The 55,244-nt window shown below is 65.1% G+C and carries 53 protein-coding genes, 1 tRNA gene and 1 pseudogene (2 of these 55 cut by a window edge); 17 read left to right on the top strand and 38 right to left on the bottom strand.

Annotation, left to right across the window (positions count from 1 at the left end; genetic code table 11):
- The 3 genes from gpmI to ACNQFN_RS00235 all read right to left on the bottom strand — a co-directional run.
- Positions 1-1,410, bottom strand: the 5' portion of a protein-coding gene (gene gpmI / locus ACNQFN_RS00225; protein WP_418647654.1) for a 2,3-bisphosphoglycerate-independent phosphoglycerate mutase. The gene continues 240 nt to the left of window position 1, outside the view; the window shows 1,410 of its 1,650 coding nt (coding positions 1-1,410); its start codon is at positions 1,408-1,410; its stop codon lies off the left edge, out of view.
- Between the two features lie 143 nt (positions 1,411-1,553).
- A complete protein-coding gene (locus tag ACNQFN_RS00230) occupies positions 1,554-2,030 on the bottom strand; it encodes a c-type cytochrome (protein ID WP_068635639.1) in 477 nt (158 codons plus the stop codon).
- 103 nt (positions 2,031-2,133) lie between these two features.
- The gene (locus tag ACNQFN_RS00235) at positions 2,134-3,228 is read right to left on the bottom strand and encodes an FUSC family protein (protein WP_068635638.1); all 1,095 of its coding nucleotides are present in this window, start codon (positions 3,226-3,228) and stop codon (positions 2,134-2,136) included.
- Positions 3,229-3,323: 95 nt separating this feature from the next.
- Here ACNQFN_RS00235 and parA point away from each other — a divergent pair, with 95 nt between their 5' ends.
- Positions 3,324-3,983 carry a ParA family partition ATPase gene (parA, locus tag ACNQFN_RS00240; protein WP_068635637.1) on the top strand — a complete coding sequence of 220 codons (660 nt, stop codon included), beginning with the start codon at positions 3,324-3,326 and terminating at the stop codon, positions 3,981-3,983.
- Positions 3,984-3,986: 3 nt separating this feature from the next.
- Positions 3,987-4,547: a hypothetical protein gene (locus ACNQFN_RS00245; RefSeq protein WP_418647655.1), complete on the top strand. Its 561-nt coding sequence runs from the start codon at positions 3,987-3,989 to the stop codon at positions 4,545-4,547.
- Positions 4,548-4,582: 35 nt separating this feature from the next.
- On the opposite strand, the gene ACNQFN_RS00250 is transcribed toward ACNQFN_RS00245, so the two are convergent.
- Positions 4,583-5,506, bottom strand: coding sequence for a bestrophin family protein (locus tag ACNQFN_RS00250; RefSeq protein ID WP_418647656.1), 924 nt, complete (start codon positions 5,504-5,506; stop codon positions 4,583-4,585).
- Positions 5,507-5,804: 298 nt separating this feature from the next.
- On the opposite strand from ACNQFN_RS00250, the gene katG reads away from it, so the two are divergent.
- Positions 5,805-7,979 carry a catalase/peroxidase HPI gene (gene katG, locus ACNQFN_RS00255; RefSeq protein WP_418647657.1) on the top strand — a complete coding sequence of 725 codons (2,175 nt, stop codon included), beginning with the start codon at positions 5,805-5,807 and terminating at the stop codon, positions 7,977-7,979.
- 76 nt (positions 7,980-8,055) lie between these two features.
- Positions 8,056-8,730, top strand: a complete 675-nt coding sequence (locus ACNQFN_RS00260; RefSeq protein ID WP_068635633.1) for an alpha/beta hydrolase — start codon at positions 8,056-8,058, stop codon at positions 8,728-8,730.
- Between the two features lie 106 nt (positions 8,731-8,836).
- On the opposite strand, the gene ACNQFN_RS00265 is transcribed toward ACNQFN_RS00260, so the two are convergent.
- The 12 genes from ACNQFN_RS00265 to ACNQFN_RS00320 all read right to left on the bottom strand — a co-directional run bounded on the left by ACNQFN_RS00265 (position 8,837) and on the right by ACNQFN_RS00320 (position 19,573).
- Positions 8,837-9,766 (bottom strand): electron transfer flavoprotein subunit alpha/FixB family protein, encoded by a 930-nt coding sequence (locus ACNQFN_RS00265; RefSeq protein WP_418647658.1) that lies wholly within the window; start codon positions 9,764-9,766, stop codon positions 8,837-8,839.
- Between the two features lie 159 nt (positions 9,767-9,925).
- Positions 9,926-10,675 carry an electron transfer flavoprotein subunit beta/FixA family protein gene (locus ACNQFN_RS00270; RefSeq protein WP_068638958.1) on the bottom strand — a complete coding sequence of 250 codons (750 nt, stop codon included), beginning with the start codon at positions 10,673-10,675 and terminating at the stop codon, positions 9,926-9,928.
- Between the two features lie 55 nt (positions 10,676-10,730).
- Positions 10,731-11,507, bottom strand: a complete 777-nt coding sequence (locus ACNQFN_RS00275) for a ferredoxin--NADP reductase (RefSeq protein ID WP_068637235.1) — start codon at positions 11,505-11,507, stop codon at positions 10,731-10,733.
- Positions 11,508-11,524: 17 nt separating this feature from the next.
- Positions 11,525-11,833, bottom strand: coding sequence for a DUF971 domain-containing protein (locus tag ACNQFN_RS00280; protein ID WP_068637234.1), 309 nt, complete (start codon positions 11,831-11,833; stop codon positions 11,525-11,527).
- Positions 11,830-12,705, bottom strand: coding sequence for an ABC transporter ATP-binding protein (locus ACNQFN_RS00285; RefSeq protein ID WP_068637233.1), 876 nt, complete (start codon positions 12,703-12,705; stop codon positions 11,830-11,832). Before ACNQFN_RS00285 ends, ACNQFN_RS00280 begins: the two co-directional genes overlap by 4 nt.
- Complete coding sequence (locus tag ACNQFN_RS00290; RefSeq protein ID WP_217999622.1) at positions 12,702-13,676, bottom strand: ABC transporter permease; 975 nt, start codon at positions 13,674-13,676, stop codon at positions 12,702-12,704. The genes ACNQFN_RS00285 and ACNQFN_RS00290 overlap by 4 nt, the downstream gene beginning before the upstream one ends.
- Positions 13,677-13,679: 3 nt before the next feature.
- Positions 13,680-15,125 carry an ABC transporter substrate-binding protein gene (locus ACNQFN_RS00295; protein WP_068637232.1) on the bottom strand — a complete coding sequence of 482 codons (1,446 nt, stop codon included), beginning with the start codon at positions 15,123-15,125 and terminating at the stop codon, positions 13,680-13,682.
- A 57-nt stretch (positions 15,126-15,182) separates the two neighbouring features.
- Positions 15,183-15,518 (bottom strand): ferredoxin FdxA, encoded by a 336-nt coding sequence (gene fdxA / locus ACNQFN_RS00300; RefSeq protein ID WP_068637231.1) that lies wholly within the window; start codon positions 15,516-15,518, stop codon positions 15,183-15,185.
- A 13-nt stretch (positions 15,519-15,531) separates the two neighbouring features.
- Positions 15,532-16,479 carry a HEAT repeat domain-containing protein gene (locus tag ACNQFN_RS00305; RefSeq protein ID WP_418647659.1) on the bottom strand — a complete coding sequence of 316 codons (948 nt, stop codon included), beginning with the start codon at positions 16,477-16,479 and terminating at the stop codon, positions 15,532-15,534.
- A gap of 10 nt (positions 16,480-16,489) precedes the next feature.
- A complete protein-coding gene (locus tag ACNQFN_RS00310) occupies positions 16,490-16,723 on the bottom strand; it encodes a 4Fe-4S dicluster domain-containing protein (RefSeq protein ID WP_068637229.1) in 234 nt (77 codons plus the stop codon).
- Between the two features lie 45 nt (positions 16,724-16,768).
- Positions 16,769-18,499, bottom strand: a complete 1,731-nt coding sequence (locus tag ACNQFN_RS00315) for a fumarate reductase/succinate dehydrogenase flavoprotein subunit (RefSeq protein WP_418647660.1) — start codon at positions 18,497-18,499, stop codon at positions 16,769-16,771.
- Positions 18,500-18,793: 294 nt separating this feature from the next.
- On the bottom strand, positions 18,794-19,573 hold the full coding sequence (locus ACNQFN_RS00320; protein ID WP_088178882.1) for a GntR family transcriptional regulator: 780 nt from the start codon (positions 19,571-19,573) through the stop codon (positions 18,794-18,796).
- A 210-nt stretch (positions 19,574-19,783) separates the two neighbouring features.
- On the opposite strand from ACNQFN_RS00320, the gene ACNQFN_RS00325 reads away from it, so the two are divergent.
- Complete coding sequence (locus ACNQFN_RS00325) at positions 19,784-20,038, top strand: hypothetical protein (protein ID WP_418647661.1); 255 nt, start codon at positions 19,784-19,786, stop codon at positions 20,036-20,038.
- Positions 20,039-20,184: 146 nt separating this feature from the next.
- Here ACNQFN_RS00325 and ACNQFN_RS00330 read toward each other — a convergent pair whose 3' ends face one another.
- Positions 20,185-21,183 (bottom strand): YeiH family protein, encoded by a 999-nt coding sequence (locus ACNQFN_RS00330; RefSeq protein ID WP_068637227.1) that lies wholly within the window; start codon positions 21,181-21,183, stop codon positions 20,185-20,187.
- Positions 21,184-21,288: 105 nt separating this feature from the next.
- Here ACNQFN_RS00330 and ACNQFN_RS00335 point away from each other — a divergent pair, with 105 nt between their 5' ends.
- Positions 21,289-22,182, top strand: coding sequence for a LysR substrate-binding domain-containing protein (locus ACNQFN_RS00335; RefSeq protein WP_418647662.1), 894 nt, complete (start codon positions 21,289-21,291; stop codon positions 22,180-22,182).
- A 14-nt stretch (positions 22,183-22,196) separates the two neighbouring features.
- On the opposite strand, the gene ACNQFN_RS00340 is transcribed toward ACNQFN_RS00335, so the two are convergent.
- The 4 genes from ACNQFN_RS00340 to selB form a co-directional block, all read right to left on the bottom strand.
- Positions 22,197-22,580: a DsrE family protein gene (locus ACNQFN_RS00340; protein WP_068637225.1), complete on the bottom strand. Its 384-nt coding sequence runs from the start codon at positions 22,578-22,580 to the stop codon at positions 22,197-22,199.
- Complete coding sequence (locus ACNQFN_RS00345; RefSeq protein WP_418647663.1) at positions 22,577-23,059, bottom strand: glycine cleavage system protein H; 483 nt, start codon at positions 23,057-23,059, stop codon at positions 22,577-22,579. Before ACNQFN_RS00345 ends, ACNQFN_RS00340 begins: the two co-directional genes overlap by 4 nt.
- Before the next feature lie 33 nt (positions 23,060-23,092).
- Positions 23,093-23,189: transfer RNA gene (locus tag ACNQFN_RS00350), tRNA-Sec, on the bottom strand.
- Positions 23,190-23,212: 23 nt separating this feature from the next.
- Entirely contained in the window at positions 23,213-25,171 is a 1,959-nt protein-coding gene (selB, locus tag ACNQFN_RS00355; RefSeq protein ID WP_418647664.1) for a selenocysteine-specific translation elongation factor, read from the bottom strand.
- Between the two features lie 296 nt (positions 25,172-25,467).
- Here selB and tnpA point away from each other — a divergent pair, with 296 nt between their 5' ends.
- Positions 25,468-25,884, top strand: a complete 417-nt coding sequence (gene tnpA / locus ACNQFN_RS00360) for an IS200/IS605 family transposase (RefSeq protein WP_418648951.1) — start codon at positions 25,468-25,470, stop codon at positions 25,882-25,884.
- 82 nt (positions 25,885-25,966) lie between these two features.
- On the opposite strand, the pseudogene ACNQFN_RS00365 reads toward tnpA, so the two are convergent.
- The 3 genes and pseudogenes from ACNQFN_RS00365 to ACNQFN_RS00375 form a co-directional block, all read right to left on the bottom strand.
- Positions 25,967-26,807: pseudogene (locus ACNQFN_RS00365) on the bottom strand (OsmC family protein); the annotation flags it as partial.
- Positions 26,808-26,954: 147 nt separating this feature from the next.
- Entirely contained in the window at positions 26,955-28,103 is a 1,149-nt protein-coding gene (locus tag ACNQFN_RS00370; RefSeq protein WP_418647665.1) for a Fic family protein, read from the bottom strand.
- A 141-nt stretch (positions 28,104-28,244) separates the two neighbouring features.
- Entirely contained in the window at positions 28,245-28,466 is a 222-nt protein-coding gene (locus tag ACNQFN_RS00375; protein WP_418647666.1) for a FitA-like ribbon-helix-helix domain-containing protein, read from the bottom strand.
- A 502-nt stretch (positions 28,467-28,968) separates the two neighbouring features.
- On the opposite strand from ACNQFN_RS00375, the gene ACNQFN_RS00380 reads away from it, so the two are divergent.
- The 4 genes from ACNQFN_RS00380 to ACNQFN_RS00395 all read left to right on the top strand — a co-directional run bounded on the left by ACNQFN_RS00380 (position 28,969) and on the right by ACNQFN_RS00395 (position 32,501).
- Positions 28,969-30,411 carry a P-loop ATPase, Sll1717 family gene (locus ACNQFN_RS00380; RefSeq protein WP_418647667.1) on the top strand — a complete coding sequence of 481 codons (1,443 nt, stop codon included), beginning with the start codon at positions 28,969-28,971 and terminating at the stop codon, positions 30,409-30,411.
- Positions 30,412-30,500: 89 nt separating this feature from the next.
- The gene (locus ACNQFN_RS00385; protein ID WP_418647668.1) at positions 30,501-31,442 is read left to right on the top strand and encodes a hypothetical protein; all 942 of its coding nucleotides are present in this window, start codon (positions 30,501-30,503) and stop codon (positions 31,440-31,442) included.
- Between the two features lie 45 nt (positions 31,443-31,487).
- Positions 31,488-31,685, top strand: coding sequence for a hypothetical protein (locus ACNQFN_RS00390; protein ID WP_418647669.1), 198 nt, complete (start codon positions 31,488-31,490; stop codon positions 31,683-31,685).
- Between the two features lie 675 nt (positions 31,686-32,360).
- Complete coding sequence (locus tag ACNQFN_RS00395; RefSeq protein ID WP_418647670.1) at positions 32,361-32,501, top strand: hypothetical protein; 141 nt, start codon at positions 32,361-32,363, stop codon at positions 32,499-32,501.
- A 46-nt stretch (positions 32,502-32,547) separates the two neighbouring features.
- On the opposite strand, the gene ACNQFN_RS00400 is transcribed toward ACNQFN_RS00395, so the two are convergent.
- Positions 32,548-33,075 (bottom strand): DUF4124 domain-containing protein, encoded by a 528-nt coding sequence (locus tag ACNQFN_RS00400; RefSeq protein WP_418647671.1) that lies wholly within the window; start codon positions 33,073-33,075, stop codon positions 32,548-32,550.
- Between the two features lie 154 nt (positions 33,076-33,229).
- Positions 33,230-33,598: a hypothetical protein gene (locus tag ACNQFN_RS00405; protein ID WP_418647672.1), complete on the bottom strand. Its 369-nt coding sequence runs from the start codon at positions 33,596-33,598 to the stop codon at positions 33,230-33,232.
- 237 nt (positions 33,599-33,835) lie between these two features.
- Between ACNQFN_RS00405 and ACNQFN_RS00410 the strand changes: the two genes are divergently transcribed.
- Positions 33,836-34,060, top strand: coding sequence for an AbrB/MazE/SpoVT family DNA-binding domain-containing protein (locus ACNQFN_RS00410; RefSeq protein ID WP_068637221.1), 225 nt, complete (start codon positions 33,836-33,838; stop codon positions 34,058-34,060).
- Positions 34,060-34,461 (top strand): type II toxin-antitoxin system VapC family toxin, encoded by a 402-nt coding sequence (locus ACNQFN_RS00415; RefSeq protein WP_418647673.1) that lies wholly within the window; start codon positions 34,060-34,062, stop codon positions 34,459-34,461. Before ACNQFN_RS00410 ends, ACNQFN_RS00415 begins: the two co-directional genes overlap by 1 nt.
- Before the next feature lie 74 nt (positions 34,462-34,535).
- Here the strand turns inward: ACNQFN_RS00415 and ACNQFN_RS00420 are convergent, their stop codons facing one another.
- From ACNQFN_RS00420 to fdnG, 6 genes are all read right to left on the bottom strand, one after another.
- Positions 34,536-35,906: an FAD-dependent oxidoreductase gene (locus ACNQFN_RS00420; RefSeq protein WP_418647674.1), complete on the bottom strand. Its 1,371-nt coding sequence runs from the start codon at positions 35,904-35,906 to the stop codon at positions 34,536-34,538.
- Positions 35,907-36,142: 236 nt separating this feature from the next.
- Positions 36,143-37,555, bottom strand: a complete 1,413-nt coding sequence (gene selA, locus ACNQFN_RS00425) for an L-seryl-tRNA(Sec) selenium transferase (protein WP_418647675.1) — start codon at positions 37,553-37,555, stop codon at positions 36,143-36,145.
- 139 nt (positions 37,556-37,694) lie between these two features.
- Positions 37,695-38,642 (bottom strand): formate dehydrogenase accessory protein FdhE, encoded by a 948-nt coding sequence (fdhE, locus tag ACNQFN_RS00430; RefSeq protein ID WP_068637217.1) that lies wholly within the window; start codon positions 38,640-38,642, stop codon positions 37,695-37,697.
- Between the two features lie 77 nt (positions 38,643-38,719).
- Entirely contained in the window at positions 38,720-39,343 is a 624-nt protein-coding gene (locus tag ACNQFN_RS00435) for a formate dehydrogenase subunit gamma (protein WP_418647676.1), read from the bottom strand.
- On the bottom strand, positions 39,340-40,227 hold the full coding sequence (gene fdxH / locus ACNQFN_RS00440; RefSeq protein ID WP_068637215.1) for a formate dehydrogenase subunit beta: 888 nt from the start codon (positions 40,225-40,227) through the stop codon (positions 39,340-39,342). The genes ACNQFN_RS00435 and fdxH overlap by 4 nt, the downstream gene beginning before the upstream one ends.
- A gap of 93 nt (positions 40,228-40,320) precedes the next feature.
- A complete protein-coding gene (gene fdnG, locus ACNQFN_RS00445; protein ID WP_418647677.1) occupies positions 40,321-43,377 on the bottom strand; it encodes a formate dehydrogenase-N subunit alpha in 3,057 nt (1,018 codons plus the stop codon).
- 469 nt (positions 43,378-43,846) lie between these two features.
- On the opposite strand from fdnG, the gene ACNQFN_RS00450 reads away from it, so the two are divergent.
- Both ACNQFN_RS00450 and ACNQFN_RS00455 read left to right on the top strand, forming a co-directional pair.
- Positions 43,847-47,062 carry a PAS domain S-box protein gene (locus ACNQFN_RS00450; protein WP_418647678.1) on the top strand — a complete coding sequence of 1,072 codons (3,216 nt, stop codon included), beginning with the start codon at positions 43,847-43,849 and terminating at the stop codon, positions 47,060-47,062.
- Complete coding sequence (locus ACNQFN_RS00455; protein WP_418647679.1) at positions 47,059-48,099, top strand: HD-GYP domain-containing protein; 1,041 nt, start codon at positions 47,059-47,061, stop codon at positions 48,097-48,099. Before ACNQFN_RS00450 ends, ACNQFN_RS00455 begins: the two co-directional genes overlap by 4 nt.
- A 66-nt stretch (positions 48,100-48,165) precedes the next feature.
- Here ACNQFN_RS00455 and ACNQFN_RS00460 read toward each other — a convergent pair whose 3' ends face one another.
- Together ACNQFN_RS00460 and ACNQFN_RS00465 are read right to left on the bottom strand one after the other, a co-directional pair.
- A complete protein-coding gene (locus ACNQFN_RS00460) occupies positions 48,166-49,116 on the bottom strand; it encodes a DMT family transporter (RefSeq protein ID WP_418647680.1) in 951 nt (316 codons plus the stop codon).
- A gap of 82 nt (positions 49,117-49,198) precedes the next feature.
- Positions 49,199-49,939: an AraC family transcriptional regulator gene (locus tag ACNQFN_RS00465; protein ID WP_418647681.1), complete on the bottom strand. Its 741-nt coding sequence runs from the start codon at positions 49,937-49,939 to the stop codon at positions 49,199-49,201.
- Positions 49,940-50,168: 229 nt separating this feature from the next.
- On the opposite strand from ACNQFN_RS00465, the gene ACNQFN_RS00470 reads away from it, so the two are divergent.
- A complete protein-coding gene (locus ACNQFN_RS00470) occupies positions 50,169-50,873 on the top strand; it encodes an SDR family NAD(P)-dependent oxidoreductase (RefSeq protein WP_418647682.1) in 705 nt (234 codons plus the stop codon).
- 51 nt (positions 50,874-50,924) lie between these two features.
- On the opposite strand, the gene ACNQFN_RS00475 is transcribed toward ACNQFN_RS00470, so the two are convergent.
- Positions 50,925-51,680 (bottom strand): enoyl-CoA hydratase, encoded by a 756-nt coding sequence (locus tag ACNQFN_RS00475; protein ID WP_418647683.1) that lies wholly within the window; start codon positions 51,678-51,680, stop codon positions 50,925-50,927.
- Positions 51,681-51,825: 145 nt separating this feature from the next.
- Entirely contained in the window at positions 51,826-52,302 is a 477-nt protein-coding gene (locus ACNQFN_RS00480) for a cytochrome P460 family protein (RefSeq protein ID WP_068637208.1), read from the bottom strand.
- A gap of 314 nt (positions 52,303-52,616) precedes the next feature.
- Between ACNQFN_RS00480 and ACNQFN_RS00485 the strand changes: the two genes are divergently transcribed.
- On the top strand, positions 52,617-53,144 hold the full coding sequence (locus tag ACNQFN_RS00485; RefSeq protein ID WP_418647684.1) for a hemerythrin domain-containing protein: 528 nt from the start codon (positions 52,617-52,619) through the stop codon (positions 53,142-53,144).
- Between the two features lie 52 nt (positions 53,145-53,196).
- Here the strand turns inward: ACNQFN_RS00485 and ACNQFN_RS00490 are convergent, their stop codons facing one another.
- Both ACNQFN_RS00490 and ACNQFN_RS00495 read right to left on the bottom strand, forming a co-directional pair.
- A complete protein-coding gene (locus tag ACNQFN_RS00490) occupies positions 53,197-54,819 on the bottom strand; it encodes a peptide chain release factor 3 (RefSeq protein WP_418647685.1) in 1,623 nt (540 codons plus the stop codon).
- Between the two features lie 301 nt (positions 54,820-55,120).
- Positions 55,121-55,244 carry the 3' portion of a glycine zipper 2TM domain-containing protein gene (locus tag ACNQFN_RS00495; protein WP_068637205.1) on the bottom strand. 95 nt of this gene lie beyond the right edge of the window, so the window shows 124 of its 219 coding nt (coding positions 96-219); its start codon lies beyond the right edge, outside the window; the stop codon is at positions 55,121-55,123.

The raw sequence follows: 55,244 nt of genomic DNA on the forward strand, positions 1-55,244 counted from the left end.
CATTTCGTCGGCGTTGCCATGGTCGGCGGTGACGAGGGCGACGCCGCCGGCCTTGTCCACTGCCTTCAGCAGGCGGCCGAGCGCCAGGTCGACCGCTTCGATCGCCATCGTCGCGGCGCGGAAGTTGCCGGTGTGGCCGACCATGTCGCCGTTGGCGTAGTTGCAGCGCAGCACCTTGTACTGGCCGGACTGCAGCGCGGCGATCATCGCATCGGTGATCTCGGCCGCCTTCATCCACGGGCGCTGCTCGAAGGGGACGACGTCGCTGGGGACTTCCTGCCAGGTTTCGCCGTCGAACCTGCTCGAGCGGTTGCCGTTCCAGAAATAGGTGACGTGGCCGAACTTCTGCGTCTCGGAGCAGGCGAACTGCGCCAGCCCGGTTTTGCTGAACCATTCGCCCGAAGTGTCGCGGATCGCCGGCGGCGGCACCAGGAAGCGGCTGGGCAGCTGCAGGTCGCCGTCGTACTGCAGCATGCCGGCGTAAGTGACGCGCGGATGGCGCACGCGGTCGAACTCGCTGAAATCGTCCTCGACGAAGGCCCGGGTGATCTCGATCGCACGGTCGCCGCGGAAGTTGTAGAGCACCACCGCGTCGCCGTCCTCGATGGTGCCGATCGGCTTGCCATTGCCGTTTTCGTCGAACTCGGCAATGACGAATTCCGGCAGGTCCTGGTCGATGGTGCCGGGATGGCTTGCGCGCAGGCCTTCGACGGCCGCCGTGGCATTGGCGAACTGCGGGCCTTCGCCCAGCACGTGGGTGCGCCAGCCGCGCGCCACCATCGGCCAGTTGGCGTCGTAGCGGTCCATCGTGATGTACTGGCGGCCGCCGCCCGAGGCGATGCGGGCATCGAAGCCGTCGGTGCTGATCTCGCCCAGGAAGGCTTCGAAAGGCACGACGTAGTCCAGCGCACTGGTCTCGGGCACGTCGCGGCCGTCGAGCAGCGCATGGATGCGCACCGTCTTCACGCCTTCGGCCTTGGCCTGCACCACCATCGCCTTCAGGTGGTCGATGTGGCTATGTACGTTGCCGTCCGAGAACAGGCCGATGAAGTGCAGCGCGCCGGTCTTGGCGGCGGCGACGACCTCCTGCCAGGCCTGGCCTTGCCAGATCGTGCCTTCCGCGATGGCGTTGGCGACCAGCGCCGCGCCCTGCGCGTAGACCTGGCCGGCGCCGATGGCGTTGTGGCCGACTTCGGAGTTGCCCATGTCGTCGTCCGAGGGCATGCCGACCGCGGTGCCGTGGGCACGCAGCGTGATGTTCGGATAGCGGGCGAACAGGCGGTCCAGCGTCGGCTTGCGGGCAGCCTCGATGGCGCTGCCGACGGCGTGCTTGGGAATGCCGTAGCCGTCCATGACGATCACGACGACAGGGCCCGGGACGCCGGCGAAGGCGGAGTTCTTTTGCAGCATGCTCGTTTCCTGAAGATGAAATCCAGCGCCGGCGCGGCGTGCCGCGCTCGGCCAAGCTGCTATTTTCCTTCAAATCGGCGCCGTAGTCGCATGGGCGTATTCAATCCTTGCAATCGATCCGGCGCCGTTCCGATGCCGGCGGCCTACTTCCTGAAGTCGCGATGGCAGGATTTGCAGCTTGCATGAACCTTGTCATAGGCTGCCTGGGCGCGGCTCCTGTCATGCGTTTGCGCGGCCTGGGCGAGTGCGTCGGTGGCGTCGTAGAAGGCCTGCCGTTCGTGCTCGAAATCCTGTGGGCGTTCCCACACCGCGGCCTTGGCCTTGGTGGGTGGCTGGAGCGTGTCGGGCGTGAAGTACGGCCACGGACCTTCGCGCACGGTGACGAGCTCGGCGGCCAGGCGGGCGAATTCATCGGCCTGGTAGCGGTCGTCGCGCAGCATCTTGCCCATCGGCTCGAAGCTGCGCAGCATGGCCTTGAAGGCCTCCTGGCGATGCTTGATCGGCTGCCCGGGCAAGGTGTCCTCCACCGGGCCGCCACAGCCGGCGAGGGCCAGCAGCAGCATGGAGGAGGAGAGGACGAAGGAAGAGCGGGCGAGGGACGGCAAGCGGGTTCGGGACATGTGGGTGTGGATTGCGGAGGTTTCAAGGACTGGGAAAGTACGCGCTCGGCGCGGTGCAGTCGGTTCCGACCGTGCCGGCGGCAAGTCGTTCAGGGCCGGCGTTTCAGTCACGCAGCCGCGCGGGCGTGAGCCTGCGCAACTGGCGGCCGACGATGGCGCGGAAGCGCACGTTGTGCAGGCAGAGGCCGCCCGCCAGCCCGATCAGGCAGCCGAGCACGGTGTCGATGAAGCGGCTCTGGAGCAGTTCCACGGCAGGCAGCTGCCCCAGCGTGGGGGCTTCGGCGAGTACGATCGTCAGTGGCGTGATGAAGATGACGGCGAGGCCGTAGTGCCGCACCACGGTGCTTTCGATGATGAAGGTGAGCGCGATGACGATCGGCGCGATGCTCCATGGCGAAAGCGGCAGCGAGATGATGCCCCAGGCCAGCAGCATGCCGATGGCGGTGCCCAGTACGCGGTGCAGCTGCCGGTTCCACACCGCGCGCAGCGACACGCCCTGGATCACCGCCACGCAGCTGATCGGCACCCAGTAGGGACGGTCGAGCTGCAGCGCCTGGGCGATGGCGAGCGACAGGCAGACGCAGGCGCCGATCACGATGGAGTCCAGCACGATGAAATCGAAGTCCGCCGGCGGCAGGGGTGCGATCGCTTCGGGCGCTTCAAGGCGCAGGATGTGCAGGCTGTAGCAGAAGGCGATCAGGCTCGCCAGCAGCGTGCCCATGGTCAGCAGGCCGACCCTGAGCGGAATTTCCTCGACGGTGCCGGGCGAGTAGGCAGCGATCGCCGCAACCATGACGAAGAACAGGCTGCCCGGCGGCCCGACGCGGTAGAAGCGCGCCACCATCGACACCAGCACGGTGATGAAGCCCAGCATCACCGCCTTCGCCAATGGCAGGAAATGGACGATCGCTCCCAGCGTGTAGCTCGCCGACATGCCGAAGGCACAGGCCATCAGCCAGGTCATGCGGTGCGACAGCGGCGTGTTGGGCTGGTACAGGAACACCAGGCCGCCGAGCGAGGAGATCAGGCCGTATTCCAGATGGCCGAAGTAGGCCCCCACCACCAGCGGCAGGCCGGTCGCCAGCGCCGCGGCGAAGGGCATCTGCCAGCGGCGCTTGCTGGGGGTGAGGGCAGTGAGCTGCTGCCATTCGTTGCGGATCAGCGCCTCGAGTCGGTGCAGCAAGGATGGATGGTTCATGGTTCGGTGCCGGTGACGTGTCCGGATGTGTAACACACCCCCGGCGGTGCTTGCGATAGCATCCTGCCGTATCAACTTTTCTTTCCGGATCTCACATGAGTGCTCCCACGCTGATTGCCCTGATTTCGCAGAAAGGCGGGTCGGGCAAGACCACGGTGGCGATGCAGCTGGCTGCGGGCCTGGCGCTGGCCGGCTACCGCGTCGCGCTGGCCGATCTCGATCCGCAGGAAAGCGCATCGCGCTGGGCCGAATCGGCACCGCCCGATGCGCCTTTCCCGGCCCAACTGGTGCGTCTGCAGGGCAAGGCGAAGGACATGGCCAAGACCCTGAAGCCGGTCGCCAACGGCGTCGATGTGGTGGTGATGGACTGCCCGCCGTCCATCGAACATCCCCATGCGATGAGCGCGCTGGAGCTGTGCGATCTCGCCCTGGTGCCGGTGGTGCCCAGCCCGACCGATCTGTGGGCGACGCGCGGCATCGAGCGCCTGATCCTCGATCGCCAGCGCAAGCGCCCTGCCCTGCGTGGCGCGCTGCTGCCCAACCGCGTCATGCGCACTTCGCTGGCGGGGGACGTACTCGACGTACTGCAGGATTTCGAGCTGCCGGTGCTCGATGCCGCCCTGTCGCAGCGCAGTGCATATGCGCTCAGTGCCGTGCGAGGCACCTCGGTGTTCGGGCTCGGGCGCGCCGCCGCTGCGGCCCAGGAAGAAGTCGAGCAATTGGTTGCGGCCGTTCTCAAACTGATCGAAGGATGAGCGATGTCGACGTCCAGAAGCACCTTGTCGAAGCTGCGTGAAACCTTGAAGCAGGAAGACAGCGCGCTGTCCGAACGCCTGCCGGCGGTGGCGGTGCCGCCGGCCGTCCGCGCAAAGGCGGCGCAGTCCGGGAGTACCGCGGCCGGGAAGCCGGCGGCCGCACGCAAGGGCGCAAGGCCTGCTGCGGCGCCAAAACCGGAACCGAGGCCGGAACCCGGACGCGAGGCGAAGCGCTCGGCCGAGGCAGTGCCGCCGCGCGCCAGGCCCGACAGGAAGCGACCGGCCCGAACGGCGGCCATCGCGGACGGGAAGGTCAGCGCCGGCAAGGAAAAGCCGGCCAGGCCGGAAAAGGTCGAACGCGACTCCTTCTCGATGCCCGCAGGTGAACACAAGCGCATCAAGGCGCTGCGTGCCGCGCTGGCCAAGGCGGGATGCAAGGCGAGCAAATCCGAAGTGCTGCGCGCCGGCCTGGCCTTGCTGGCGGCGCGGGACCTGAGCGAAGTGATCCGGGTCATCGCTGCCCTGCCCAAGGTGGCGAAGGGCAAGCGCGGCAAGAAAGCCTGAGTTTCCCTTGCGCCCGGCCTTCGTGCCGGCCGGTTTCAACGCAGCACGAAGTTCTTGTCGGGCTGCGGCGCCGGCGGCGGCGTCTCGCCCAGCAGTTCGCGCAGGCTGGCGTCGATGCCGGCAACGATGGCATCGAGCGCGAGGTCGTTGGGCATGGTGCCGAAGGGCTCCTCGATTTCGTCGCTGAGCGCTTCGAGGGCGAAGAAGGTGTAGGCGACGAAGACCACCACCAGCGGCATCATCAGGCCGATCGAGTCCACCAGGCCGAAGGGCAGCAGCATGCAGTAGCAGTAGGAACTGCGGTGCAGGATCACCGAATAGGTGAAGGGCAGCGGTGTATTGGCGATGCGCTCGCAACTGCCCAGCGCGGTGGACAATTCGTCCAGTCCCGCTTCCATGTGCTGGGCGAGAATGGGGGGCAGGGCGTCGTTCTCGCGCCGTTCCCGCAGCCACTCGGCCAGCCACAGCAGGATCAGCGCGGGGGCCGAGCGCGTGCCCGCGAGGCGGGCGACGAGTGCGTCCGGCAGCAGGCCGGCGAGGCCGGCGTCGCAGGGCCGGTGGCGCAACTGGTTGCGCATCGCCGCGGCGAAGCCGATCAGCCCGAGAATGAAGGGCCGCGTCGCGTCAGGCGCTGCGCCGCCGCGTGCGGTCAGTGTCAGCGCCTGGCGCGCCAGGTTGCGGGACACGATCAGCACGCTGCCCCACATCGTGCGGGCTTCCCAGTAGCGATCGTAGCTGGCGTTGATGCGGAAGCCGAGAAAGATGGCCAGCGCCACTCCCATCAGCGAGAACGGCGCGGCCGTCAGCGTGACCTTCCAGTCGAAGAGCCGGCCGTGCGCCACCAGCACCGTGCAGGACAGCAGGAAGACGAACAGCAGCTGCCAGAAAATGAGGGGCATCAGCGAGCCGCGGCGGACGAACAGCAGGCGGAGCCAGTGCGGGCGGGGTCGGACGATCATGATGGGGGTTCATGGGCGCAAAGTGGAATTCTGGCATCGTTTGCACTGCAGCAAGCGTGTTTGCCGTTCGTTCATGGGGTGTTCCATCCTTGCGAACCGGGGCCTTCCCGGGTCTGGCGGGACAATCGGCAGCTTGTGGTATTCGCTGCGCACAATCCCGCATAGCCTGCATCAATGAGATGGATTGCTTAAACCCCGGGCAGTCTTTGCTAGGCTGAAAGCGTCGATGGCGCGCGGACGGGCGAGACTCGCCGATGTCCGCGATTTTCGGCTTGCTTGGCGAATACAGGAGGCAGACATGGGCGCACATGAAATGAAGGCCGGCGGCAAATGCCCGGTGATGCACGGCGGCATGACGGCCGCGGGCCGTTCCAACATGGACTGGTGGCCGAATGCGTTGAACCTCGACATTCTCCACCAGCACGACAGCAAGACCAACCCGATGGGGCCGGGCTTCGACTACCGCGAAGAACTGAAGAAGCTCGACTTTGCCGCGCTCAAGCGGGATCTCACCGCCCTGATGACCGATAGCCAGGAATGGTGGCCGGCCGACTGGGGGCATTACGGCGGCCTGATGATCCGCCTGTCCTGGCACGCCGCGGGCACCTATCGCATCGCCGACGGCCGGGGTGGCGCCGGTACCGGAAGCCAGCGCTTCGCGCCGCTGAATTCGTGGCCGGACAATGCGAGCCTGGACAAGGCACGCCGGCTGCTGTGGCCGATCAAGAAAAAATACGGCAACAAGCTCAGCTGGGCGGATCTGGTCGCTCTTGCCGGCACCATCGCCTATGAGTCGATGGGTTTGAAGACCTACGGCTTCGCCTTTGGCCGCGAGGACGTCTGGCATCCGGAAAAGGACATCTACTGGGGTTCGGAGAAGGAATGGCTCGCCCCCACCGACAACCCCGACAGCCGCTACTCCGGCGAGCGCGATCTGGACAATCCGCTTGCCGCGGTGATGATGGGCCTGATCTATGTGAACCCGGAAGGCGTGGATGGCAAGCCCGACCCGCTCAAGACCGCGCAGGACGTGCGGGTGACCTTTGCGCGCATGGCCATGAACGACGAGGAAACCGTCGCCCTGACTGCGGGCGGCCATACGATCGGCAAATGCCACGGCAATGGCAACGCGGCCGATCTGGGGCCGGCGCCCGAGGCCGCCGACGTCGAGGACCAGGGCCTGGGCTGGATCAACAAGGTCGGCCGCGGCGTGGGCCGCGAGGCCGTCACCAGCGGCCTCGAGGGCGCCTGGACCACCCATCCGACCCAATGGGACAACGGCTACTTCGACATGCTGCTCAACCACGACTGGGAACTGAAGAAGAGCCCGGCCGGCGCCTGGCAATGGGAGCCGGTCGCCATCCTGGAAGAGGACAAGCCGGTCGACATCGAGGACCCGTCGGTCCGCCACAACCCGATCATGACCGACGCCGACATGGCGATGAAGATGGATCCGGAGTACCGCAGGATCGCGGAGCGCTTCCACAAGGATCCGGCCTACTTCGCGGAAGTGTTCGCGCGCACCTGGTTCAAGCTCACGCACCGCGACATGGGGCCGAAGACGCGCTACCTCGGCCCCGACGTACCGGCCGAGGATCTGATCTGGCAGGACCCGGTTCCCGCCGGCCCGCGCGGCTACGACCTTGCCGCGGTGAAGGCGAAGATCGCCGCCAGCGGCCTGAGCGTGAGCGACATGGTCGCCACCGCCTGGGACAGCGCCCGTACTTTCCGCGGTTCGGACAAGCGCGGCGGCGCCAATGGCGCCCGCATCCGCCTCGCTCCGCAGAAGGATTGGGAGGGCAACGAGCCTGCGCGCCTGGCGAGGGTGCTCGCGGTGCTCGAAGGCATTGCGGCGGAAACCGGCGCGAGCGTGGCGGACGTCATCGTGCTGGCCGGCAACGTCGGTGTCGAGCAGGCGGCGAAGGCGGCGGGTTTCGACATCGCCATCCCCTTTGCGCCTGGCCGCGGCGATGCCACGCAGGAGATGACGGACGTCGAATCCTTCGAGGTGCTCGAACCCCTGCATGACGGCTACCGCAACTGGCTGAAGGCGGATTACGTCGTCGGCGCCGAAGAGCTCCTGCTCGACCGCACGCAGCTGATGGGGCTGACTGCGCCTGAAATGACCGTGCTGGTCGGCGGCATGCGCGTACTGGGTGCCAATCATGGCGGCAGCAGGCACGGCGTCTTCACCGATCGCGTCGGCGTGCTGACGAACGACTTTTTCGTCAATCTGACCGACATGGCCTACATCTGGAAGCCGGTGGGCGGGAACCTGTACGAAATCCGCGAGCGCAAGAGCGGCGCGCTCAGGTGGACGGCGACTCGGGTGGACCTGGTGTTCGGTTCCAACTCCGTCCTGCGCGCCTATGCCGAAGTCTATGCGCAGGACGACAACCGCGAGAAGTTCGTGAAGGATTTCGTCGCAGCCTGGACCAAGGTCATGAATGCCGACCGTTTCGATCTGAGATAAGCTTCGCCGTGATCGCCCACACCGCGCACCGGCGCGGTGTGGGCTTTTGCCGTGCGAACGCCACACCGGAGCCTGCATGCCCGAAATCAGTTTTCTCGAACTCGAAACCGCGCCCGAACCGGGCGTGGCCGTGATCTGGCTGCACGGCCTGGGCGCCGACGGCCACGACTTCGAACCCATCGTCCCCGAGCTTGCGCTGGCGCCCGCGCCCGCCGTGCGCTTCATCTTCCCGCATGCGCCCTACCAGCCGGTGAGTTGCAACGGCGGCTACGTCATGCGCGCCTGGTACGACATCATCTCGCTGGCGCCGGACAGCCGCGAGATCGACGAAGCCGGCCTGCTCGCCTCGCGCGACGTCGTCCGCGCCTTGATCGCACGCGAAGTGGAGCGCGGCATCCCGAGCCAGCGCATCTTCCTCGCCGGCTTCTCGCAGGGCGGCGCGGTCGCCTACCTGAGCGCGCTGACCCACCCCGAGCCGCTGGCGGGCGTGATCGCGCTATCGACCTACATCCCCGCCGCCGGTCTGATCATGCGCGAGCTTTCCGCAGCCAACCGCGGCATTCCGCTGTTCGTCGCGCACGGCACGGAAGACGAGGTCGTGCCACCCGTAATGGGCAGGCAGGCGCTCGAACTGCTGCAAGGCCTGGGCCTGCGGCCCGAATGGCGCAGCTATGCGATGCCGCATGCGGTCTGCGCGCAGGAAATCGACGACATCGGGGTATGGCTGCGGGCGCGGATCGCGGCGCTGTAGCCGCTATCCATCGTGTTCACACCCTCGGATGGCCGGCGCTCTGCTACGCGCGCCCCACCGGAAATGGCGAGCATGAGATGCGAATGCCGCCCGCTGCCGACCAAGCTCAGATGACCGCGGTCAGTTCCGGCACGACCTCGAACAGATCGCCCACCAGGCCGTAGTCGGCCACCTGGAAGATCGGCGCCTCCGGGTCCTTGTTGATCGCCACGATCACCTTCGAGTCCTTCATCCCCGCCAGGTGCTGGATCGCCCCCGAGATGCCGATCGCGATGTACAGCTGCGGCGCGACGATCTTGCCCGTCTGGCCCACCTGGTAATCGTTGGGCACGAAGCCCGCATCGACCGCCGCACGGCTCGCGCCCAGTGCCGCGCCCAGCTTGTCCGCCAGCGGCTCGAGCAGCGTGTGGTAGTTCTCCCCGCTGCCCACGCCCCGGCCACCCGAGACGATGACCTTGGCCGCACCCAGTTCAGGGCACTCGCTCTTGGTCAGCTCGCGGCCGACCAGCGCCGCCACGCCCAGGTCGGCACCCGCGGCCAGCGCTTCGATCGGGGCGGCGCCGCCTTCTGCGGCCGCATCGAAGGCGGTGGTGCGCACCGTGATGACCTTGATCGCATCGGCGCTCTTGACCGTGGCCAGCGCGTTGCCGGCGTAGATCGGGCGCACGAAGGTGTCGGCGCTTTCGATGGCGACGATGTCGCTGATCTGCGCCACGTCCAGCAGCGCCGCCACCCGCGGCAGCATGTTCTTGCCGTTCGGCGTCGCCGGCGCCAGCACGTGACTGTAGTTCGGGGCGAGGCCCTTGACCAGCTCGGCCACGTTCTCGGCCGTCTGCGCTTCGTAGTGCGGCGCGTCGCTCACCAGCACCTTGGCCACGCCGGCGATCTTCGCCGCCGCCTCGGCCGCCGCGCCGCAGCCGGCACCGGCCACCAGCACGTGGATGTCGCCGCCCAGCTTGGTTGCCGCCGTCACCGTGTTGAGCGTGGCGGCCTTGAGCGATTGGTTGTCGTGTTCGGCAATGACGAGAATGCTCATGACACCCTCCGCCGGGCCGTCCCAAGGTGGGTGTCCGCCCCCTTGGGGGGGTGAAGCAGGGAATTCGTGGAGCACTGCTCCACGCATGCGGAACGGGCCGGCTGTGCAAAGCCGGCCCTGCATGCAGCGGCTTCAGCCGCAAATGTGGGGGTAGTCATCTCAGATCACCTTGGCAACGTTCTTGAGTTTGTCGACCAGCTGGGCGACGTCGGCCACCCGCTCGCCCGCGCTGCGCTTGGGCGGCTCGGCCACTTTCAGCGTCTGCAGCCGCGGCGCCACATCCACGCCCAGCTCTGCGGGCTTGACCGTGTCGAGCGGCTTCTTCTTCGCCTTCATGATGTTGGGCAGCGTCGCGTAGCGCGGCTCGTTCAGCCGCAGGTCGGTGGTGACCACCGCCGGCAGCACGATCGACAGCGTCTCCAGACCGCCGTCGATCTCGCGCGTGACCTGCGCCTTGCCATCGGCGATCACCAGCTTCGAGGCGAACGTCGCCTGCGCCCAGCCCGCCAGCGCCGCCAGCATCTGCCCGGTCTGGTTGGCGTCGTCGTCGATCGCCTGCTTGCCGCCGATCACCAGCGCCGGCTGCTCACGGTCGGCCACCGCCTTCAGCAGCTTGGCCACCGCCAGCGGCTGCAGCTCGGCATCGGTCTCGACCAGGATCGCGCGGTCCGCGCCGATCGCCAGCGCCGCGCGCAGCGTCTCCTGGCACGCCCCCACCCCGCAGCTCACCGCCACCACCTCGGTGGCCACGCCCGCTTCCTTCAGGCGCACCGCCTCTTCCACCGCGATCTCGTCGAACGGGTTCATGCTCATCTTGACGTTCGCAATATCCACGCCGCTGCCGTCAGCCTTGACGCGAACCTTCACGTTGTAGTCGACAACGCGTTTCACGGGTACCAGGATCTTCATCGTTGCTGGTTTCTCTTTCGGTTGGGGAAAGCCGCGGCCCGAGGGCCGCGGCTGTTCATTTCTCGACGAAGGCGCGCTCGATCACGTAGTCCCCGCGCTCGCCCTGACGCGGGCTGATGCGGAAGCCGCGGGCATCGAGCAGCTTGCAGGTGTCGGCCAGCATCGCCGGGCTGCCGCAGATCATCGCCCGGTCGTGTGCTGCGTCGAGCGGCGGCAGGCCGAGATCGGCGCACAGCTTGCCGGAATCCAGCAGGTCGGTCAGCCGTCCCTGGTTGCGGAAGGGTTCGCGCGTCACCGTCGGGTAGTACAGCAGCTTTGCGCTGACCAGTTCGCCGAGGAATTCGTCCTGCGGCAGCTCGCGTTCGATGAAATCCACGTAGGCCAGCTCGTTGACCTGGCGCACGCCATGCACCAGCACTACGCGCTCGAAGCGTTCGTAGGTCTCCGGGTCGCGGATGATGCTGAGGAAAGGGGCGAGGCCGGTGCCGGTGGCGAGCAGGAACAGGTTGCGGCCGTCGTTGATGTCGTCGATCACCAGGGTGCCGACCGGTTTGCTGCCGACGATCAGTTCGTCGCCCGGGAGCAAGTGCTGCAGGCGCGAGGTGAGTGGGCCGTCGGGCACCTTGATGCTGAAGAATTCCAGGTGCTCGTCGTAGTTTGCGCTGGCGATGCTGTAGGCGCGCAGCAGCGGCCTGTTTTCGCCGGGCAGGCCGATCATGACGAAGTGGCCGTTGCGAAAGCGCAGGCTGGCGCTGCGCGAGGTGCGGAAACTGAACAGGGAGTCGTTCCAGTGATGGACGTGCAGCACGCGTTCGGTAGTGAGACTGCTCATGATGGCTTCCTTTTGATTCAGGCGCGTTCGTCGCCGAGTTCGCGCAGATAGGCCCAGGGATAGATGCCGCGGTCGTGGCCGTCGGCGAAGACCAGGTTGAGTCCCTTGTCTGCGACCGGCCGGATGTCGGCCAGCGCAGCTGGAGCTGCGGGTGCCTGCCCGCTGCGGCGGCGCTGGGTGCAGGCGGCGCAGCGGCACTGCTGGCGCAGCCTGCCGTGATGCAGCACGCTCGAAGCGCCGTCGCTCCATTCGATGACCAGCAGGCCGGAGCGACGCCTGTCGGTGATCTGCACCGGCAGGCAGGACGAGGTGGTGGTGGCGTTCATAACACCGCCCGCACGTCGTCCTGGCTGCCCAGATGCCAGTCCTGGCCCAGGCCGCCGTCCCTCAGTTCGCCGCCCATCGCGGCCAGGCTTTCCTCGCGGATGAGGGCCTTCAGCTGGCGGTGCAGCGCCATGAAGGTCGGCGATGCGGTCATCTCCGGCGTGCGCGGGCGGGGCAGCGGGATCGGAATCTCGGCCTTGATCCTGCCCGGGCGTGCGGTCATGACATAGACCTTGTCGGAGAGGAAGATCGACTCCTCGATGTCATGGGTGATGAAGAGCACCGACAGACGCAGCTGCTGCCACATGTTGGTGAGGATTTCCTGCATCACCACCCGTGTCTGGGCATCGAGCGCACCGAAGGGTTCGTCCATCAGCAGCACCTGCGGGCCGGTGGCGAGCGCACGGACGATGCCGACGCGCTGCTTCATGCCGCCGGAAAGCTGGTCCGGATAGTGGTTCTCGAAGGACAGCAGCCCCGCCAGCCCGAGCAGGGTGCGGGCCTTGGATTCACGCTCGGCTCGCCCCATGCCCTGCATCCTGAGTCCGAACTCGACGTTCTCGCGCACCTTCAGCCACGGGAACAAGGAGTACTGCTGGAACACGACTCCGCGCTCCGAGCCCGGCCCGTCGATCGGCTTGCCGTCTACCATCGCCTTGCCAGCACTCGGCTTCAGGAAGCCGGCGACGATGTTGAGCAACGTGGATTTTCCGCAGCCCGAAGGGCCGACCACCGAGACGAATTCGCCCGGTTCGACGTCCAGCGTGACTCCGCTCACCGCATCCAGTGCCGCACCGTTCTGCATGAAGCTGACGCGGATGTCGCGCAGGTCGATATGGCCCCTGGCCGGGCCTTTGCCGTCGCTTGCCATCATCCATTCTCCTTGTGGCCGGCCCGCTGCCAGGGCATCGCCAGCCTGGCCAGCAGGCGGATGCCGCCGCTGCACAGCAGGCCGAGAACGCCGATCACCAGCATGCCGATGACGATGTGGGGATACTCGATGAGGGAATAGGCTTCCCAGGTGAAATAGCCGACGCCGAACTGGCCGGAGATCATTTCGGCCGCGATCAGCGATACCCAGGCCACGCCCATGCCCACCGCCAGCCCGGTGAAGATGTGCGGCAGTGCGCCGGGCAGGATGACGCGGACCAGCAGCGCCAGTTCGCCCGCGCCCAGGCAGCGCGCCGCCCGGATCAGCACCGGGTCGACCGAGGCGACGCCGTGCAGGGTGTTGAGCAGGATCGGGAAGAAGGCGCCGATGAAGGTGATGAAGATGATGCTGGTCTCGGTGCTTGGCCACAGCATGATCGAGATCGGCACCCAGGCGATCGCCGGGATGGGCCGGAGTACTTCGAGGGCGGGAAACAGCAGCCCCTTCAGCACCGCGTAGCGCCCGCACAGCAGTCCCAGCACCACGCCGAGCGCGGTGGCGATGCAGAATCCTGACAGGATCCGCCCCACCGAGGTGCCGATGTTGGTCTGGAACTGGGTGCTGCCGACCAGGCCCATCAGCTCGGTGAACACCTCGCCCGGGCTCGGTACGTTGGTGAAGCGGATGTAGAAATCCCAGCGGTACTCGGTGCCGAGGTACCAGAAGCCGAGCAGCAGCGCGATCGACAGTACGCTCAGCGCCAAGGAGCCGAGCTGGGCGCGCAGCAGGCCGAGCAGCCGGGCGCCGGTGCCGGGCGGAAGGCCGGCTGGCGTCGGCGGCGCGCGGTGCAGATCGCGGCGTTTGATGAGCAGCGGCGGATTCATGCCTTCCTCCACCTTGTGCAGTTCTGCCGTGCGTGCCGTGGCGGCGTCGGCCTGGGGGCCGACGGCTCTCATCGGTATTGCGCTTGCCATGGCTCAACTCCCGACCAGCGCGAGCGCATCTTCGTAGCTGCCGACCCTGCCGCCGTTGGCGGCGGCATGGGCTTCGGCATCCTTCTTCAGCAGGAAGGCCAGTACCGCGGGCCGGCCATTGGCAGTCGCGAGGGCGTAGAAGGCCTTGTCGGCGAACAGCTTGATCCGGGTCGTGTGGTCGAAGACGTAGCTGGCGCTGATCTTGCGGCCTTCGCCGATGGCCTTGTTCACCGCCGCCAGCGTGCAGGCCGTCGATTTGTAGGCGGTGATGCCGGCGCCGTCGATCCACACTTCACCGGCTTCGCGCGGCTGTTCTATGTCGCCGCCGCACAGCGGGTCGGTGCCGCTGATCTCATAGTTGTCGAGACGGGCACGCTGCTGCTCGTAATCGAGGCCGAGTTCGGCATGGGCCTGGCGCAGGTAGCTTTCATCCACCCAGGCGTCGGCGTCGAAGTCCTTCACCCGGCCCATGCGCTGCAGTACGCCGTGGTCGTACTTGATCGTTTCGACCCACTTCGGCTTGATTGTCGGATCCAGCGTATGCACGCCGCCCGGGCCGAGGAAGATGTAGGCCACTTCCTTTTCCACCCGCGTCCATTGTTCGATCCGGGCCGCGGCCCCGGCCGGATCCTTGCGCACCCAGTCGTTGGCCTCGATCAGCGCCTTGATGTAGGCGACCACCACTTCAGGGTACTTGGCGGCGAAGTCCTCTCGCACCACCACGCCGTGGAAGGTCGGCACCCGGGTCTCGACGCCGTCGAAGATCTTGCGCGCGAAGCCGCGGTAGGGCAGCAGCTCGGCAAAGGGCACGAAATCGGCATGGCCGTCGATGCGCTTTTCCTGCAGGCTGGAGGTGCCGACTTCCGGGCTCTGGCTGGAAAGTTCGAAATCCTCGGGCTTCCAGCCGCGGTCCTCGAAGGCCTTCAGCAGCATGCCGTGGGCGGCGGAGCCGAAGGGCACCGACAGCTTCTTGCCCTTCAGGTCGGCCAGTTCGTAGTAGGGCGAGTCCTTGTGTACCACCACGCCGTTGCCGGCGCCGTCGGCGTTGTAGGCGATCAGCGCGACCAGCCGGCTGCTGGTGCCGTTGGCGTTCTGGAAGGTGGCGCCGTTCACCAGCAGCGGATAGTCCCCCATCATGCCGATCTGCAAGGTGTTGGCGACCATGCCGTTGGTGATCGGCGGGCCGGAGGTGAAGTTCTGCCACTGGATTCTGAACTCGATGTCCTGGTACTTGCCGGTCCTGGGCAGGTGTTTTTCGAGCAGGCCGAGTTCCTTCAGCACGATGCCGCCGGTCACGGTGTTGGTGGTCGTGTTCTGCGTGCCGATGCCGATGGTGAGGACTTCGGCCGCCGTGGGCAGCGCAAGGCAACAGCCCAGGGCGAGAGCGACGAGGCGGCCGGCGAGGCTTTTCCTGCCGGGTTGGGCAGTGATGCTGGAATGTGCAGTCATGATGTGCGTCCTTTTCCGGTGAATCCAGTGGGGAGGGGGCAGGTGGGAAGGCGGTGCTCAGACCGCAGCGCGCTCTTCGAGGTATTGGCGCTTGCTCTTCACTTCCGCCCAGGTTTCGGCTTCGGGCAATGGTTCGCGTGCTTCGGCGATCACCGGCCATTCGGCGGCGAGCCGGGCATTGATCTCGACGAACTCCATCTGATCGGGCGGCAGCTCCGAGGCGTCGTAGATGGCGCCGATCGGACATTCGGGCACGCACACGCCGCAGTCGATGCAGCCGTCGGGGTCTATGACGAGGAAGTTCGGCCCTTCATGGAAGCAATCGACCGGGCACACCGACACGCAGTCGGTGTATTTGCAGCGCACGCAGGCTTCGGTGACGACGAATGCCATGTCCGTTCTCCTTTCACTTGCGCGCCAGCTCGATCGCGGTCAGCGCCAGCCGGGACAGCTTGCGGACGTCGGGATCGGGGTCTTCGAGTGCCTTTTCCAGCGCCGGGATCGCCCGCGGGTCGGCGATCTCGCCGAGCGCGATGGCGGCTTCCTTGCGCAGGTTGCTGATCGTGTGCGACAGCGCCTCCACCAGCGCCGGCAGCCCGGCGGAGGCCTTCAGCACGCCGAGGCTGCGCGCGGCCTTGACTCGCACCTGCCAGTAGGTGTCGTTCATCGCCTTGACCAGATCGGGGATCGCCGGGCCGAGGCCGAGCTTGCCGATGGTCTGGGCGGCTTCGTCGCGCACCATCCAGGCGCTGTCGCCGAGCGCCCGGGTCAGCGCTGGCAGCACGCTGATCTCGGAGGTGTAGCCGAGCGCGCCGACGGCGATGCGGCGGACTTCGGCATCCGGGTCGTGGGCGGCGACTTCGGCCAGTTCGCCGACTGCCTCGGCACGGCGCAGGTAGCCGAGCACGCCCACCGCCTCGCGCCGGACGCCCGGATCGGGGTCGCGCAGCGCGGTGAGCGCGGGCTCGAAGGCGTCGATGACGCGCAGGGCCCGCACGGCACGGAAGGCCAGCATGCGCACCGCCGCGCCGTGTCCGCTCAGATAGGGCAGCAGGTGTTCGGCCGAGGCGCTGTGCTTCAGTTCGGCGAGCACTTCGCCGGCGGCGTCGCGCACGGCTTCGTCGGCGTCGAGCAGGCGAGCGGCGAGCGCGGCCACGACTTCCGGCTCCTCGAAGCCTTCGAGCGCGCGCACCGCTTCGGCGCGCACTTCGGCGACTTCATCGGTGAGGCGTGGCAGCAGCAGCGGCACGATGTCGTCCTCGTCGCTGTACGGCAGGTCGATCACTGCCAGGCGGCGCACTTCGGCGTCGGCGCTGGCGAGGCGTTCGGCCATCGGACTCAGGCTGATCGTCATCGTCTTCTCCTCAGCGCAGCAGGTAGGGGATGCTGACCTCGACCGCACCGGTGGGGCAGTCGGTCTCGCAAGGCAGGCAGTACCAGCATTCGTCGAACTGCATGAAGGCCTTCTTCTTCACCAGGTCGATGGCCAGTACGTCGAGCGGGCAGACGTCCACGCATACCGTGCAGCCTTTTTCGGCGATGCATTTGTCTTCATGGACTTTGACCGGTGCCTGGGTCAGGGTGGTGGCGATGCTCATGGCGGAATCCTCTGTTCTGTAGGGGTGTCGGGGAGGGGCGGCGGGTCAGGCGGCTTCGGCCTTGCGTTCGACGCGCAGGCGCTGGTAGGCGTCGCGCTCTTCGTCGTCGATCGGCACGATGTAGGGCTCGACCGCTTTCTTGGCCATCGTCATGCTGCCGTCGGCACCCTTGCTGAGCAGGGTGTGGCAGAACCAGTTGGCGTCGTCCCGCTCGGGGTGGTCGACGCAGTAGTGGTACAGGCCCCAGCGGCTTTCTGCGCGGAACATCGACGAACGCGCAGCCATCTCCGCGCAGTCGATGATCGACATCGCTTCCATCGCGCGCATCAGCTCGTGCGGGTTGGTCGCCAGCATGGCCTGGGCGTCCTCGCGCACCTCGTCGAAGCGGCGCAGGCCGATCTCGTACTTGCGCGTGATCTTCGGCGGCTGCAGGTAGTCGTTCACCAGGCGGCGGGTCTTGTACTCGATCTGGAACGGCGTCGGCCCTTCGCTGCGCTGCAGCGGCGCCGACACGCGCGCCTGCTCGGCCGCCACTGCGCCCTCGTCGATCGCCCTGTCCGCGACCGCGCCGCAATATTCGGCGGCGTTGTGGCCGCAGATGCGGCCATAGACGAAGGCGCCGAGCATGTAGTTGTGCGGCACGCTGGCACAGTCGCCGGCGGCGTACAGGCCGGGCACCGAAGTTTCGCCGCGGGCGTTGGTCCAGATGCCGGAAGCGCTGTGGCCGCTGCAGAAGCCGATCTCGGAGATGTGCATCTCGATCATCTGCTTGCGGTAGTCGTTGCCGCGCTTGTCATGGAAGCGGCCGCGGCTGGGGCGCTCGTTGGAGTGCAGGATGTGCTCGATCTCGCTGATGGTCTCTTCGGCGAGGTGGTCGAGCTTCAGGAACACCGGGCCGTTGCCGCTCTGCAGCTCGCGATGGAACTCCAGCATCATCTGGCCGCTCCAGTAGTCGCACTCGATGAAGCGCTCGCCCCTGGCGTTGGCGGTATAGCCGCCGAACGGGCCGGTGACGTAGGCGCAGGCCGGGCCGTTGTAGTCCTTGATCAGCGGGTTGATCTGAAAGCATTCGAGGTTGGCCAGCGCCGCGCCGGCGTGATAGGCCATGGCGTGGCCGTCGCCGGAGTTGGTGGGGTTCTCGTAGGTGCCCATCAGGTAGCCCGAGGCCGGCAGGCCGATGCGCCCGGCCGCCCCGGTGGTGATGACCGCGGCCTTGCAGCGGATGACGTAGAAGTCGGCGGTGCGGCAGTCGAAGCCCATCACGCCGGTGACCTCGCCGTTGGCGCCGGTCAGCAGGCGGGTGACGACGACGCGGTTGGTGATCTCCACCCGCGCGCGCTTCAACTGGCGGTAGAGGATCTTCTTCATGTGATGGCCTTCCGGCATCGGCAGCACGTAACTGCCGAGGTGGTGCACCTTGCGCACCGCGTAGTCGCCGGTTTCGTCCTTCTCGAATTTCACGCCCCAGCGGTCCAGCTCCTGGATCATGTCGAAGCTGTTGGCGGCATAGGCCATCACCGCTGCCTGGTCCACGATGCCGTCGTTGGCGATGGTGATTTCCTTGACGTATTGCTCGGGCGTGGCGTGGCCGGGGATGACGGCATTGTTGAGGCCGTCCATGCCCATCGAAATGGCGCCGCTGCGCTTGACGTGGGCCTTGTCGATCAGCAGGACCTTCAGCTTGGGATTCTTCTCCTTCGCCTTCACGGCTGCCATCGGGCCGCCGGTGCCGCCACCGATCACCACCAGGTCGAATTCCATGTCGATGCGTTTCATTGTTGCTTGCTCCTTGGGTAGGAAGTACGTCTTGCGGTGTTGATGAGACGGGTTCCCGTGGTGGGCACGGTCCTGCTGCCCGGCATCGGTTCCCGCGCTTTGTGCCGGCATCACATCCTCGTGCTGTCGGCGATGTTCATTCTGTTGTCCTGCGCCTGCGGCCGCCCGTCGTCCTGCGCCTGCGGCCGCCCGTCGGGGCGTGCACCTTACGCCGGCCCGGTTCGCTTCCGAACCAATATGAATTGCAATCGATTCCATTGCCGGGAGTAAGTCGGGCGCCCACGGCATTCGGCCTCAACTGCGGTCTATGCGCAGGCGATACTGGAAGGCATCGCCACGGTAATAGAGAAATTCGAAATCGACGGGTGTGTCGCCGGCATGCGTCATGCGCTCCATCCTCAGTAATGGCGCGCCTTCGGCGATGCCGAGCTGGCGGGCCAGAAACTCGTCGGCGCAGATGGCCTCGATCTGGAGATCGGCATGGGTGAGATCGAGCCCGTAATCGTTTTCGAGAATCATGAATATGTCGCGCGTGACCAGGTCTTCCTGGACGAGGCGACGTCCGATATCCAGCAGGAAATAGCTGACGTCCACCGAAATGGGCTCCCTGTTCAGATAGCGCAGGCGCTGTATTTCGAAAACGCGGCTTCCCGGCTTGAGCGAAAAGCGCTGGGCAACGGCAGGGCTGGCTTCGGTTTCGCGGGCGCTCAACAGCTTGGAACAGGTCTCGTAACCCGCTGGCGACATCGCTTCACCGAAGCCCTGCAGGCGGGAAAGGCTTTGAAAAACCTTGGGTTTTGCGACGAAGCTGCCCTTGCCTATGATCTTGAAGATCAATCCTTCCTTTTGCAGATCGCCCAATGCCTGGCGAATCGTTATCCGGCTCACGCCAAACGAACTCATCATCTGGCTTTCGGACGGAATCTGCGTATGCGGCGGCCATCGCCCATCGAGAATGTAGTGCCTCAGCGTTTCCCGGATCTGGGTATGGAGCGGAACCGGAGAAAGCGGCATCACGCTGTCCTTGGCCTGCTGACGGTTCTGACTGGGCTGCATGTTTCCGATTTGTGGCATATCGATCACCTGAATCGCTCAACTTGTCATGACAGGTTATATCTAGCAATTGCAATGCCAGTTTTCTGCGTTGCACAATAAAATATAAACTATTGATTTGAAAGATGTTTTTATTTTTTGCCGAGTATGCATCGCTGCACCGCACGAATGGTGCGCACTACTGCGGTGCGACACGCACCACATCAGTTCAAGACAATCGTGGAAACGAATATGAAAAAACAGATCAGTGCTGAGGAAATGATGCGGAATCGAGTGCGGCAGACAGTTCTGCCATTGCCCTCGCGAACAGAACCAGGTGGTGGAGCAGGCGTCGTTCGATGTTCCGGTACAGCTTCACGCCAAACGAGCCGCCAATATGGAATAGGGGAAGCAGCACCGCGCCGAAGAGAAGGATCGAATCCGATATCAATCCTGACAGCAGCAGAAATGCACACGACGCTGGATAAAGCAGCGCAAAGAAGATGATGAAGCTGGCGCGCGCCCGCCAAGGCTCATGTCAAGCCTTTGACGCGGGAATTGTGGCGTCAGGCCTTGGCACCCCGGTTAGCAACGTGCGGCATCAATGTGCCGTGGGGCGGATGACTTGCTGCTGCCCGTCGCGGCGCCGACGCTCAGTGCGACAACCACTTCACCAGTCCGAAGCCGGCTACCAGCAGGTAGGACCACAGCAGCAGGGCCAGCACCCAGACTCTCGCCCCTGTCGCCCTGATGTCGGCGATACGGGTGAGCATGCCGAGTGCCGCCAGTCCGGTTGCCAGCAACATATCGGCGACCAGGGCGCCAAGCTCGCGCAGGGATTCGGGTACGACCCCGCTGAGGTTGAGCAGCAGCACGGCGAGGAAAAGCCACAGGAAAACCGGCACCTCGACGCGTGCGCCGATGCCTTCCTGCCGTTGGTTGCCCTGCAGCGCGATCCACAGTACGGCGGGAGCCAACAGCATCACGCGCAGCATCTTCTCGACCAGCGCGGTGCTGGCCGCGTCGGGGCCGACCATCGCCGCAGCAGCGACGACATGCCCGAGTTCATGGACGGTGAGTCCGATCCACAGGCCGGAATCGGCGCCGGACAGGCCGGTCAGCGGCATCAGCAGCGGCATCAGGTACATCGCCAGCGTGCCGCAGATCACTACGGTGGCCACAGCCGATGCCACCTGCCGCGCACGCGCGCCCAGCACGCCGTCAGCCGCGGCGACAGCCGCCGCGCCGCAGATTGCGCTACCGGCGCCGATCAGCAGGGCAAGACCCGGCTCCAGTCCCAGGCGGCGGCCCAGCAGGCGCGCCAGCAACAGCGTCGAGGCGACAATGACGCAGGCCAGCGCCAGCCCTTGCCAGCCCACCGAGGACAGGTCGGCAAAACTCAGCTTGAGGCCGTATAGCACGATGCCGGCACGCATGATCACGCCGCGCGCCAGGCCCAGGCCGCTGCCGCCGGACTGCACCAGGCCCGGCCACAGGTTGCCGACTGCCATGCCGAGCACGATCGCCAGCGGCAGCCATCCCAGCCCATGGCTGGCCAGCGTGGGAAGCGTAGCCAACCCGGCGGCAGCGGCGGCGAGCGCAAAGCTGGTCAGAAGGCCGGTACGGGCTTCCGGGCGCAGGATGGCGGTCATTATCGTTTCCGGCTCTATGTTTAGTTTTGCTGGGCATAACGATAGAGCGGAGCCTAGAATTCTTGTAGAGAATGAAAGTTAACTTTGAATTCTTCAGGGTTATGCATGAACCTCCATCTGCTCAAGGTCTTCGTCCATGTGGCCGAAGAGAACAGCTTTTCGCGCGCGGCCGAAAAGCTCGGCATCAGCCAGCCGGCGGCGTCGAAATCGGTGCGTGAACTCGAATCCCAGCTCGATGTCGTCCTGCTGGAGCGCCGTGGGCGCTTCTTCGAGCCCACCGAAGCCGGTCAGGTCCTGCTGGAATACGGCCGTAGCCTGTTCGCGCTGGAGCGCGAAGCTGACGAAGCGCTGCGCGCATTCAACGGCCTCGGCCGCGGCCGCCTGCGTATCGGCGCGAGCACCACGATCGCCACCTACTGGCTACCGTCTTTCCTGCGCCGCTTCCATGAGTGCCATCCGGGCGTCAGGCTGCAGGTCGTGGCTGCCAACACCCGCCAGATCGCCGCCCGCCTGCTCGATTGCCAGGTGGATGTGGCCCTGGTCGAGGGCCGGATCGACGATGCGCGGGTAGAGGTGCGCCTGTGGCGCAGCGAGGAGATGATCGTGATCTCACCGCGCGAGGCGCCGCTGGCGGCTGTTGGCGATGAGGCCGGGCTTTGCGGACTGCAGGCGACATGGATCATGCGGGAGCGAGGCTCTGGCAGCCGCGACGCCACCGAGGCGCTGCTGCGCCGGATGGGAGTGGAAGCCGGGGAGATCATCGAGGTGGGCAGCAACGAAGCCATCGTGCAGGCGGTGGCTGCCGGCATCGGCTTCGGCGTGGTGCCGAGAATCTGTGCGCGCGACGCACTTGCGCTCGGCCGCGTCCGCCGCCACGTCCCCGTCAGCGGCCCGATCGAGCGCCTGCTCTACCGCCTGCGCCTGCCGCACCGCCCGGTCAGCCCTGCGGCGCTGGCTTTCGAGGCACTGCTGGCGACACCGGAGTCGGCCGAGGGGTGACCGGGATCAGCCATTCAGAACGTCAGCGTCCGCCATGCCGGGTCGAGCGTGCGACCGATGAAGGCGGCGGCGCCGGCCTGGCCGCAGACTTCGGTGCGCAGGCCTTCCGGTGCCACGCCGTGCGCCTGCATCGCGGCGGGGCAGGCGTACAGGCGGGTGCCGTAGCGGACGGCTTCGTGCAGGAAGTGGGACAGCGGCGGCAGGCCGCTGCCCTGCCCGCCCGGATATAGCGTTTCGGCAACGCCAGGCAGCAGCAGGCGGACCGAGCGGGCGGTGAAATACATCTCGACTTCGGCGTCCATCGCCGCGGCGGCGGCGGCGAAATGGAAAGGCGTGGCGCACAGCTGCGGGCTGTCCGGGTCGGCGGCCCAGACGAGGATGGCAAGGTGTGCGCTCATCCGTGCAGGCCCTTCGCGCCTTCGCCCAGCAAGGGCGCCTGAAAGCCCTGCAGGTCGTCGAAGCGCCACAGGTCCATCTGCGCAGTGATGCCGACACGGGCTTCTTCCCAGCTCAGCAAGTGGCTGGTCGCATCTGCCGGCGCGATGCGTAGCCGCACCAGCCAGGCGGCGTAGGCATCGGTGTTCATCAGCGCGGCGGAGTGCGACAGGGCGTCGTTGCCTTCGACCAGCGTGGCGTCGACCGGCGTTTTCACCGGGAACACGGTCTTGCCTGCTTCGAGCAGGCCGAAGGCGCGCCCGGCGGTCAGCGTGCGTCTGGCCGGCTTGGGCGTGAACAGCAGAATCTCGCCGGCGATGGCGACGCCGAAAGGCGTCACGCCGACGCGCCAGACATCGTCCGCCTCGGCGGCAAACCACAGGTGGTTCGCCGGGTCGTAGCGGAGGTCTTCCGGAAAGCGGCAGCCGCGAAGTTCAGCCATGGCGCGTCGTCGAGAAGGATGGCAGAAGAGGTATGGCGGAAGAGAATGGGAGTCGAACCCACCTGGGACCGGCTGACGGCCCCACCTGGTTTTGAAGACCAGTCGCCCCACCGGGGAACGCCTCTCTTCCATCGGAGCGGGGATTGTAGCCCGCTAGGTGTCCTCGGTGACAGGCGGCTCGCCGCGCAGGATGTGGGCGCGCTGGCTGCCTTCGCCGACGCGGCGGGTGAAGCCGACGCGGTCGAAGAACTCGAGGATCTGGATGGCGCGCTTGCGGCCGCCGCCGATGCGGTCGCGGAAGCCGGCGGCGCGGATGCGGCCGTCGTTGCCGGCGGCCAGTTCGCGGACGATGCCGACCATCTGCGTGACGGTCGCGCGTGGGTAGAACAGGTCGCGGACGATCTGGAACACTTCGCCGCGCATCGCCACGCGGCGCAGCAGGCGGCGGACTTCGGCCTCTTCCATGTTGCAGCTCGCGGCGAGATCGCGCACCCAGGGCGGATCGAAGGCGCCGTCGGCCAGGCGCAGCAGGATTGCGTCGGCGCGCAGCCGTTCGGCGGGTGAAAGTTCGGCGGTATGCGTCGGCAGGTGCCAGGCCGAGCCGGCGCGGCGCAGGCGCTCGTCGGCCAGCAGGCTTTCGAGGCGGGCGAGGAAGACGGCCGGCGGCAGTTGCGGCGCGCACATCCGGCGCAGGCGTTCGCGCTCCACGCCCGGTTCGTCGGCAAAAGCTTCATGGTGCGCTGCCAGGCGGGCGAGGATGCGCTCGGCCAGCGCATCCCAGGCCGCGGGCGAGAACAGCCGGGTGCCGCCCTTGGCCGCGACCACCTGCACCTCGGGCAGGCGCTGCTGCCAGGACGGCGCATCGGTGCCGTGCAGGTTGTGGGCCGCGGCCAGTTCGTCGGCATCGGCACCGAGGGCGGCGGCGTCGACCAGCGCGCGCAGGCGGACGTCGACATCACGATGTTCGAGCGCTGCCAGCAGGGCCAGGCGTTCCGGCCGGCGGCGGTGTCGCGCGGGCGGGAAGGGGTCGAGCACGGCGCCGCCGCCCAGCGTCTCGCGGCCGGCGGCGTCGCGGATCACGATGCGGTCGCCGCAACAGGCGAACAGCGGCCGGTCGAGCACCGCCTGTACCAGGCCGCTGCTGCCTCCGGTCAGGCCGCCCGCCTCCAGCGCGCCATCGAGCAGCACCAGCCGCGCCATCGCGTGGCCGCCGGCATGGTGGAGCGTCACGCCTGCCCATTGCCCCAGCTTGCGCCGCAGCTCCGGCAACAGATGCAGGCGCAGGTCGAGGCGATCGGTGGTGCGCACCGGGCCGGGCGACAGCAGCCAGTCGCCGCGCTCGATGTCGCGGTATTCGATGCCGGCCAGGTTCACCGCGCAGCGGCTGCCCGGACCGCCGACGTCGGCCTTGCGGTTGTTGACGTGCAGCCCGCGCACCCGCAGTTCGCGGACCTCGCCGCCCGGCCGCGCCAGCAACACGGTGTCACCCACTCGCAGCCGGCCGGCATGCACGGTGCCGGTCACCACCGCGCCTGCACCGGCAATGGCAAAGCGGCGGTCCACCACCAGGCGCAGGCCACCCTGCACGCTGCGCGCGCCCTCCTCCGCGGCGATCGCGTCGAGATGGGCGCGCAGCGCCGCCACGCCCTCCCCGCTCTGCGCCGACAGCGCGAACACCGGCGCTGCCGCCAGCCGGGTCGGCGCCAGCAGCGCCGCTACTTCGTCCCGCACCGCCTCGATGCGTTCCGGCGGCACGCGGTCGCACTTGGTGACTGCCACCGCCCCACGGCCGATGCCGAGCAGATGGACGATGGCGAGATGCTCGCGCGTCTGCGGCATCACGCCGTCGTCGGCCGCCACCACCAGCAGCGCGAAGTCGATGCCGCTGGCGCCCGCCAGCATCGTCGGCACGAACTTCTCGTGCCCCGGCACGTCGATGAAAGCCAGCGTCCGCCCCTCGCCATCGCCCGCCAGCGGCGCATAGGCATAGCCCAGTTCGATGGTGATGCCGCGCTGCTTCTCCTCCGGCAGGCGGTCGGTGTCCACGCCGGTCAGCGCGCGGACGAGCGTGGTCTTGCCGTGGTCGATGTGGCCGGCGGTGCCGATGAGCATGGCGGAGTTTCCGAAATGAGGTGGTGGGGAGTTTAGGGAAACGCTGAATAATTCATGACCGTTCGGGCTGAGCCCTTCGACCGTGCTCAGGACAGGCTTGTCGAAGCCCTTGATTGTTCAAGCAATGCCTTTCGACAGGCTCAGGGCGAACGGATTTAATCAGCGTTCCCCTAACTCATAGAGGTAAGCCCCCGGCTGTGCCGGGGGACTCACCAAGGTTTGACCTTTACGACGGTCGGCGTGAATTTCTGATCTCTGCCAAGAGAAGGAGATTCACGATGAAAGAGTAGCAGAGCCTGAGTCACACGAGATGGGACTGCAAGTACCATGTGGTGTTCATACCGAAGAGGCGCAAGAAGCGGGTGTTCGGGATGTTGCGTCGTCACTTGGGGGAACTGTTTCACGAACTGGCTTCGCACAAGGAGTCCAAGATTGTCGAAGGACATCTGATGGGCGGTCACGTTCACATGTGCCTGAGCATTCCTCCGAAGTACGCAGTGTCGAATGTGGTGGGCTACCTGAAGGGGAAGAGCGCGATTCAGATCGCGCGCAAGTTCGGCGGGCGACAGAAGAATTTCACCGGCGAGCATTTCTGGGCGAGGGGCTACTTCGTCTCGACGGTCGGATTGGACGAGAACATCGTTCGGGCGTACATCCGCAACCAGGAAGATGAGGACGAGCGCTACGACCAGATGAAGCTGGAAATAGGGTAAGCCGCCAAGGGCGGCTCACGGTTTCATGGGCGCCTTTGAGGCGCTCACCATCCAAGCCACCGGCTTTGCCGGTGGTATTTGACTCGCCATCGGAATTGTAAATCTGCAGGCAGTATTCATCGAGTATTTCAACCGGCAGCGCATCTTTGGGGCCAGGCTTGAACCAGCGCTCGTTCGGGTAATGCACGAACGCAGCGTTGGCAATCTCTTCCCCAGAACTGGTCGTTGTAGAAATGATTGAAATTCATTCGCTCAATGAATTCGCCCAACGCCGACGCCAGTGCGCCTTCCTTGGTCGCTCCCTTGCCATTGGTAAAACACATCGGCGAGTGCGCATCGCGGATATGCAGCGACCACACATTGGGAACAAGATTGCGCCACGATGCGATTTCAATCTTGATGCCCAGGTCCGCCAAGACCCCCGACATATTGGCGATGGTTTGCTCCAGCGGCAGGTCCTTGCCCGCAATATAGGTGCTTGCTTCGGAGTCCGAATTCAGCGTCAGCAAGGCCTGAGCATCGGAATCCAGATTCTCCACCTCCTCGATCACAAACTCGGACCCGGTTTGCACCACCTTTTTCACCGTGCAACGCTCGATGGAGCGCAAAATGCCCTGCCGGTCTTTGGCGGAGATATCCTCCGGCAACTCGATCTGGATCTTGAAAATCTGCTTGTAGCGGTTTTCGGGATCGACAATGTTGTTCTGCGACAGGCGGATGTTATCGGTAGGAATATTGCGGGTGTCGCAGTACAACTTTACAAAGTAAGCCGCACACAGGGCCGATGAGGCCAGAAAGTAATCGAACGGCCCCGGCGCCGAGCCATCGCCCTTGTAGCGGATAGGCTGGTCGGCGATCACCGTGAAGTCATCGAACTTGGCCTCAAGACGAAGCTTGTCGAGAAAGTTGACCTTAATTTCCATGTGGGAATCCCAAAATAGCGTCCAAGACGAACTCGCTGCCATTATCCGGTTTTCCCGGTGAGAAAATCGTGCTTTTCAGCAGCTCAAGGGTACGGTGCTCGTCTTGACGGGCTACGGCACGCAGCGCCTGGGGGTTTCGCTCATGGTTCAGCGCGCCAACAGTTCGACATAGGCCTGATAGCTGTAGCTGCGGTTTTTCTTCTGACCCGTCAGCTCGGTCACGATGCCCAGGGCTTCCAGCGTCCGCACGGCGGCATTCGCCGTCGGAAAAGTGGTCTCCAGGCGTTGCCGCGCCAGTTCCACCGTGAAGCGCGGCATCATCGGCAGCAGTTCGAACAGGCGATAGCTGGCCGGGCCGGCCTTGGGCGATTGCAGCAGCTTCTTGCGGTCGGCTGTGATCAGGCTGGTGATGGCGATGATGCTGCGTTCGGCCTGGGCCGCTGCGGCCGCCATGCCTTCCAGAAAGAAGGACACCCAGGCTTCCCAGTTGCCATCGGTGCGGATGCTGGACAAGCGGCGGTAATACTCCGCCTGATGCTGCTTCAAGTAGCCGCTCAGATACATCAGTGGCTCGGCCAGCAGATTCCAATGTTCCAGCAACGCAGCGATCAGCAGACGGCCGATGCGTCCGTTGCCGTCGAGAAACGGGTGGATGGTCTCGAACTGTGCGTGCGCCAGCGCGATCTTCACCAGCGGCGGCAGGTTGCCTGCCTCCGCATGGATGAAGCGTTCCAGATCGGCCAGCAATTCGGGCACACGCTCTGGCGGTGGCGGTACGAATGCTGCATTGCCCGGCCGCGTGCCGCCGATCCAGTTCTGCGAGCGGCGCAATTCGCCCGGCTGCTTGCCCGCGCCGCGGACACCATCGAGCAGCAGCCGGTGAGCATCGCACAGCAGACGGACGCTGATCGGCAGGCCCTTGGGGGCGCGCAACTGTCCCTGCACGAAACGGAATGCCTGCAGATAGTTGCTGACCTCGGCCACGTCTTCGGCATTACCGATTTTGAGGCCCGCCTCGTCGTCGAACAGATCGGCCAGCGTGGCTTGGGTACCTTCGATCTGGGAGCTGAGCAGCGCCTCTTTGCGCACCGCGCTGTAAAGCAGCCAATCCACTGACGGCACCAGACCGGACACGCCCGACAGCCGGGCCAAGGCCAGTTCCGCCTGCTGGTTGAGCGCGGCGAAAGATGCCGCCGCCAGTGGCGGTTTGGCCGGAGGCAAAGGGCGCGGCACGAAAGCGCGCACCGACTCGCCCAGCGTGGTGGTGGTGAGGTAGGTACCTGTGTTGCGAGTCATTGAAAGCAGGCTTTCATGGATGTTCATAAATTAAAGTCCACTTTAAAATGATTGGCAAGCAGTAAAGCCGGCTTCAATGTTCCGGTTTCGCTGGGCTCCTGCAGGATGGCCAGCGTGCGGACAAGCGCGGTCTTGCTCCGGTCAAGCGGTCGTTTCCCAAGGGTTCACCGTCGGGATGGGCAGTGCATCTCCGCGCAGCGGCTCTGTGGCTTCCACCCATTTGGCCCACCATGAGCGGCTCCGTACCGCTGCGGCGAGAATGTCGCGCAGCTCGGCTTCCATGGATTGACCGCTGGACTCGGCCTGGGCTTTCAGCCCCTGGTAAACATCGTCATCGAGCTGACGCATCGTGAGTGTCGGCATGGCGGTCGCCCTCATGGGAAATGAATGCTGTCAACATGCCAGCACCGGATGTGCATCGCTGACAGGTTTCAGACCCGTGCGGCTTTACGGAAGTTGGGTAGGCGGTCGCGTTCGTCGGAATGCGCACTCTTCCAGCCAAGGCTCCACGATGGCCGCCGTATGAGTGGCGATCTGCCGACCGCGAGCAGCCTCGACATAGGCTTCGGCGTGGCGCACGTACCAGCCACAGCCCATGCGTTCACGCCTGATTCGGTGAGGATGATCCGGTATTTACGCCAGAAACGGGCTGCCGTGACGGTGTGGTTTGACAAGGTCATGGGGCTGGCTTAGTGTCGTTACCAACGGTATTGAAGTAATCTGGATTGATGCTAATAAAATATTTTGGGTGGGGCGATATGTGGATTCCGTCTACTCACCAGCCGGCCCGTTCCGTCTACTACAACTGTTAGACCTCACGAGCTACCATCCTCAGCGTGCCATTACCGTACTAAGGGAGACCAGAGTGAATTTCACCGAAGAAAACATTGCCGCGCTGTTTGGGCATGAAGCCGCGGAAGATGAAGATATAGAGCGTTTGAAAAGCTATTACCTTAAAGGCGCTATTTATGAGCAGGTTGCAAACGAACTGCCCATACGGGTTTTGGTGGGACACAAAGGCATCGGAAAATCTGCTCTATTCCATGTGGCGATGGCCGAGGATGCCGCCGAAGGTCGGCTATCATTATTGATAAAACCAGATGACATTGCCGGAATCGGCGACGAAGAAACAAATTTTTTGAAATTAATCCGCGAATGGAAAACTGGCATCACCGAAATCATTGCGAGAAAGGCACTGATCTCGTTTGGGCTGCTCCGCGACGATTGGCGAGGCAAACTCAACGAGTACGGCGGTAAGTTTATTGACTTTCTTCAGTCAACCTTCAAGGCTGACAACTATGCAAATCTATCTGGAGCTAAGCGCGCGGTTGTCGATGACTTTTTGAAGAACGGAAAGATATTTGTCTACCTGGACGATCTTGATCGCGGCTGGCAGGGCAATCCTCAAGACGTTAAGAAGCTCTCTGCACTTCTCAACGCAGTGCGCGACCTGGCGTCGGAATGCAAGGGGGTCTGTTTCCGAATAAGCCTACGATCTGACGTCTACTACCTTGTGCGAACGTCGGACGAATCCACCGACAAGATCGAAGGGTCGGTCTTGTGGTACGCGTGGACCAACCACGAAATCCTTGCAATGCTGGCCAAACGGATCGAACACTACCATGGTCGCCAGCATACGACGCCCGAACTTGTTGCGATGAATCAGATTCAGCTAGCACGCTTCTTGTCTCCCGTCATGGAGGAGGTATTTCACGGCAGAGGAAACTGGAAGAATATTCCGGCCTACCGGATGCTAATGTCTTTGGTCAGAAAGCGTCCGAGGGACATCGTCAAACTGTGCACGCTGGCCGCCCGGAATGCACGCGCCAACGACAAGCACATCATTGGTACGGACAATTTCAATGACGTCTTCGAGGAGTACTCACAGGGTCGCCTTCAAGATACGGTCAATGAATATAGGTCAGAGCTTCCTGACATCGAGCGCCTTCTTCTAGGCATGAAGCCATCGCGCGAAGAGAAGAAGACCGCGGCCGGGTATGTTTATACGACCGAGGGCTTGTTCTCGAAGATTCGCAATATTCAACAGAGCGGCGCATTCAAGTTCCATGGCGGTAGGACAGCGGACTTTAAGGACTTGGCAGCCTTTTTGTACAAGATCAACTTCATCACGGCGCGTAAGGAGGTTGGGGATTTCATTCAGCGACGATTTTTTGAGGAGAGCCGATATCTCTCCCACAAATTCGTCGACTTTGGTTTTGACTGGGAGGTTCATCCCGCCTATCGCTGGGCGCTGCAACCAGATAACCTCAGTGAGGTTTTTGATTCTCTTCGCGCGACCGCAGATTGAAGCGAGGTCTAACAACAGCGTGAACTCGGACGCCCAACTGCGCTGCTCTCCGTCGGGCGCCGGTTACGCTGAACGTTGGGGCGCACCGGATGAAACACGCTGAGCAAGCCGAGAAGTACATAGAAGCGATAAGGGGGCTTGCAGTCTCTCTTGATCGGTTGTCGGGACCGTTCAGGACAGACATAGGCACAGACGAGGATCAGTTTTGCGACAAGTATTCTTCAGATCACTGGCGTCGAAATGCCTATGGAAATGCACTGGTTCGCTTACGTCAGTTGTCCGAGAATAACTTCCAGATCGTCGAAACAATTGGCTTGTTAGCAGTGGCTCGCTATGTCTTTGAGTTAAGCGTATGGCTTAGGCTCTTCGAGAAAGATGCGCGTTACTGCCTCGTCTATTACAAACAGCTATTGGAGACACAATTCCGCTACTACGAAGATACCTTGGCTCACATGCGCCAGGAGGTTACTTTGCTCAAGAGTTTTGAAGAATTGGATCGCCCTGTTTCACTGCAAGAGCGGAAAGACATTTCAGTTGTAGAGTATGGTGACATGGTGCGTCAAAACATGAGTCGCATAGACGCAATGGCGAGTCGGCACTTTTCCCTTTATCTTGAGGACGCAAAGACAAATGGGTATGGCTTTCAAGCATACCTTGTAGAGAAGAAGGCTATACCTTCGATTGAATCAGCAATAGACGAACTCAAAAATGAATTGCTTGAATTTGATAATCACGTCCAGACCGATGTTCGAGACCTTGCACGGCCGCGCTGGCAATGGCGCGGAATGTCAAAACTAGCCGGGATCGAGCATGAACATGATTACATTTACTCGTATGCCAGCAAGATCCTCCACGCTACACCCGCATCACTGACTACCAATCAGAAGAATCTCGAAATACAGGAGGTCTGTTTGTTCTTGCGGTACATCCACGTAAAGATATTGGAGATAGCTGATCTTGCGCATGGCCAACCTGAGTGCAGACTCCAAGTAGCGCCCCAACCCATCAATCCACCGGACGCTGCGCGATGAAGCCGCGCAGCGCCGGTGATTTCAAACGTTGGGCCTCTACTCACAATGTCTAGCGACCGTTCACTTCCAGTAAAACATGCAGTCGTCGGCGAAGATGTCATCGTCAACAAGCCGGAATCGTTCATGCACAATCGGCTTGGTGAAATATGGAAGGTTAAAGCCGATGGAGAGCGCCTCAAGATATCCGTATCTTTCGACGGCGAGATTTACAACTTCTATCGTGAAGAACTCAAACTGGCCTAATCACAAGAAAGGTAAGTGATGGATCATTTTGCATTTGGAGTCGTGTCGGTGGCGTTCGGAGTATTGTTCCCCGTAATGTATCTTGTTGGCTTTCAGGTTCGCCGTCTGGCAGCGTGGTCTAAGCGCACACCTGGGCCGACGGATCGCGTCGGTTTCTTCTTGCCCGTAGCTACGATCTTCGGCTTTGTAGTTGGTAGCTTTGCTCAACCGCTTTGGAACAAGGGCGTCGAGTGCAAGGCCGCTAGTCAGCCAATCGTCTCTTGTGTCTTCGTTCCAAAGTGACACGAGGCCCAACCCATCAATCCACCGGACCTGTGCGAAAAGCCGCGCAGTCCGGTGATTTCAAACTACAAGGGCTTCCCCATCTGTCAAGCAATAGCTTCCCCCGGCCCACAGAGTGGACGACGTTTCCCTTGCTGAACAACTTTCCCCCGAATGAGCTGCAGACAATGCAATAACAACAAGGTGCGGACTGGCCAGACTACAAACGGTCACTCTTGCAGCACTTCGATGGCTGAGGACCCTGATGAAGGACGCACGCGGGGAACCCATTCGTTAGCCGGCGCTCGTGCTGCCGCCCTTGAATTAATCGGTCACGCCCCGCGCAGGTCCGGGTTCCCGCGACGGCATCACCGATGCGGCCATACGCTGGGCTGGCAAGCCGTGCAATGGCGCGTGCTCGACAGCGCCCACCAGCAGCGCAATCTGGCTGAATACGAGGACTTCCTGGAGGTCGACTCCGTGCAAGTCGAAGCGCTGTGCCAAACTGTCACGCGACTGATCGCTGATGTGGAGCGACTTCTGGCGCAGGGTTGAAATCGGTCAGGCCGGCTTCGAGCTGGGCTTATCTATTATGACAATGTTAATAGAGATCATTCAATGCTTCGCACACAGCACTTGCACGACGCTTCCCTCCCACCCCCTCAAAATCACGGACTGCTTGGTTACAAGCATAAATCCTCAACTCCCGAAGAGCTTGAGTAGTTTCTTGAGAAGTGGGTTGACTATATTTAAGGGATCGACAAACTTTAATTGCGGCTGTCACATCCCCTTCTTTTTTTGGTTCCTGCAGTGCTTTTTTGCAAGCCTCCAAACGAACATCACCCAGCCTCTCTCCATCTTCCTTAACGGCTAGATCAGCTTTTTCTCTATCTGCCCCTCTTATGCCTTCAGGCTGAATCGTCTCACGCCGCGCACCCCCTTCAACAATCGCATTGTCAACTATGTTTAGTTGTTTAGCTGATTTTGCGGTTACAGGGCAAGGAAGGTCCGTATAAAACACTTTTCCACCATCATCAACACACTTATTTATTGCTACAGAAGGAAGAGGCAAAAAAGTTATCACAACCAAGAAAATTTTTACAGCATTCATATTCAATAACACTCTCATCAAATTCAATCAATAACGCATTCAATTAAAATGAATTCAATAAAGATTTTTATTACAACAATTTTCTTTTTATAAAATATAAAAACTTTCCACCTTATGGCCATCAGTATGGAAAAGTAACAAGCTTTCGATACAGAAGAGCGCATCTGTTCAATTATTCTTTTTTGTATGCATTCAGTGCACGCAGTACCGATAGCGATGCAGAGAGCTTCTTTAGAGTTTCCGACGCTTTGTCTGACTCATTAACATATATTTCGGCATTCTCCTTGATTTCTCTCAATGCATCACGGAGCTCAACCAGTTCGTCAAGAAAGCTTTCAGGCAATTCCGCAGTCAGCCACGAGCTCCCGCATTCCAAACATACCAGAGCGCGTCTAAACCACTGAATATCTGTATGATCTTTTTGATACCAACGTTGCTCAGACTCTTCACCAAGCGATGATGGATTAACTGCAGCACACACATTAATTGATTGACATGTAGGGCACCACTTTTTTGTACCCCCTTGAGCAACTCGACCCATCTCCCCTCCCAAGGTTACCGCAGCTACGCACTTAAAATTTGCCGTATAAAAAATCCGTTTCCGATTACACCACCACCTCGGCCAAACGCACGTGACATGCTCCACAATCGGGATAGGGGCGGCCAGATTACCTGGCCGACTCCTCCCACACTGGAAAGCGCCCGGCGCCGAGGGTGGGCGGTCGTTGACGGATACATCCTCCATTCTTACTATTGATTAAAAAGTAAGGAGATCGGGATGTCCGAAGCCACTTTGACCAGCAAAGGCCAGATCACCATTCCCGCCGATATCCGGCGCTCCCTGGGCGTCGGCGCACAGGATCGCATCACGTTTACGCTGATGCCTGATGGCACGGTGGTCTTGAGGGCCAAGACCAGGTCCGTTCAGGCGCTCAGGGGCATGTTGAAGCCTGCGCCCGGTGTCAGTGTTGCCGTCGAAGACATGAATCCGGGCAAGCCCTGATGGCAGCACTCGATACCAGCGTGCTGGTGCGCTGGCTGGTCGTGGATGACGCGGGACAGGCCGAGACCGTGGCGTCGATGTTCGACCAGTATTCGCGGGACAGAGCGCGATTGTTCGTGCCCGTCACGGTCGTGCTGGAACTCGAATGGGTGCTTCGCGCCTGCTACGGCTTCGACAAGGCGTCCGTGCTCGCTGCGCTGGATGCCTTGCTGGGAGTGGAAGAAATTGAGTTCCAGCACGAATCCGCAGTCGAGGTCGCGCTGTGGCATTACCGCCCCGGTGGGGCGCCGGATTTTGCCGACTGCGTGCATCTGGCTTTGGTCAGCGAGTCCGCGCGTGGCCCGCTGCTGAGCTTCGACAGGAGGGCCGCGAAGCTGGACGGGGTACGCCGTCTGTCTTGATGGGGAGAACAATGAAACCGGCGAGGCCGTACTTCTTCAGGAAGTCTGGCCTCGCCGGTGTTGCCGGGTCCGGATCAGCCGAACATGTCCGCGTAAATCCCCCGCGCCCACTCGAAGTCCTCGCCGACGGTCTCCGGCTTGCGTTCGTTGAAGTCGATCTGGGTCTGCTCGATGATGCCCATCGAATTGACCTTGTAGTCGAACTTCACCGAGATGGCTTCCTGCGGCTGGGTGCTGACCATCATGAAACACAGGTTGTCGGGCAGGCGGTAGCCCGGTTCGCGCTCGGCCTCGCGCTCGGCGATGTAGTGGGCGACGATGCGCGCGTGCTGGTTGGCGACGTGGCCGGCCTTGGGATAGAAGGAGAACTGCGGCGACACGTAGCCGACGGCGTCGCCGATCACGTACACGTCCTTGTCGTCCTCGGCGTGCAGGAACAGCGGATCGACCGCGGCCCAGCCGTCCGGCCCGCCCTGGAAGGACTGGCCGACCACGCCGGCTCTCCAGGCCAGATCGCCGGCCTGGTGCGGAGCCATCAGGATGGCGTGGTCGAAGTCGAAATCGCCGGCGGCGGTCTTGATGCGCTTGTTGAACGGGTCGACTTCCTTGACGTGGGCGTTCGGCACGTAGGTGACGATGTCCTTGTACAGCTCCTGGAAGGCGGCCTTGAAGCCGGGGCCGATGGGGCGCACGTCGTCCTTGTGGTCGAGGATGATGATCCGGGCATTGAGCTTCTTGGCCTTGAACAGCGAGGCGATCAGGCAGGCGCGCTCGTAGGGGCTGGGCGGGCAGCGCTGCGGCGGCGGCGGCAGGGTCATCACCAGGTCGCCGCCCTTGAAGTCGTGGATGGCCTGCTTGAGGTGGAAGTGCTCGGCGCTGGGGATGTAGGCCGCCGGGAAGCGCGCGCGGGTGGCTTCGGCCGCGCGGCGGTCGTTGCCGAACCAGGCTTCGTAGTTGTAGCGGATGCCGGGCGACAGGATCAGGTAGTCGTAGTCCAGCGCGCCCGCGGCAGTGACGACGCGCTTGGTGCCGCGCTCGATTTCGAGGATCTCGGTCTGGATGAAGCGGTAGCCGAGTTCCTCGGACACCTTCAGGTAGTCCTTGGTCAGGTACTGGGTGTCGACGACGTCCACCAGCCACTTGTTGCTCATCGGGCAGGAGAAGAAGTTCTGGTTGCGCTCCAGCAGCACCACTTCCAGGTGCGGTACCTGCTGGCGCAGGTATCGGGCGGCGGTGATGCCGCCCCAGCCGCCACCGCAGATGACCACCCGGCGCGCCTTGCCGCGCGGGAGCAGGGTTTCGCTGCTGCGGCCGACCAGCGGCGGCAGCGGGCGTTCGGTGCCTGCGCGCGGCACTGCCTGGGCCAGGCCGGGCGCTGCCAGCGCGGCGATGCCGCCGCTCGCCGCCAGGAAGCGGCGGCGTGAAGCATTGTGTCGATCAGTCATGGTGTTTCTCCCGATGATGGTTCAGCCGCTCCGGTGCGGGATGCCGCCGGGGCTTGATCGGCCGGGCGCGAAGGCCCGGCCTTGGGGTGGCGACCCGTGTCGCCGTACCGGACGGCCGATGTTCAGATCGGCCTGCATGTGTCCGGTCGCGCGGGCGGCATGGCTGCCGTCCGTGCGAATTCGTCGAAGCGATGCCGATCCGCGTGCCGGCTGCTTCAGTGCGCTTGCTGCGTGGTTCAGCGCGGCCTGGCCGCGAGTTCGTGGAGCTGGGCCGCGAAGCCGGCTTCGTCAGCCTGCCGCAGGCAGCGCAGGTCCAGCCACAAGGCCTGGTCGGCGATGTGGCCGATGACCGGCACCGGCAGCCCGCGCAAAGCTTTTTCCAGCCGGTTCAGCACGCCGCCCTTCCTGTGCGGGCGGCACACCAGGCCGGCGGACGGCAGGCGGTCGACCGGCAGGCTGCCGGAGCCGATCTGCGAGCGCATCGGCTCCGCGCTCACCGTCAGCGGCCAGTCCGCCAGCGCGGCGGCCAGCGCCGGGCGCAGGCGTTCGGCCTGGGCGAGGATGTCGGCCTGGCTGCGGGTCAGCAGGCGCAGGGTTTCGAGCCGCTCGGGCAGGCGCTCGGGGTCGCGGTACAGGCGCAGCACCGCTTCCAGCCCGGCGAGCGTGATCTTGCCCACGCGCAGCGCGCGCTTGAGCGGGTTCTTCTTGAGCTTCGCGATCAGCTCCTTGCGGCCGACCAGGATGCCGGCCTGCGGGCCGCCGAGCAGCTTGTCGCCGGAGAAGCTGACGAGGTCGGCGCCGGCGGCGATGGCTTCGCGCGGCGTCGGCTCGTGCGGCAGCCCCCAGGCTTCGAGGCCGGTCAGCGTGCCCGAACCCAGGTCCTCGACGAAGGGCAGGCCGCGGGCATGGGCGATGGCGGCGATTTCGGCCTGCGTCACCGACTTGGTGAAGCCCTCGATCGCGTAATTGCTGGTGTGCACCTTCATCAGCAGCGCGGTGCGCGGGCCGATGGCGTCCTCGTAATCGCGCGCGTGGCTGCGGTTGGTGCAGCCGATCTCGACCAGCCGCGCGCCGGCCCGCTTCATGATGTCGGGTATGCGGAAGGCGCCGCCGATCTCGACCAGTTCGCCGCGCGAGACGACGACTTCCTTGCGCTGGGCCAGCGTGTTCAGCAGCAGGAATACCGCCGCGGCGTTGTTGTTGACCACGGTGGCGGCCTCGCCGCCGGTCAGCTCGGCGAGCAGGTCGGACACGAGGTCGTCGCGGTCGCCGCGGCCGCCGGAGTCGATGTCGTATTCCAGCGCGCAGGGGTGGCGGGCGGCCTCGACCATCGCCGCGATGGCTCCCTCGGGCAGGGTTGCGCGGCCCAGGTTGGTGTGCAGCACGGTGCCGGTGAGGTTGAATACCCGGCGCAGCCGGGGCTGGCTGTCGCGGGCGATGCGCTGGCGGATTGCGTCGATCAGCGCAGGGAGTGCCGGCAGAGCTGCTGGTGTGCTGCCGTTCCTGGCCGCCCCGCGCACCGCGGCAAGTTCGCTGCGGATGGCTTCGGTGACGAACTGGCGGCCGTGGGCGGAAATTTCAGCGGTGATCGAGGGCTCGGCGAGCAGGCGGTCGACCGCGGGAAGGGAGGCGAGTGGGGATGTCGTCATGGCCTGGGCCCGAACCGGGCAACGAGGTCTATCGAAGATTGAAGCGTAGTCGATTCCGGGTTTCTTGGGTCGCACCGGTGGCCGGTGCTTCTGTCGGGTGATGGGCCGGCATTGCCGGCCCCGAACATCGTTGCCGTGCTCAGCCGTCCGCCCGGGATTCGGTGACGCCGCCCGGAATGAAAAGTGGATTCGGCCCGCTGCGCAAGTAGCCGGCTTCATCGACCAGGATGTCCAGTGCCAGCGTGGCGAGGTCGTCCGCCACCGGGTCGGCGCTCGCGTCCTTGTCGCGCAGCACCTGCTTCAGGTAGCTGTGGCAGTCGTCGCAGACTTCGGCGCGCACGGTGTCGCGGGTGGTGCCGCCCTCGGCTTCGAGCACGCGGTACGACACCTTGTCGGTTTCGCCGCAACTGCTGCAGTTGGCGCGCACCAGGTTCCATTCGGTGCTGCACAGCGAACAGTGCAGGTAGCGTGCGCCGGCGTATTGCCCGGCCTGGATCACGCTGGCCACCGGCAGGCTGCCGCAGCAGGGGCAGACGCCGGGCACGTCGAGCCGGGCCAGGCCGGCCAGCGCGGGCTGCGCGGCCATCCAGGCCCAGTACACCTGCAGCGCGGCGGCGATGAAGGGCAGGCGGGCGCTGTGCGCCGGGTCGTATTCGGTGCGCAGCACGCCGTCGGCCAGGCGTTCGAGTTCGGCCTCGCCGATCGCCGGCAGGCCGGCCAGTACCGGGCGCAGTACGTCGGGCGCATGCGGCAGCAGGCCGTCGGCCAGGGCGGCGAGATGCTGGCGCCAGACCCGGTCGCGCCGCCAGCCGTTGGCTGGCAGCACCGGCATGCCGTGCTCGCGCGCCCGTATGCGTTCGGCCTCGGATGGCAGGGGCACGGCCGGGTGGCTTTGCAGCAGCTCATGCTGGATGCGGCTCAGGCGGGCGAGAAAGGCCAGCCAGTCGCCCGAAGCGTGGCCGTCGGCCAGGCGTTCGAAGCGCGCGGCGCGGTCGGCGAACAGGCTTGCCGCCACGGGCTGCAGCACCGCGGGCGCTTCGAGCCCCTGCTGCAGATTGGCGCCAGTGGCGGTTTGGGGCAGGTTCATGTGCTTCCTCACAAGGCGCGGCGGGCGGGGCCCGGTCAAACCGGACGCCGCCCGCCGTGGGTCGGGGACAGGGCCGTTCAGTCCTTGCCCGTCATCTGGCGGTACCAGCCACGGTGGTGCTGCTTGGCCCAGGCACGGGTCACGGTGCCGTAGAGCATGGCGCGGATGGTGCCGCGCGTCCAGATCGCGGCATACACGTGCACGAAGATCAGGCCGATCATGAACGCGGCGGCGGCGGCATGCACCACCACCGCGGCGCGCACCAGCCCGACCGGGAAGTCGAACTGGCTGCGCCACATCACCACGCCCGAGACCGTGATCAGCACCATGCATAGCGTCAGCAGCCAGAACAGCAGCTTCTGGCCGCCGTTGTACTTGCCTTGCTCGGGCATGTCGTGGTCGTTGCCGTCCACCATCTTGCCGACCTTGGACAGCCAGTCCCAGTCCTTCCCGCCCATCAGGTTGAGGCTGGCGAAGCGGAAGAACATGATGACGAAGAACACCGCCATCACCACGCCGATCCAGGGGTGCAGGATGCGTGCCCAGGTGCCGCCGCCGAACAGGTTGACCAGTGGGAACAGCGCGGGGTGGAAGAAGGCCAGGCCGGACAGCGCGAGCAGGATGAAGCAGATGCCCACGATCCAGTGGTTGGCGCGCTCGGAGGCGTTGTAACGCCGCAGGTCACGCGGATTGCGGATCATTTTGCGTCCTCCTTTTCCATTTCCGCTTCGAGCTCCTTGGAGACCTCGTTCGGACCCTTCATGACGTAATGGAACAGGCTGCCGATGGCCGTGGCGCCCAGCGCGAGCAGGGCGAGCGGCTTGGCGACGCCCTTCCACAGCGCCACCGCCGGGCTGATCTGCGGGTTCTCCGGCAGGTCGGCGTACAGCGTCGGCTTGTCCGCATGGTGCAGCACGTACATGACGTGGGTGCCGCCGACGCCTTGCGGATCGTAGAGGCCGGCGTTCTGGTAGCCGCGATCCTTGAGGTCGTCGATGCGCGCCTCGGCGTAATGCACCATGTCCTCCTTGGCGCCGAACCTGATCGCGCCGGTCGGACAGGCCTTGGCACAGGCCGGTGCCTGGCCGACCGCGACGCGGTCGGAGCACAGCGAGCACTTGTAGGCCTTGTTGTCCGTCTTCGACAGCCGCGGGATGTCGAACGGACAGCCGGTGATGCAGTAGCCGCAGCCGATGCAGTTCTCCTGGTGGAAATCGACGATGCCGTTGGAGTACTGGATGATGGCGCCCGGCGAGGGACAGGCCTTCAGGCAGCCGGGGTCGGCGCAGTGCATGCAGCCGTCCTTGCGGATGAGCCATTCGAGCCTGCCGTTCTCCTCGACTTCGGTGAAGCGCATCAGCGTCCACGTCTTGTCGTCGAGATCCTGCGGGTTGTCGTAGATGCCGACGTTGTTGCCCACTTCCGGGCGGATGTCGTTCCACTCCATGCATGCCGCCTGGCAGGCCTTGCAGCCGATGCAGGCGGACACGTCGATGAGCTTGGCGACTTCGGTGGTTTCGCGCACCTTGGGCGTCTCGGTGGTGGTCGCCGAGCGCCGCGCGATGTCGAGCGATTGCAGTGCCATGTCACGCCTCCTGACGGGCCGTCCCGAAGGAGGCGTAGCCCCCTCGGGGGGCAACGAACACAGTGAGTGTGGGGGTACTCATCTCTGCCTCCCTCATGCCTTCTCGATGTCCACCAGGAACGCCTTGTACTCCGGCGTCTGGCTGTTGGCGTCGCCCACGAACGGCGTCAGGGTGTTGGTGATGTAGCCCGGTTTGGTCTCACCCTTGAAGCCGTAGTGCAGCGGGATGCCCACCGTATGGATCTTGCGGCCCTCCACCGTCAGCACCGGAATGCGCCGGGTCACCACCGCCACGGCCTTGATGTGGCCGCGGTTGGAGCGCACGGTGACGACGTCGCCCTTGCGGATGCCCTTCTCGGCGGCCAGTTCCTCGGAAATCTCGACGAAGTGCTCCGGCTGGAGGATCGCGTTGATCTTCGAGGTCTTGGTCCAGAAGTGGAAGTGCTCGGCCAGGCGGTAGGTGGTGGCGACGTAGGGGAACTCGTCGGCCTTGCCGAACAGCTCCATGTCGCCCTGGTACACCCGTGCCGCCGGGTTGCTGGCCACCGCGGGCACGTCCGGATGCATCGGGTTCTTGCCCAATGGCGTCTCGAACGGCTCGTAGTGCTCCGGGAAGGGCCCTTCCACCATGCCGGGCGCGAACAGGCGGGCAACGCCCTCGCCGGTCATGATGAAGGCGCCGACGCCCTCTTCCGGTGCCGCGTTGGGCCGCATGTCGGGCACGTCGTTGCCGCCCCAGGCCTTGCCGTTCCAGTGGATCAGGTTGCGGTTCGGATCCCACGGCTTGCCGTTGGCGTCGCAGGAGGCGCGGTTGTACAGGATGCGGCGGTTGGCCGGCCAGGCGAAGCCCCAGTTGAGCGACTGGCCGAGGCCGGTCGGATCGCTGTTGTCGCGCCGCGCGGTGAGGTTGCCGGCCTGCGACCACATGCCCGAATACAGCCAGTTCCCGCAGGCGGTGGAGCCGTCGGCACGCAGCACGGCGAAGCCCGCGACCTGTTCGCCGGCCTTCACCGTGACCTTGCCGCTGGCGTCGGCCAGGTCGCTGACCGCGTAGCCGCTGATCTCGCGCGCCAGCTCTTCCGCGGACGGATGGGTGGCGATGCGGTAGGGCCAATGCAGCTTCATCAACTGCTCGGGGAAGGCGCCGCCCTCGCTGGCGTACATCGCCCGCAGCCGGGTGAACAGCTGGCCGAGGATCTCGGTGTCCTCGCGCGTCTCGCCGGGGCCGTCGGCCGACTTCCAGTGCCACTGGATGACGCGGCTGGAGTTGGTGAAGCTGCCCTCGTGCTCGGCGAACAGCGCCGCCGGCAGGCGGAACACCTCGGTCTGGATCTGCGCCGGGTCGACCTTGTTCAACTCGCCGTGGTTCTTCCAGAACTCGGAAGTGTCGGTGGCCAGCGGGTCGATCACCACCAGGTACTTCAGCTTGGACAGCGCAGCCGAGACCTTGGCCTTGTTGGCGACCGAGGCCAGCGGGTTGAAGCCCTGGCAGGCGAAGCCGTTCATGCGGCCCTGGTGCATGCGTTCGAACATCGCCAGCACGTCGTAGGCGGTGTCCTGCTTGGGCAGCCAGTCGTAGCCGAAGCTGTTGCCGGCGGTGGCGTTCGGGCCGTAGAAGGCCTTCAGCAGGCTGACGAAGAACTTGGAGTAGTTGCTCCAGTAGTTCATCTGCCCCGGGCGCAGCATCTTCGGTGTGCGCTTGGCGATGAAGCTCTCCAGCGTCGGCTCGGCGTCGGTCGGCTCGTGCAGATAGCCCGGCAGGCTCTCGCCGAACAGGCACATGTCGGTGATGCCCTGCACGTTGGCGTGCCCGCGCAGTGCGTTGATGCCGCCGCCGGCCATGCCCATGTTGCCGAGCAGCAGCTGGATCATCGCCATCGTGCGGATGTTCTGCGAACCCACCGAGTGCTGCGTCCAGCCCAGCGCGTACAGGATGGTCATCGTGCGATCGGGCGCCGAGCATTCGGCGATCATCCCGCACACCTTCAGGAAGGCATCCTTCGGCGTGCCGGTGATGCGGCTGACGGTGTCGGCGTCGTAGCGGGCGAAGTGCTTCTTCATCAGCTGGAAGACGCAGTTCGGGTCCTGCAGCGTCGGGTCCACCCTGGCGTAGCCGTCCTCGCCCATCTGGTAGCTCCAGGTGGACTTGTCGTAGTTGCGCTTGTCGGCGTTGTAGCCGCTGAACAGGCCGTCCTCGAAACCGAAGTCGGGGTTGATCAGGAAAGGCGCATTGGTGTGCGTCTTCACGTACTCGTGCTGGATCTTGTCGTTTTCCAGCAGGTAGTGGATGACGCCCGACAGGAAGGCGATGTCCGAACCCGCGCGGATCGGCGCGTAATAGTCGGACACGGCCGCGGAGCGGGTGAAGCGGGGGTCGACGACGACCAGCCTGGCCTTGCGGCCCTGCTTCGCTTCCTGCACCCACTTGAAGCCGCAGATGTGGGCTTCGGCGGCGTTGCCACCCATGATCAGGACGAGGTCGGCATTCTTGATGTCGACCCAGTGGTTGGTCATCGAGCCGCGCCCGAAGGTCGGAGCCAGACTGGCTACCGTGGGAGCGTGTCAGATGCGTGCCTGGGTGTCGAATGCAACCGCGCCAAGGCCGCGCAAGACCTTGTGGGTGAGGTATCCTGGTTCGTTGGAGGCAGCGGAACTGGCGAGGAAACCGAAGGTGTTCCAGCGGTTGACCGTCAGGCCGGCTTCGTTCTTCTCGATGAAGTTGGCATCGCGGTCGGCCTTCATGTGCTTGGCGATGCGGTCGAAGGCTTCGTCCCAGGAAATGCGCTTCCACTCGTTGCTGCCGGGTTCGCGCACTTCGGGGTGGGTCAGGCGCAGCGGGCTGTGGACCATGTCCAGCAGGCCGGCGCCCTTCGGACAGAGGCTGCCCCGGTTGACCGGATTGTCCGGGTCGCCCTCGATGTGGAAAATCCGCGCCTTGGCGTTCTTCGACTTGTCGCCCATCGAGTAGACCAGCGTTCCACAGGATACGGAACAGTATGGACAGATGCTGCGTGTTTCAGTGGCGTGCGCGAGCTTGTACTGACGAACCTCGGCCAGTGCTGCGGTGGGCGCGAAACCCATCGTGGCCAGGCTCGATCCCGTCATGCCCGCCGCGCAGACCTTGAAGAATTCGCGTCTCGAGACGTTCATGGCTCCCTCCATCTTCGTTGGATTGCAGGGCTGTACCGGACAGCTTCTTCAATGGCAGCATAAAACCCTATGAAATACAAGACATAGGTTTACCCTATGCAAACAGGATTGCTCCAGAGGGGGGGTGTGCAGCGGGATGCCAGCGGTTTTTTTCGATGAAGGCGGCTTTCCGCGCCTTCGGCGCAGGACTGCAAACTATTGCACGGGCGCCGCACATTCCAGTTTGCCCAGCCTGCCGGGAATTGGATAGAAAGACATTCAGGCAAATATAACGATCGCCTTGCCATGGACCGATGAACGTCAGCCGTGGCCTGGCCCCCCGAGAGCGTGGCAATAAGCGGAATGTTCCAAGCAGGGCCTTTCTTTGTCTCGGACGTCGATCCGGGCTTGCTGCTGTACGGCAGCCACGACCCCTGGCTGGTTGCCCTGTCGGTGGCGGTGGCGATCCTTGCCGCCATCAGTGCGCTGCATGCGGCCGGTGTGGCACGGCGGGCGGCGGGCGGCGGGCGCACGGGAGCGTGCCCTGTTGATCGGCAGCGGTGCCGTTGCGCTGGGCGGGGGCATCTGGGCGATGCATTTCATCGGCATGCTGGCTTTCGATCTGTGCACGCCGGTGGGCTACTCGCGCCCGATCACCCTGCTGTCCATGCTGCCCGGTCTCGGTGCATCGCTGGTGGCGCTGGCCCTGCTGGCGCGTCCGCACCTGAGCATGCGGCAACTGGTCACTGGCGGCGTGCTCGTCGGCGCAGGCATCGGCACCATGCACTACAGCGGCATGGCGGCGATGGAGATGGCGCCGGACTTGCGTTACGACCCGGTGTGGTTCGGCCTGTCCATCGTCGTCGCGATATCGCTTGCCGTGCTCGCGCTCTGGCTGCGTTTCCGGCTGCGCCGCCTGCGGCGGCGCCTGTCCGTCGGGGCCAGCATCGTGATCAGCGGCACCGTGCTCGGTTTTGCCGTAGCCGGCATGCACTACACGGGCATGGCTGCGGCGCGCTTCGTCGGCACCGCGGTCGAAGGCGGCAGCGGTCCGGACACGGGCTTCGTCGCTGCCGCGGTGGCGCTGATCACGCTGGCGCTGACGGCGATCGTGGCGGTGGTCAACGGCCTGCTCCGCTACAAGCAGTTGTATCGGCAGATCGAGTCCAGGGAAGTGCGCCTCCAGGCGATCTTCGATACCGCGATCGACGGCATGGTGACGATCGACGAGCGCGGCATCATCCAGACCTTCAACCGCGCAGCGGAACAGCTGTTCGGCTGGCGGGCGGATGAAGTCATCGGCTGCAACGTCAACATGCTGATGCCCGAACCGCATCGGGGCCAGCACGACGGATACCTGGCGAACTATCTGAGTAGTGGTCAGACGCGCCCCGCCGGCGTGGGGCGCGAGGTGGTGGCGCAGCGCCGCGACGGTTCGCTGATGCCGATCCGGCTGGGCATCGGCCAAGCGAAGATACCGGGCGAATCCCTGTTCCTGGGCATCATCACCGACATCAGCCAGCGCAAGAGCATGGAGCAGGCCTTGCGGGCCAGCGAGGAGCAGCATCGAACCCTGCTGCGCAACATTCCGGGGATGTCGTTTCGCCGCCGGTTGGGCGAGGACCGTTCGACCCTGTTCGTGAGCGATGCGGTGGCCGGCCTGACCGGATGGGATGCGGCCGAATTCGTCGAGCGTGGCCGCAGCTATTGCGATCTCATCCATTCCGACGACCACGCCTGCCACGAGGCGGCGGTCGCTGCCGCCATCGAGGGCCGTGGCGATTACACGGTGGAGTACCGCCTGATCCATCGCGACGGACACCGGCTGTGGGTGTGGGAAAGCGCTTCGGTGGTGGCCGATGCGGACGGACGGCCCGCCTGGGTGGATGGCGTGGTGTTCGACATCAGCGAACGGCGGCGCATGGAGGAAGCCTTGCGCGAATCGCGCGACCGGGCCGAAGCTGCGGCGGCGAGCAAAACGGCTTTTCTGGCCAACATGAGCCATGAGATCCGTACGCCGATGAACGCCATTCTCGGTTTCACCGAGCTTTTGCTGGACACCCGCCTCGATTCGCTGCAGCAGCGCCACCTCGAAACGGTGCGGCGTTCGGCGCGCTCCTTGCTGGATCTGCTCAACGACATTCTCGACACCGCGAAGCTCGAACGCGGCGCGGTCGAGATCGAGAACGTGAGCTTCTCGCTGCGCGAACTGGTCGATCAGGTGGCGGCTTCGCTGACGCTCTCTGCCGAAGGCAAGGGGCTGACGCTGGAGACGGCCTACGATCCGGCACTGGGCGACTTCTTCGAAGGTGATCCGCTGCGGGTGCAGCAGATCCTGACCAATCTCGTCGGCAATGCGGTCAAGTTCACCGAGCAGGGTGGCGTGCGGATCGAAGTGGGCGGAGCGCCCGGCGCCTTGCGCATCGAGGTGGTGGACACCGGCATCGGTATCGCAGCGGATCGTCTGACGAAGATCTTCGAGCCTTTCGCACAGGCGGATGCGTCCACCAGCCGCCGTTTCGGCGGTACCGGGCTGGGCACGACCATCGCCCGTCAACTGGCCGAACTGATGCATGGCCGTCTGGACGCGGAAAGCGAGGCCGGCGTCGGCAGCCGCTTCATCGTCGAACTGCCCCTGTCCGCGGGCGAACCCGTCAGCGCCGAGCAGGAAACGGCGATGCCGCAATTGCCGCCGATGCACATCCTGGTCGCGGACGATGTGCCGCAGAACCTGGAATTGATGACCCTGGCCCTGAACCGCGCCGGGCATCGACTGGTGACAGCGAGCGATGGTGACGAAGCCGTCGCGGCCTTCCTGGCGGGCCGTTTCGACGTGGTGTTGATGGACATGCATATGCCGGTGAGCGATGGCCTGGAAGCGACCCGTCGCATCCGTGCCCATGAGCGTCTAAACGGTCTGGCACCGACGCCGGTGATCGCGCTGACCGCCAGCGTGCTCCACCAGGACCGGCTCGCCGCGCACGAGGCCGGGATGGACGGTTTCGCCTCCAAGCCGGTGGACATGCCGCGGCTGATGACGGAGATCGCCCGTGTCACCGGCCAGGCCGTTCCAGGCCGCACGTGCTCCGGGCGCAGCATCGAGGCCCGGCCCGGCGCCGTCATCGACTGGCAGTGCGGCATCGATCTATGGGGCAGCGCGGATGCCTTGTGCCGCGCGGCGCGCCACTTCATGGACGGCTATCGCGACAGCGCCGACACGCTGACGCAGCATGCGGCGGCGGCCGATTTCGACGCCGTTCGCCAGCTCGGCCATCGCCTGCGCGGCGCGGCGGCCAATCTGTGCCTGCCGGCCGTCAGCGGGCTTGCGGCGCGCATCGAGAACGATGCCGCGCATGGCCAGGGGCAGGCGCTGAGCGGATTGTGCGGCGAGCTGGGGCAGGCGCTGGCTGCCGTGGCCGACGAACTGGCCAGCCATGGCCGGCTGGGCGGCGGCAACGAAGCCCCTCCGGCGCGTGGCGCGGACGAAGACGTCGCCTCGCTGGCACGCGAGCTGGACGGCCAGCTCGCACATGGCGAGTTCGACGATGCGCTGGTCCGCCGCCTGCTCGACGGCTTGAACGCCGACGGGCATTCGACCCTGGCCGAGCGCATCGGCAAGGTCATCGACGACTTCGAATTCGACGCCGTGCAGACCATGCTGCGGACGCTCCAGGCTGGAATGCCGGACGCGAACACGGGACCATGACCATGCAGACCGCCCCCGATTGCCGCCCCAAGCTGTTGCTGGTGGATGACGAACCGACCAACCTGCAGGTGCTGCGCCACATCCTGCAGCAGGACTACCGCCTGCTGTATGCCAAGGATGGCCGGCGCGCGCTGGAGCTGGCCGCGAGCGAGCGGCCGGAGCTGATCCTGCTGGACGTCATGATGCCCGGCATCACCGGTCTGGAAACCTGCCGGCAGCTCAAGGCCGATGCCGCGACCGCTGCCATTCCGGTGATCTTCGTCACTGCGCTGGCCGATGCCAGGGATGAGGCGGAAGGCTTCGAGGCCGGCGCGGTGGACTACATCACCAAGCCGGTGAGCGCGCCCGTGGTGCGGGCACGTGTGCGCACCCATCTGTCCCTGGTGCGCATGGAAGAGCTGGCCAGCACGCGCCTGCAGATCGTGCAGCGGCTCGGACGGGCGGCCGAATTCAAGGACAACGAGACCGGCCTGCACGTGATCCGCATGAGCCACTATGCGCGCGTGCTGGCGCTGGCCGCCGGGCTGCCGCCGCGCATGGCGGAAGACATCCTGCACGCCGCGCCGATGCACGACATCGGCAAGATCGGCATTCCCGACGCGATCCTGCGCAAGGCGGGGCCGCTCGACGACGACGAATGGCGCATCATGCGCTCGCATTGCGAGATCGGCGCCCAGATCATCGGTGAGCCCGATTCCGAGCTGCTGGCGATGGCGCGCAGCATCGCGCTCACGCATCACGAGAGATGGGATGGCAGCGGCTACCCGAACAGCCTCGTGGGCGAAGCGATTCCGCTCGAAGGGCGCATCGTCGCCATCGCCGACGTATTCGATGCCTTGACCAGCGAGCGCCCCTACAAGCCGAGCTGGCCGGTGGACAAGGCCATCGGCGCGCTGCGCGAAGGCGCGGGTCGCCATTTCGATCCCGCGCTGGTGGAGCTGTTCATCGCCAGCCTGGACGAGATTCTGGAGATCAAGACCCGCTGGGCGGAGAGCGCCGCCGCCGGGGCGGCGCCCCCGCTTGTGCGGGTGGCATAGGCGGCACGGCTGGATCGGTTTCGTCCCGGAGCGCGATGCACTCTCCTTGGCGGTGAGAAATTCGGGCTAGCCGTGCTCTCTGGCGGCGTCCCCGGGCTGCCGGTGGGCGGCGACGCAGGACACCACGCTCAGCGACACCAGCGCGAAGGCCGAGATTTCCAGCACCGTCGGCAGCCGCTTCTCCCAGGCGAAGCCGTACAGCAGCGCGAACAGGGTCTCGAACAGGATCATCTGGCCGACGAGGGTCAGCGGCAGCAGGCGGCTCATGCGGTTCCACAGCGCGTTGCCGGCGATCGAGGCGAAGAAGGCCAGGCCGGCGGCGACGCCGGCGAGCCGGAGCCAGTCAGCGGCGGTGTGCGACGAAGCTTCGATCAGCGCGGCGAATGGCAGCAGCCCGAGCGTCAGCGCGCCTGTGACGACGCCCGTCAGCAGATTCCAGTCGTGGGCGGTGATGCGTTGCAGCCGCGCCAGCCAGCGGCTGTTGGCGACGGCGAACCATGTCCACGTCGCCAGCGCGCCCAGCGCGCACAGCAGTCCGGCGATCTGCCGATCGGTGGAACCCGAGGCCGGCGCCGCCAGCGCCTGCCAGCTGATGCACAGCGCGCCCGCGCCGCAGAAGACGAGCGAAAGGCCGAGCTTGCGCAGCGGCACCGCGCCCGCGTCGCGGCTGCCGATGATCGTCACCGCCACCGGCAGAAAGCCGATCACCAGCGAAGTCGTGGCGATGCCGCCGAGCTGCACCGCGGTGGACAGCAGCGTGTAGTAGGCAATGTTGCCGACCAGGGCCAGGCTGCCAACGCCGATCCATTCGCGCCGCGTCAGTCCCGGCAGCACGGTGTGCCGCCGCGGCGCCAGCAGCGCGGCGGACAGCAAGCCGTAGAACAAGTAGCGGCCGAAGCTCAGGTGCAGCGGACTGAAGTCGCCGACGAGTTCGGGCGCCAGGAACACCAGGCCCCACAATGCGCCGGCCCCGGCACCGCACAGGATTCCGATCGTGGTTTGCGAACCGCCCGGCATGTCTGCTTCCCTTGTCTGGTGAAGACGACAGGCTAGGCATCCGCGCAGGGCGGGTCTTGTCGAAAGCTGCCGGGTTTTGGGCTCAGGCTCCTGCCGCCCGCCGGCGATAGGCCGCGGGCGTCATGCCGCAGGCCTTGCGTACCGCGCGGGTCAGCGCGCTCTGGTCGGAAAAGCCCGCGCGCAGGGCGATTTCGGCGATGGGCAGGTCGGTCGTCGCCAGCCAGCGCAGCACCTGTTCCAGCCGGCGTTCGGCCAGCCAGGCATGCGGCGTGGTGCCGAGTTCCTCGCGGAACACCGCGTGCAGGCGGCTGGTGCTCAGTCTCGCCCGTGCCGCCATGTCGGCGACCGTCCAGCCGAACGTGGGTTCGGTGCCCATGGCTGCAAGCAGTCCGGCCAGGCGGGAAACCGGCCGGGGCGGCGCCTCGGCGAGCGCATCGAGCAGCAGCGGCGTCCACAGCGCCGTCTTGCGGGCCGGTGCGCCGCCTGCCAGCGAGGCCGCCATGTAGTCGATCAGATGCGCCGCGGCCGGCGTGACGGTGACGAAACGGCGTGCCGCCAGGCTCTCCACCGTCTGCGCGGCGGGGAGGTCGACCACCAGGAAACGGTTCGGCTGGCGGCTTTCCTGCGCATGGCGCGTCCCTGCCGGCACGTAGGCAGCCTGCGACCGGTCGAGCCGCGCGCCCCGCCCTTCGAGTTCGATGTCGAGCGAGCCGGCGAGCGGCAGCACGAGCTGGACGAAGCCGTGGGCATGGGCGTGGCCGTCCGTGCCGTAGCTTCGGATCGAGATCGCAGGCGGCGGGGTGTCGGCTTCGTTCTGGTTCATCGCTGGTGATGTCCCGAGTGAGGCGCGCATCGGGATGGCGGCGGCAGTATGTATCGTGTTCCGGGCGGAGGACAACCGCAGCGGCGCCAGCCGCCCTGCAAGCCGTCGATGTTCGGCGCCTGCACGTTTCCTCGAGCGGGAACAGCGCCTAACATGTGCGCCTTGGTCGCGGCCGGCGCACGTTCCGCGTCGTGGCACAAGCCGTTCGACCTGAAAGGAGCCATTCATCATGACCCGGACCGCATCCGCCCCTTCCATTCTCATCGTCGGCGCATCGCGAGGCATCGGCCTTGGCCTGGTGCGTGAATACCTGTCCCGCGGATGGCGGGTCATCGCCACCGAGCGCAAGCCTTCCCCCGAGTCTGCGCTGGGCCGTCTGGCGCAGGAATCGGCAGGCGCATTGCGCGTCGAAGCGATCGACATCGACCAGCCGGAACAGATCGCTGCCTTGTCGGAGCGCCTGCAAGGCACGTCGCTCGACGTCCTGCTCGTCAATGCCGGCGTGATCGACAGCCCCCGGTTGCCCATCGGCGAGGTCGGCACCGAAGAATTCGTGCGCCTGATGCTCACCAATGCCTTGAGTCCCCTGCGTGTCATCGAAGCACTGGCCGAGTGGGTCAAGCCCCGGGGCAGCATCGCCGCGATGTCGTCGGGGCTGGGCAGCATCGCCGGCAATACCGACGGCGGTTCCGAGCTGTACCGCGCCAGCAAGGCCGCGCTGAACATGCTGCTGCGCAGCTACAGCGCCCGCGCCGGCGGCGAGCGCACCGTGCTGGCATTGATGCCGGGCTGGGTTCGCACCGACATGGGCGGCCCGGATGCGGCGATCAGCGTGGAAGAAAGCGCGAAAGGGCTGGCCGACACCATTGCCCGGCAAGAAGGCTCGCGCGGCACCGTATTCGTCGATTACCGGAACACGCCGATCGCCTGGTAGGCTGGCGATGGCGCGGGCGGCAGGCCGGGGCCCGCACCTGCCCGCGGTGGATCAGTCCAGGCCGGAGAAATCCGGCTTGCGCTTTTCGAGGAAGGCCGCGAAGGCCTCGCGGGCTGCCGGCCCCTTCGTCCGCAGCACGAAAGCTTCGGCTTCCAGCGCAATGCGTGCGAGCACTTCGTCGGTATTCCTGAGCAGGGCCTTGGTCTGCAGCACGGAGCCGGCGGGCAGCCGGCTCAGGCGGAGCGCCTGCGACAGCGCGAAGTCCAGCACTGGCTGGCCGCTGACGACTCGATTGACCAAGCCGATCTCGCGGGCTTCGCCGGCGGACAGCGGGTCGCCGAAAAGCAGGGCCTCGGCTGCGCGCTGATGGCCGGCGAGCCGTGGCAGCAGCAGGCTGGAGGCGCCTTCGGGGATCAGGCCGAGGGCGACGAAGGGAAACGAGAAGCGGGCGCTGTCCTGCGCATACACCAGGTCGCAGTGGAACAGCATCGTCGCGCCCACGCCGACCGCGAGTCCATTGACCGCGGCAACCACCGGCTTCCTGATGCGGACGAGTGCATTCAGGAAATGGAAGGGCGGCGCATCCACGCTGTCCGGGGCGGATTTCAGGAAATCCTGCAGGTCGTTTCCCGCCGAGAAGGCGTCGCCCCTGCCGGTGAGCAGGATCACCGAGACGGAGGCATCCGCGTCGGCCGCGGCCAGCGCTTCGCGCAACTGGTCGTACATCGCACCGGTAAAGGCGTTCTTCTTCTCCGGCCGGTTCAGCTCGATGACTTGAACGCCATGCTGGCGGGAGCATTCGATCATCCATGTTCTCCTGGCGGGGTCACCGTCCGATGGTATCAGCGGACGGAGCCGGCCGCAGCACGGGATGCTGCGGCCGGGGCCGGGCGGTGCTTCATGCCGCTGCGTGCTTCCGCCCGGTCCGGTTTCGGCAATCCGGGTTCGGCCGCTATTGCCCGCGGGTGAATAGATAGTCGTTGTCCGCCAGCGGAATGTGACAGGAAAAGCACTGGATGCCGCCGTCCGTCACCGCCCTGGCATTCGGGTCGCCGCCCTTGAAGGCCTGGAAGCCCCAGCCGCCCGTTTCGGGATAGCGCTCGTCGTCCTTGACCATCACGGCGACGACCTTGCGCGCAGCCTGGGACAGCGAGTGATTGCCGTCCGCGGAATAGGCGAAGCGGTCCACGGCGAAGGTGGCGCCCTTGGCGAACTTGCCGCTTTTCAAGCCCTCCAGCGCGGCGGCATCGGCATAGACGTGCTGGATGCCGACGTTGCCGGCCGGCTCGTGCCCGTCGAGGTTGACGGTCGAGTGATGGTGATGCCAGCTGCGGTAGTCTTCCGGAAAGGGAATCTGGCCGGTGTCCTGCGCGGCCAGTGCAGTGCCTGCGCCGCCGAGGGTGATGGCAATTGCCAGTGTCCTGAACATTTCGTCGCCTCCTGGTCTTGTCTCGGGAACGGGTCCGGCGGTGGGTCGGGGCCCGCGTTCGTCATGGGCCATGCCCGGCTTCAGCCTACACAGCATGGGTGGCGTCCGGCATCGCCCGGATCGGCAATCGGAGATGGAGAAAATCATGATCCGGTGTTCTGCGACGCAAGCCGCCGGAGCGAGCGTCCGGGCGGTATACACCTGCTGCCAGCATGGATTTGATCCATCGCATGGAAACCCGCGGCGTTCCGCCTTAGCGTCGACAGTCATTCCGCGACCGGCCGCCGCTGCGCGGCCATCCACAGGAGCTTTCCATGTTTCTGCTCGACTGGCTGTTCGGCAGGCACCATGACAAACCGCAGGCCGCGCCTGCCCATGCCGCACCGGAGGCCGGGCCCTGTGCGCCGGGCACGTCGATCCGCTACAGCGCCGACCTGATCGAACATCTGGTGCGCGACCACCGCAGCATGCTCGACTGCGTCGGCCAGATCAGCCGTGCGGCACGCAGCGGGCGCCTGGACGAGGCCGCGCCGCTGCTGGAGCGTTTCCGTACCGACCTCCACGGCCATCTGCTGGTCGAGAACGTGCGGCTGTACGTGTATCTCGAACACACGCTGGCGGGCGATCCCGCCAGCCATGCGCTGATGCACGAGTTTCGCCACGACATGGACGAGATCGGCAAGAAGGTCGTCGCCTTCCTGGCGCGCTATGCCCGTCTCGGCGAGGATCCTTCGCTGGCCGCCAGCTTCGCCGCTGACCTCGACGCCGTGGCCGCGGCCCTGGCCGACCGCATCCGGCGCGAGGAAGAAGTGCTTTACCCGCTCTACGCGCCGGTGGCCTGAGGCGGCTGGCCGCCCCGGGCGGGGCTCACGGCCTGCCGGCGCTGGCGGCTGCTCAGGCCAGCACCTGGCCGTGCTCGCGGGTGGCGTGGAACGTGACTTTCGGCCACTTTTCCGCCGTCACTTCGAGGTTGTAGCGGCTGCTTGCCAGATACACCGGGTTGCCGTCGATGTCCTTGCCCAGCCGCAGCGCCTGTTCGCGCTCGAAGTTGCGGCGGGTGACATCGTCCGGGAAAGTCAGCCAGCGCGCGGTGTGGATGTCGGCGGGCTCGAAGATCGCGTCGACCTTGTATTCGTCCTTCAGGCGCTGGGCGACGATCTCGAACTGCAGCACGCCGACCGCGCCCAGCAGCATCTGGCCGCCTTCCAGCTCGAAGACCTGGATCGCGCCCTCCTCGCCCAGTTCCTGCAGGCCTTTCTGCAGCTGCTTGGACTTGAGCGGGTCGCGCAGGCGGGCGGCGCGGAACAGTTCGGGCGAGAAGTACGGAATGCCCTTGAAGCCGATGTTCTCGCCTTCGCTCAGGGTGTCGCCGATCTGCAGCTGGCCGTGGTTGTGGATGCCGATGATGTCGCCGGCGACGCCGTCTTCCATGATCACGCGCTCGTTGGCCATGAAGGTCAGCGCGTTGGCGAGCTTCATGTCGCGGCCGGCGCGCACGTGCCTGACCTTCATGCCCGAGCTGTAGCGCCCCGAGCAGATGCGGAAGAAGGCGATGCGGTCGCGGTGCTTGGGATCCATGTTGGCCTGGATCTTGAACACGAAGCCGGTGAAGGCCGGTTCGGCCGGCTGCACCATGCGCGTGCCTTCGGGCTGGGTGCCCGCGATGCGGGGCTGCGGCGGCGGCGCCCAGTCGATCAGTGCCTGCAGGATCTCCTGCACGCCGAAATTGTTGATCCCGGAGCCGAAGAACACCGGTGTCTGCTGGCCGGCGAGGAATTCATCGAGCTCGAAGGGCGGCGAGGCGCCGTCGATCAGTTCCACGTCCTCGCGCAGTTGGCCGATCTCCAGCGGGAAGCGGCTGTCGAGCTCGGCATTGTCCAGGCCCTTGATGATCTCGCCGTCGCTGCGGCGTTCCTCGCCCGGCGTGAAGGTCAGCACCTGCTTCTGCAACAGGTGGTAGACGCCGCGGAAAGCCTTGCCCATGCCCAGCGGCCAGGTCACCGGCGCGCAGGTGATCTTCAGCACGTCCTCGATTTCGGCGAGCAGGTCGAAAGGCTCGCGCACTTCGCGGTCGAGCTTGTTGACGAAGGTGATGATCGGCGTGTTGCGCATGCGGCAGACGTTGAGCAGCTTGATCGTCTGCGCTTCCACGCCCTTGGCGGCGTCGATGACCATCACCGCGGCATCGACCGCGGTCAGCACGCGGTAGGTGTCTTCCGAGAAATCCTCGTGGCCCGGCGTGTCGAGCAGGTTGATGGTGTGGCCCTGGTACTCGAACTGCATCACCGAGCTGGTCACCGAGATGCCGCGCTGCTTCTCCACCTCCATCCAGTCCGAGGTGGCGTGGCGGGCGGACTTGCGCGCCTTCACCGTGCCCGCGAGCTGGATCGCGCCGCCGAACAGCAGCAGCTTTTCGGTCAGCGTGGTTTTGCCCGCGTCGGGGTGGGAGATGATGGCGAAGGTGCGGCGCTTGTCGACGTCGCGCAGCAGCTCGGGCGGGAAGGGGGTGGTCGTCATCGGGATTCGTCAGCGAAAAGAAAACCGCCTGCGCGCAATTGGTGCGAGGCGGGGCGGTGGCGATTCTACCAAGGATGCGACGGGCTGCCGTGGCGCCGTGTGGGTAGCGGCGGCGTGGAACGGGCAAGAAAATGGGCATCGGCGCCAGGCGGGGCGCCGATGCCCGAGGCGGCTCCACGGCGGGAGCAGAGGAGAAAGGAGCGGTTGGCTGGGAGCGGCCGGCGATGGCCGATGCGGTGCCGGCAGCCGAGTGCAGCCGCAGGGCCGATCCCCGGGACCGCCCCTGCGGTGATGTGGGGGCTTACTTCTTCTTGCCGACCTGATCGCCGATGACGCCGCCGATGGCCGCGCCGCCCACGGTGCCGAGGACGCCGCCGTCGGTGATGACCGCGCCTGCCACGCCGCCGACCGCGGCGCCGGTGACG

It is taken from the genome of Thauera butanivorans (genome assembly GCF_048398245.1).
Classification (GTDB): domain Bacteria; phylum Pseudomonadota; class Gammaproteobacteria; order Burkholderiales; family Rhodocyclaceae; genus Thauera; species Thauera butanivorans.

Excerpts from the sequence above, each read along its gene's own strand:
- ACNQFN_RS00230 (WP_068635639.1), bottom strand. The coding sequence starts at position 2,030 with ATGTCCCGAACCCGCTTGCCGTCCCTCGCCCGCTCTTCCTTCGTCCTC.
- ACNQFN_RS00235 (WP_068635638.1), bottom strand. The coding sequence starts at position 3,228 with ATGAACCATCCATCCTTGCTGCACCGACTCGAGGCGCTGATCCGCAAC.
- parA (WP_068635637.1), top strand. The coding sequence starts at position 3,324 with ATGAGTGCTCCCACGCTGATTGCCCTGATTTCGCAGAAAGGCGGGTCG.
- ACNQFN_RS00245 (WP_418647655.1), top strand. The coding sequence starts at position 3,987 with ATGTCGACGTCCAGAAGCACCTTGTCGAAGCTGCGTGAAACCTTGAAG.
- ACNQFN_RS00250 (WP_418647656.1), bottom strand. The coding sequence starts at position 5,506 with ATGATCGTCCGACCCCGCCCGCACTGGCTCCGCCTGCTGTTCGTCCGC.
- katG (WP_418647657.1), top strand. The coding sequence starts at position 5,805 with ATGGGCGCACATGAAATGAAGGCCGGCGGCAAATGCCCGGTGATGCAC.
- ACNQFN_RS00260 (WP_068635633.1), top strand. The coding sequence starts at position 8,056 with ATGCCCGAAATCAGTTTTCTCGAACTCGAAACCGCGCCCGAACCGGGC.
- ACNQFN_RS00265 (WP_418647658.1), bottom strand. The coding sequence starts at position 9,766 with ATGAGCATTCTCGTCATTGCCGAACACGACAACCAATCGCTCAAGGCC.
- ACNQFN_RS00270 (WP_068638958.1), bottom strand. The coding sequence starts at position 10,675 with ATGAAGATCCTGGTACCCGTGAAACGCGTTGTCGACTACAACGTGAAG.
- ACNQFN_RS00275 (WP_068637235.1), bottom strand. The coding sequence starts at position 11,507 with ATGAGCAGTCTCACTACCGAACGCGTGCTGCACGTCCATCACTGGAAC.
- ACNQFN_RS00280 (WP_068637234.1), bottom strand. The coding sequence starts at position 11,833 with ATGAACGCCACCACCACCTCGTCCTGCCTGCCGGTGCAGATCACCGAC.
- ACNQFN_RS00285 (WP_068637233.1), bottom strand. The coding sequence starts at position 12,705 with ATGATGGCAAGCGACGGCAAAGGCCCGGCCAGGGGCCATATCGACCTG.
- ACNQFN_RS00290 (WP_217999622.1), bottom strand. The coding sequence starts at position 13,676 with ATGGCAAGCGCAATACCGATGAGAGCCGTCGGCCCCCAGGCCGACGCC.
- ACNQFN_RS00295 (WP_068637232.1), bottom strand. The coding sequence starts at position 15,125 with ATGACTGCACATTCCAGCATCACTGCCCAACCCGGCAGGAAAAGCCTC.
- fdxA (WP_068637231.1), bottom strand. The coding sequence starts at position 15,518 with ATGGCATTCGTCGTCACCGAAGCCTGCGTGCGCTGCAAATACACCGAC.
- ACNQFN_RS00305 (WP_418647659.1), bottom strand. The coding sequence starts at position 16,479 with ATGACGATCAGCCTGAGTCCGATGGCCGAACGCCTCGCCAGCGCCGAC.
- ACNQFN_RS00310 (WP_068637229.1), bottom strand. The coding sequence starts at position 16,723 with ATGAGCATCGCCACCACCCTGACCCAGGCACCGGTCAAAGTCCATGAA.
- ACNQFN_RS00315 (WP_418647660.1), bottom strand. The coding sequence starts at position 18,499 with ATGAAACGCATCGACATGGAATTCGACCTGGTGGTGATCGGTGGCGGC.
- ACNQFN_RS00320 (WP_088178882.1), bottom strand. The coding sequence starts at position 19,573 with ATGCCACAAATCGGAAACATGCAGCCCAGTCAGAACCGTCAGCAGGCC.
- ACNQFN_RS00325 (WP_418647661.1), top strand. The coding sequence starts at position 19,784 with ATGAAAAAACAGATCAGTGCTGAGGAAATGATGCGGAATCGAGTGCGG.
- ACNQFN_RS00330 (WP_068637227.1), bottom strand. The coding sequence starts at position 21,183 with ATGACCGCCATCCTGCGCCCGGAAGCCCGTACCGGCCTTCTGACCAGC.
- ACNQFN_RS00335 (WP_418647662.1), top strand. The coding sequence starts at position 21,289 with ATGAACCTCCATCTGCTCAAGGTCTTCGTCCATGTGGCCGAAGAGAAC.
- ACNQFN_RS00340 (WP_068637225.1), bottom strand. The coding sequence starts at position 22,580 with ATGAGCGCACACCTTGCCATCCTCGTCTGGGCCGCCGACCCGGACAGC.
- ACNQFN_RS00345 (WP_418647663.1), bottom strand. The coding sequence starts at position 23,059 with ATGGCTGAACTTCGCGGCTGCCGCTTTCCGGAAGACCTCCGCTACGAC.
- selB (WP_418647664.1), bottom strand. The coding sequence starts at position 25,171 with ATGCTCATCGGCACCGCCGGCCACATCGACCACGGCAAGACCACGCTC.
- ACNQFN_RS00370 (WP_418647665.1), bottom strand. The coding sequence starts at position 28,103 with ATGACTCGCAACACAGGTACCTACCTCACCACCACCACGCTGGGCGAG.
- ACNQFN_RS00375 (WP_418647666.1), bottom strand. The coding sequence starts at position 28,466 with ATGCCGACACTCACGATGCGTCAGCTCGATGACGATGTTTACCAGGGG.
- ACNQFN_RS00385 (WP_418647668.1), top strand. The coding sequence starts at position 30,501 with ATGAAACACGCTGAGCAAGCCGAGAAGTACATAGAAGCGATAAGGGGG.
- ACNQFN_RS00390 (WP_418647669.1), top strand. The coding sequence starts at position 31,488 with ATGTCTAGCGACCGTTCACTTCCAGTAAAACATGCAGTCGTCGGCGAA.
- ACNQFN_RS00400 (WP_418647671.1), bottom strand. The coding sequence starts at position 33,075 with ATGAGAGTGTTATTGAATATGAATGCTGTAAAAATTTTCTTGGTTGTG.
- ACNQFN_RS00405 (WP_418647672.1), bottom strand. The coding sequence starts at position 33,598 with ATGGGTCGAGTTGCTCAAGGGGGTACAAAAAAGTGGTGCCCTACATGT.
- ACNQFN_RS00410 (WP_068637221.1), top strand. The coding sequence starts at position 33,836 with ATGTCCGAAGCCACTTTGACCAGCAAAGGCCAGATCACCATTCCCGCC.
- ACNQFN_RS00415 (WP_418647673.1), top strand. The coding sequence starts at position 34,060 with ATGGCAGCACTCGATACCAGCGTGCTGGTGCGCTGGCTGGTCGTGGAT.
- ACNQFN_RS00420 (WP_418647674.1), bottom strand. The coding sequence starts at position 35,906 with ATGACTGATCGACACAATGCTTCACGCCGCCGCTTCCTGGCGGCGAGC.
- selA (WP_418647675.1), bottom strand. The coding sequence starts at position 37,555 with ATGACGACATCCCCACTCGCCTCCCTTCCCGCGGTCGACCGCCTGCTC.
- fdhE (WP_068637217.1), bottom strand. The coding sequence starts at position 38,642 with ATGAACCTGCCCCAAACCGCCACTGGCGCCAATCTGCAGCAGGGGCTC.
- ACNQFN_RS00435 (WP_418647676.1), bottom strand. The coding sequence starts at position 39,343 with ATGATCCGCAATCCGCGTGACCTGCGGCGTTACAACGCCTCCGAGCGC.
- fdxH (WP_068637215.1), bottom strand. The coding sequence starts at position 40,227 with ATGGCACTGCAATCGCTCGACATCGCGCGGCGCTCGGCGACCACCACC.
- ACNQFN_RS00450 (WP_418647678.1), top strand. The coding sequence starts at position 43,847 with ATGCGGCCGGTGTGGCACGGCGGGCGGCGGGCGGCGGGCGCACGGGAG.
- ACNQFN_RS00455 (WP_418647679.1), top strand. The coding sequence starts at position 47,059 with ATGACCATGCAGACCGCCCCCGATTGCCGCCCCAAGCTGTTGCTGGTG.
- ACNQFN_RS00460 (WP_418647680.1), bottom strand. The coding sequence starts at position 49,116 with ATGCCGGGCGGTTCGCAAACCACGATCGGAATCCTGTGCGGTGCCGGG.
- ACNQFN_RS00465 (WP_418647681.1), bottom strand. The coding sequence starts at position 49,939 with ATGAACCAGAACGAAGCCGACACCCCGCCGCCTGCGATCTCGATCCGA.
- ACNQFN_RS00470 (WP_418647682.1), top strand. The coding sequence starts at position 50,169 with ATGACCCGGACCGCATCCGCCCCTTCCATTCTCATCGTCGGCGCATCG.
- ACNQFN_RS00475 (WP_418647683.1), bottom strand. The coding sequence starts at position 51,680 with ATGATCGAATGCTCCCGCCAGCATGGCGTTCAAGTCATCGAGCTGAAC.
- ACNQFN_RS00480 (WP_068637208.1), bottom strand. The coding sequence starts at position 52,302 with ATGTTCAGGACACTGGCAATTGCCATCACCCTCGGCGGCGCAGGCACT.
- ACNQFN_RS00485 (WP_418647684.1), top strand. The coding sequence starts at position 52,617 with ATGTTTCTGCTCGACTGGCTGTTCGGCAGGCACCATGACAAACCGCAG.
- ACNQFN_RS00490 (WP_418647685.1), bottom strand. The coding sequence starts at position 54,819 with ATGACGACCACCCCCTTCCCGCCCGAGCTGCTGCGCGACGTCGACAAG.